Annotated in this window: 56 protein-coding genes (1 of these 56 running past the window's edge); 13 read left to right on the top strand and 43 right to left on the bottom strand. The window is 47.0% G+C overall.

Going from position 1 to position 57671, the window contains the following annotated elements; genetic code table 11:
- From Q8J68_RS10980 to dph5, 7 genes are all read right to left on the bottom strand, one after another.
- Window positions 1–702, bottom strand: the start of a protein-coding gene (locus Q8J68_RS10980) for a type II secretion system F family protein (protein ID WP_305311560.1). It extends 1257 nt beyond the left edge of the window; only the first 702 of its 1959 coding nucleotides appear in the window; it begins with the start codon at window positions 700–702; its stop codon lies off the left edge, out of view.
- A gap of 10 nt (window positions 703–712) precedes the next feature.
- Entirely contained in the window at window positions 713–2407 is a 1695-nt protein-coding gene (locus Q8J68_RS10975) for a type II/IV secretion system ATPase subunit (RefSeq protein ID WP_305311559.1), read from the bottom strand.
- 134 nt (window positions 2408–2541) lie between these two features.
- Entirely contained in the window at window positions 2542–3438 is an 897-nt protein-coding gene (locus Q8J68_RS10970; protein WP_305311558.1) for a carbohydrate kinase family protein, read from the bottom strand.
- Window positions 3439–3456: 18 nt separating this feature from the next.
- Window positions 3457–3798, bottom strand: coding sequence for a DUF555 domain-containing protein (locus Q8J68_RS10965; RefSeq protein WP_305311557.1), 342 nt, complete (start codon window positions 3796–3798; stop codon window positions 3457–3459).
- Between the two features lie 46 nt (window positions 3799–3844).
- Window positions 3845–4126, bottom strand: a complete 282-nt coding sequence (locus Q8J68_RS10960) for a DUF357 domain-containing protein (RefSeq protein ID WP_305311556.1) — start codon at window positions 4124–4126, stop codon at window positions 3845–3847.
- A 21-nt stretch (window positions 4127–4147) separates the two neighbouring features.
- Window positions 4148–5854 carry a helicase HerA domain-containing protein gene (locus tag Q8J68_RS10955; protein WP_305311555.1) on the bottom strand — a complete coding sequence of 569 codons (1707 nt, stop codon included), beginning with the start codon at window positions 5852–5854 and terminating at the stop codon, window positions 4148–4150.
- Window positions 5855–5968: 114 nt separating this feature from the next.
- Window positions 5969–6772, bottom strand: coding sequence for a diphthine synthase (dph5, locus tag Q8J68_RS10950; protein ID WP_305311554.1), 804 nt, complete (start codon window positions 6770–6772; stop codon window positions 5969–5971).
- Between the two features lie 155 nt (window positions 6773–6927).
- Here dph5 and thsA point away from each other — a divergent pair, with 155 nt between their 5' ends.
- Window positions 6928–8562, top strand: a complete 1635-nt coding sequence (gene thsA, locus Q8J68_RS10945; RefSeq protein ID WP_305311553.1) for a thermosome subunit alpha — start codon at window positions 6928–6930, stop codon at window positions 8560–8562.
- 446 nt (window positions 8563–9008) lie between these two features.
- On the top strand, window positions 9009–12800 hold the full coding sequence (locus Q8J68_RS10940) for a PKD domain-containing protein (RefSeq protein ID WP_305311552.1): 3792 nt from the start codon (window positions 9009–9011) through the stop codon (window positions 12798–12800).
- 11 nt (window positions 12801–12811) lie between these two features.
- On the opposite strand, the gene Q8J68_RS10935 is transcribed toward Q8J68_RS10940, so the two are convergent.
- Both Q8J68_RS10935 and Q8J68_RS10930 read right to left on the bottom strand, forming a co-directional pair.
- Complete coding sequence (locus Q8J68_RS10935; RefSeq protein ID WP_305311551.1) at window positions 12812–13441, bottom strand: DUF2119 domain-containing protein; 630 nt, start codon at window positions 13439–13441, stop codon at window positions 12812–12814.
- 8 nt (window positions 13442–13449) lie between these two features.
- A complete protein-coding gene (locus Q8J68_RS10930; RefSeq protein ID WP_305311550.1) occupies window positions 13450–14112 on the bottom strand; it encodes an SAM-dependent methyltransferase in 663 nt (220 codons plus the stop codon).
- A gap of 104 nt (window positions 14113–14216) precedes the next feature.
- Here Q8J68_RS10930 and Q8J68_RS10925 point away from each other — a divergent pair, with 104 nt between their 5' ends.
- Window positions 14217–14867, top strand: a complete 651-nt coding sequence (locus Q8J68_RS10925; protein ID WP_370867633.1) for an HAD family hydrolase — start codon at window positions 14217–14219, stop codon at window positions 14865–14867.
- Window positions 14868–14878: 11 nt separating this feature from the next.
- On the opposite strand, the gene Q8J68_RS10920 is transcribed toward Q8J68_RS10925, so the two are convergent.
- The 10 genes from Q8J68_RS10920 to Q8J68_RS10875 all read right to left on the bottom strand — a co-directional run bounded on the left by Q8J68_RS10920 (window position 14879) and on the right by Q8J68_RS10875 (window position 22752).
- Window positions 14879–15967: an NADH:flavin oxidoreductase gene (locus tag Q8J68_RS10920; RefSeq protein ID WP_305311548.1), complete on the bottom strand. Its 1089-nt coding sequence runs from the start codon at window positions 15965–15967 to the stop codon at window positions 14879–14881.
- Between the two features lie 76 nt (window positions 15968–16043).
- Complete coding sequence (locus Q8J68_RS10915; RefSeq protein WP_305311547.1) at window positions 16044–16745, bottom strand: cytochrome c biogenesis protein; 702 nt, start codon at window positions 16743–16745, stop codon at window positions 16044–16046.
- Window positions 16746–16808: 63 nt separating this feature from the next.
- Window positions 16809–17483 carry a heme exporter protein CcmB gene (locus tag Q8J68_RS10910; RefSeq protein ID WP_305311546.1) on the bottom strand — a complete coding sequence of 225 codons (675 nt, stop codon included), beginning with the start codon at window positions 17481–17483 and terminating at the stop codon, window positions 16809–16811.
- Between the two features lie 15 nt (window positions 17484–17498).
- Window positions 17499–18248 (bottom strand): ABC transporter ATP-binding protein, encoded by a 750-nt coding sequence (locus Q8J68_RS10905; protein WP_305311545.1) that lies wholly within the window; start codon window positions 18246–18248, stop codon window positions 17499–17501.
- Window positions 18249–18787: 539 nt separating this feature from the next.
- Window positions 18788–18925 (bottom strand): transcriptional regulator FilR1 domain-containing protein, encoded by a 138-nt coding sequence (locus Q8J68_RS10900; protein WP_305311565.1) that lies wholly within the window; start codon window positions 18923–18925, stop codon window positions 18788–18790.
- Between the two features lie 77 nt (window positions 18926–19002).
- The gene (locus tag Q8J68_RS10895; RefSeq protein ID WP_305311544.1) at window positions 19003–19563 is read right to left on the bottom strand and encodes a winged helix-turn-helix domain-containing protein; all 561 of its coding nucleotides are present in this window, start codon (window positions 19561–19563) and stop codon (window positions 19003–19005) included.
- 612 nt (window positions 19564–20175) lie between these two features.
- The gene (locus Q8J68_RS10890; RefSeq protein ID WP_305311543.1) at window positions 20176–20475 is read right to left on the bottom strand and encodes a winged helix-turn-helix domain-containing protein; all 300 of its coding nucleotides are present in this window, start codon (window positions 20473–20475) and stop codon (window positions 20176–20178) included.
- A 210-nt stretch (window positions 20476–20685) separates the two neighbouring features.
- The gene (locus tag Q8J68_RS10885; protein WP_305311542.1) at window positions 20686–21033 is read right to left on the bottom strand and encodes a hypothetical protein; all 348 of its coding nucleotides are present in this window, start codon (window positions 21031–21033) and stop codon (window positions 20686–20688) included.
- 93 nt (window positions 21034–21126) lie between these two features.
- A complete protein-coding gene (locus tag Q8J68_RS10880) occupies window positions 21127–22233 on the bottom strand; it encodes a metal-dependent hydrolase (RefSeq protein ID WP_305311541.1) in 1107 nt (368 codons plus the stop codon).
- 90 nt (window positions 22234–22323) lie between these two features.
- Complete coding sequence (locus Q8J68_RS10875) at window positions 22324–22752, bottom strand: hypothetical protein (RefSeq protein ID WP_305311540.1); 429 nt, start codon at window positions 22750–22752, stop codon at window positions 22324–22326.
- 144 nt (window positions 22753–22896) lie between these two features.
- On the opposite strand from Q8J68_RS10875, the gene Q8J68_RS10870 reads away from it, so the two are divergent.
- On the top strand, window positions 22897–23496 hold the full coding sequence (locus Q8J68_RS10870) for a class I SAM-dependent methyltransferase (protein ID WP_305311539.1): 600 nt from the start codon (window positions 22897–22899) through the stop codon (window positions 23494–23496).
- A 26-nt stretch (window positions 23497–23522) separates the two neighbouring features.
- Here Q8J68_RS10870 and Q8J68_RS10865 read toward each other — a convergent pair whose 3' ends face one another.
- From Q8J68_RS10865 to Q8J68_RS10850, 4 genes are all read right to left on the bottom strand, one after another.
- A complete protein-coding gene (locus Q8J68_RS10865; protein WP_015054864.1) occupies window positions 23523–23816 on the bottom strand; it encodes a winged helix-turn-helix domain-containing protein in 294 nt (97 codons plus the stop codon).
- A gap of 32 nt (window positions 23817–23848) precedes the next feature.
- Window positions 23849–24064, bottom strand: coding sequence for a hypothetical protein (locus Q8J68_RS10860; RefSeq protein WP_305311538.1), 216 nt, complete (start codon window positions 24062–24064; stop codon window positions 23849–23851).
- An 85-nt stretch (window positions 24065–24149) separates the two neighbouring features.
- Window positions 24150–24671 (bottom strand): hypothetical protein, encoded by a 522-nt coding sequence (locus Q8J68_RS10855; protein WP_305311537.1) that lies wholly within the window; start codon window positions 24669–24671, stop codon window positions 24150–24152.
- Window positions 24672–24855: 184 nt separating this feature from the next.
- On the bottom strand, window positions 24856–25086 hold the full coding sequence (locus tag Q8J68_RS10850; protein WP_305311536.1) for a ChaB family protein: 231 nt from the start codon (window positions 25084–25086) through the stop codon (window positions 24856–24858).
- Window positions 25087–25225: 139 nt separating this feature from the next.
- Between Q8J68_RS10850 and Q8J68_RS10845 the strand changes: the two genes are divergently transcribed.
- On the top strand, window positions 25226–25432 hold the full coding sequence (locus Q8J68_RS10845; RefSeq protein WP_305311535.1) for a hypothetical protein: 207 nt from the start codon (window positions 25226–25228) through the stop codon (window positions 25430–25432).
- Window positions 25433–25454: 22 nt separating this feature from the next.
- On the opposite strand, the gene Q8J68_RS10840 is transcribed toward Q8J68_RS10845, so the two are convergent.
- From Q8J68_RS10840 to hcp, 6 genes are all read right to left on the bottom strand, one after another.
- Window positions 25455–25859, bottom strand: a complete 405-nt coding sequence (locus tag Q8J68_RS10840; RefSeq protein WP_305311534.1) for a molybdopterin dinucleotide binding domain-containing protein — start codon at window positions 25857–25859, stop codon at window positions 25455–25457.
- Window positions 25859–27106, bottom strand: coding sequence for a formylmethanofuran dehydrogenase subunit B (locus tag Q8J68_RS10835; protein WP_305311533.1), 1248 nt, complete (start codon window positions 27104–27106; stop codon window positions 25859–25861). The genes Q8J68_RS10840 and Q8J68_RS10835 overlap by 1 nt, the downstream gene beginning before the upstream one ends.
- Window positions 27107–27153: 47 nt before the next feature.
- Window positions 27154–27615: a (Fe-S)-binding protein gene (locus Q8J68_RS10830; protein WP_305311532.1), complete on the bottom strand. Its 462-nt coding sequence runs from the start codon at window positions 27613–27615 to the stop codon at window positions 27154–27156.
- A gap of 58 nt (window positions 27616–27673) precedes the next feature.
- A complete protein-coding gene (locus tag Q8J68_RS10825) occupies window positions 27674–27952 on the bottom strand; it encodes a ferredoxin-thioredoxin reductase catalytic domain-containing protein (protein WP_305311531.1) in 279 nt (92 codons plus the stop codon).
- A gap of 123 nt (window positions 27953–28075) precedes the next feature.
- The gene (locus Q8J68_RS10820; protein ID WP_370867632.1) at window positions 28076–28357 is read right to left on the bottom strand and encodes a cupin domain-containing protein; all 282 of its coding nucleotides are present in this window, start codon (window positions 28355–28357) and stop codon (window positions 28076–28078) included.
- Window positions 28358–28465: 108 nt separating this feature from the next.
- Window positions 28466–30151 carry a hydroxylamine reductase gene (gene hcp / locus Q8J68_RS10815; RefSeq protein ID WP_305311530.1) on the bottom strand — a complete coding sequence of 562 codons (1686 nt, stop codon included), beginning with the start codon at window positions 30149–30151 and terminating at the stop codon, window positions 28466–28468.
- Window positions 30152–30695: 544 nt separating this feature from the next.
- On the opposite strand from hcp, the gene hdrA2 reads away from it, so the two are divergent.
- Window positions 30696–33050: a CoB-CoM heterodisulfide reductase HdrA2 gene (gene hdrA2 / locus Q8J68_RS10810; protein WP_305311529.1), complete on the top strand. Its 2355-nt coding sequence runs from the start codon at window positions 30696–30698 to the stop codon at window positions 33048–33050.
- A complete protein-coding gene (locus Q8J68_RS10805; protein ID WP_305311528.1) occupies window positions 33047–34351 on the top strand; it encodes a 4Fe-4S binding protein in 1305 nt (434 codons plus the stop codon). The genes hdrA2 and Q8J68_RS10805 overlap by 4 nt, the downstream gene beginning before the upstream one ends.
- 86 nt (window positions 34352–34437) lie before the next feature.
- Here Q8J68_RS10805 and Q8J68_RS10800 read toward each other — a convergent pair whose 3' ends face one another.
- From Q8J68_RS10800 to Q8J68_RS10750, 11 genes are all read right to left on the bottom strand, one after another.
- Entirely contained in the window at window positions 34438–34845 is a 408-nt protein-coding gene (locus tag Q8J68_RS10800; RefSeq protein ID WP_305311527.1) for a SufE family protein, read from the bottom strand.
- Window positions 34842–36023, bottom strand: coding sequence for an aminotransferase class V-fold PLP-dependent enzyme (locus Q8J68_RS10795; RefSeq protein ID WP_305311526.1), 1182 nt, complete (start codon window positions 36021–36023; stop codon window positions 34842–34844). The genes Q8J68_RS10800 and Q8J68_RS10795 overlap by 4 nt, the downstream gene beginning before the upstream one ends.
- A complete protein-coding gene (gene egtD, locus Q8J68_RS10790) occupies window positions 36020–36982 on the bottom strand; it encodes an L-histidine N(alpha)-methyltransferase (RefSeq protein ID WP_305311525.1) in 963 nt (320 codons plus the stop codon). The genes Q8J68_RS10795 and egtD overlap by 4 nt, the downstream gene beginning before the upstream one ends.
- Window positions 36979–38241 carry a rhodanese-like domain-containing protein gene (locus tag Q8J68_RS10785; protein ID WP_305311524.1) on the bottom strand — a complete coding sequence of 421 codons (1263 nt, stop codon included), beginning with the start codon at window positions 38239–38241 and terminating at the stop codon, window positions 36979–36981. Before Q8J68_RS10785 ends, egtD begins: the two co-directional genes overlap by 4 nt.
- 105 nt (window positions 38242–38346) lie before the next feature.
- Entirely contained in the window at window positions 38347–38535 is a 189-nt protein-coding gene (locus tag Q8J68_RS10780) for a hypothetical protein (protein WP_305311523.1), read from the bottom strand.
- Window positions 38535–39995 (bottom strand): molybdopterin oxidoreductase family protein, encoded by a 1461-nt coding sequence (locus Q8J68_RS10775; RefSeq protein ID WP_305311522.1) that lies wholly within the window; start codon window positions 39993–39995, stop codon window positions 38535–38537. The genes Q8J68_RS10780 and Q8J68_RS10775 overlap by 1 nt, the downstream gene beginning before the upstream one ends.
- A complete protein-coding gene (locus tag Q8J68_RS10770; RefSeq protein ID WP_305311521.1) occupies window positions 39992–41143 on the bottom strand; it encodes a Coenzyme F420 hydrogenase/dehydrogenase, beta subunit C-terminal domain in 1152 nt (383 codons plus the stop codon). Before Q8J68_RS10770 ends, Q8J68_RS10775 begins: the two co-directional genes overlap by 4 nt.
- The gene (locus Q8J68_RS10765; protein ID WP_305311520.1) at window positions 41144–41572 is read right to left on the bottom strand and encodes a hydrogenase iron-sulfur subunit; all 429 of its coding nucleotides are present in this window, start codon (window positions 41570–41572) and stop codon (window positions 41144–41146) included.
- Between the two features lie 2 nt (window positions 41573–41574).
- Window positions 41575–43560: a CoB--CoM heterodisulfide reductase iron-sulfur subunit A family protein gene (locus Q8J68_RS10760; protein WP_305311519.1), complete on the bottom strand. Its 1986-nt coding sequence runs from the start codon at window positions 43558–43560 to the stop codon at window positions 41575–41577.
- A gap of 154 nt (window positions 43561–43714) precedes the next feature.
- Window positions 43715–44632 carry a CoB--CoM heterodisulfide reductase subunit B gene (gene hdrB, locus Q8J68_RS10755; protein WP_305311518.1) on the bottom strand — a complete coding sequence of 306 codons (918 nt, stop codon included), beginning with the start codon at window positions 44630–44632 and terminating at the stop codon, window positions 43715–43717.
- Entirely contained in the window at window positions 44629–45096 is a 468-nt protein-coding gene (locus Q8J68_RS10750; RefSeq protein ID WP_305311517.1) for a 4Fe-4S dicluster domain-containing protein, read from the bottom strand. Before Q8J68_RS10750 ends, hdrB begins: the two co-directional genes overlap by 4 nt.
- A 467-nt stretch (window positions 45097–45563) precedes the next feature.
- On the opposite strand from Q8J68_RS10750, the gene gatE reads away from it, so the two are divergent.
- The 5 genes from gatE (at window position 45564) to Q8J68_RS10725 (ending at window position 54189) form a co-directional block, all read left to right on the top strand.
- Window positions 45564–47465: a Glu-tRNA(Gln) amidotransferase subunit GatE gene (gene gatE, locus Q8J68_RS10745; protein WP_305311516.1), complete on the top strand. Its 1902-nt coding sequence runs from the start codon at window positions 45564–45566 to the stop codon at window positions 47463–47465.
- Window positions 47466–47474: 9 nt separating this feature from the next.
- Window positions 47475–48554 carry a DPP IV N-terminal domain-containing protein gene (locus Q8J68_RS10740; protein WP_305311515.1) on the top strand — a complete coding sequence of 360 codons (1080 nt, stop codon included), beginning with the start codon at window positions 47475–47477 and terminating at the stop codon, window positions 48552–48554.
- Window positions 48555–48646: 92 nt separating this feature from the next.
- Window positions 48647–49741 carry a glutamine-hydrolyzing carbamoyl-phosphate synthase small subunit gene (carA, locus tag Q8J68_RS10735; protein ID WP_305311514.1) on the top strand — a complete coding sequence of 365 codons (1095 nt, stop codon included), beginning with the start codon at window positions 48647–48649 and terminating at the stop codon, window positions 49739–49741.
- A 3-nt stretch (window positions 49742–49744) separates the two neighbouring features.
- On the top strand, window positions 49745–52972 hold the full coding sequence (gene carB, locus Q8J68_RS10730) for a carbamoyl-phosphate synthase large subunit (RefSeq protein ID WP_305311513.1): 3228 nt from the start codon (window positions 49745–49747) through the stop codon (window positions 52970–52972).
- 35 nt (window positions 52973–53007) lie between these two features.
- Entirely contained in the window at window positions 53008–54189 is a 1182-nt protein-coding gene (locus tag Q8J68_RS10725; RefSeq protein ID WP_305311512.1) for an argininosuccinate synthase, read from the top strand.
- 451 nt (window positions 54190–54640) lie between these two features.
- On the opposite strand, the gene Q8J68_RS10720 is transcribed toward Q8J68_RS10725, so the two are convergent.
- Together Q8J68_RS10720 and Q8J68_RS10715 are read right to left on the bottom strand one after the other, a co-directional pair.
- On the bottom strand, window positions 54641–55159 hold the full coding sequence (locus Q8J68_RS10720) for a dihydrofolate reductase family protein (RefSeq protein WP_305311511.1): 519 nt from the start codon (window positions 55157–55159) through the stop codon (window positions 54641–54643).
- Window positions 55160–55178: 19 nt separating this feature from the next.
- Complete coding sequence (locus Q8J68_RS10715; RefSeq protein ID WP_305311510.1) at window positions 55179–55961, bottom strand: tetratricopeptide repeat protein; 783 nt, start codon at window positions 55959–55961, stop codon at window positions 55179–55181.
- A gap of 329 nt (window positions 55962–56290) precedes the next feature.
- Here Q8J68_RS10715 and Q8J68_RS10710 point away from each other — a divergent pair, with 329 nt between their 5' ends.
- On the top strand, window positions 56291–56686 hold the full coding sequence (locus Q8J68_RS10710; protein ID WP_305311509.1) for a PGF-CTERM sorting domain-containing protein: 396 nt from the start codon (window positions 56291–56293) through the stop codon (window positions 56684–56686).
- 94 nt (window positions 56687–56780) lie between these two features.
- Here the strand turns inward: Q8J68_RS10710 and Q8J68_RS10705 are convergent, their stop codons facing one another.
- On the bottom strand, window positions 56781–57449 hold the full coding sequence (locus Q8J68_RS10705) for a DUF4332 domain-containing protein (protein ID WP_305311508.1): 669 nt from the start codon (window positions 57447–57449) through the stop codon (window positions 56781–56783).
- Window positions 57450–57671: the final 222 nt, after the last annotated feature.

Here is a 57671-nt window from a genome sequence, read left to right as displayed (position 1 = left end):
GTATTGGTCATTCTTGGCTCTGAGGTAAGAGGTCACATCCCCTCCGCTGGCAACGATGGATGTAAGCCCCTCTATGAAGTCCTTGAACTTCTGGGAAGGTGTCCTCTGGCTTGCTTTTTCAAGAGCCGTCAGAAGATCCGTACCATAACAGTCCATGTCCTTGACGATGTATCCTATCTCTTCCGCAGAAGCGCCGTAGATATGGTAGTTGTCAGTGATGGACCGCATAACGTCCAGCAGGTTCAGGCCCCCGCCCCTGCTCATGGCATACAGGTAAGCGGTTGTGTGCGGCAGGGACTGGTTAATGAGTGAGCTTCTTACATTTGCCTGTACCTCGGGAATGGACATGTAAACATAGTACGTCAGGGAAAAGGCAACAGCAAAGAACGTAATACATAGTAGCAGAGAAAATATAAACGGAAAATTTGCACTTATAGTGGCGGGTACTAACCACGGACCCACATGAGACAGTGCCATGTCTTTAAAAGAATGTAGTCCAAGGGTCATCCCGGCAATTGCAGCGAACAGTCCAATAAGCAGAGACACAAGACATGCCTGTGATACGTACTGCTCCACCAGCATGCCCATACTGGCCTTACGCAGCATGTTGCGTGTATCCAGGAAGCGATCTATGTTCCTGCGGATGTGTTTTCCAAACAGCAGATGTGCGGTAAAGTCTATTGCATTAGTTATAAAATTCACCTGTACACCTTCACCCACTGTTTGCGAGTATATCCTCAAGGGTGCCGTTCTCGATAGACCGGATCACCATTTCAGGGTCTGCGGAGTAGGCCTGCACAACAAGAGAAGTGTTGACGTAGTCCCGTATGCCTTTATCGCGCATATATTCAAGGATACGCTGCCTCACCTTTATCTCAGAGGCAAGTTTCTCTTTATCCCATCCACGGGACTGCATTACTTTAGCAAGAGCGTATGAATCACCGTTGCACTTGAAGGTGTCTGTAAGAGGGTCCCAGCGGTAAAGCTCATTGATACGGATATAGCCGGTCTTGGTATCAATGCCTGTGAGCTCCACAAGGCTATGTGTCCTGCGTACGCGCTTGTCCTTAACAAAAGTCTGGACCTGTATGCTCAATATGTCCAGTGACTGCAGCATCACATGAGGCACATTAAGAGGAGGGCTATCCAGCCTGTTCACAACAGTCTGCACGTCTCCTGCATGCATTGTAGAATAGGTAGCATGACCTGTGGATATTGCCTGGAAGAGAGTGAGGGCTTCCTCTCCGCGTATCTCTCCTACAAGGATGTACTCCGGACGCTGGCGCAGCGCAGAGCGTAAAAGATCATACATCGTGACTTCTCCTGCACTGCCTGCGCCAAGTGCCTTCCTGGTAACTCCCGCTATCCAGTTATCATGGTGCAGGGTCAGCTCACGTGTATCCTCAATGGAAACTATCTTTGAAAGGGGCGGGATAAAAAGAGATACTGCATTGAGTATAGAGGTCTTGCCTGATGCGGTACCTCCTGCAAAGATGGCACAATTGCCATTCTCGATGGCCAGCCAGAAATATGCCATCATATCAATGCTGCATGTGTTGTAATTTATGAGGTCTATGGCTGTGATAGGGTCGCCCCTGAACTTCCGTATAGTAAAGGAGCTTCCCCTGGTAGTTATCTCTTTTCCCAGAGTTGCCTGCAGCCTGGAGCCGTCAGGAAGTGTCGCGTCCACCATGGGTTCACTTATGGAGATATGCTTCCCGCTCTTTTGGCAAAGTTTTATCACCAGTGAATTAAGCTCCTCCTCGGCGAAAGAGATGTTTGTTTTAATGTTGCGATACTTGTTATGGTACATGAAAACAGGAATATTCACCCCATCACAGGATATGTCCTCTATATAGGGATCAAGCATGAGTGTGTTGATCCTGTCATTCCCAAGGAAATTACGTCTGAGGTAATAGAGTATCCTGTGCATGGATGCAGTTCCAAGGTCTGCATGGTACCTGCTAAAAAGAGAAAGTGCATGCTCTGTGAGGATGATATCCTTATCTTTTCTCGGCCCAATGCCTCCCAGACTCAGGATGTCACGGAGGTCATCATAGACCCTTTCAAGCACGTCCCTTTCGTAAAGAGTAAGCTCCGGCTCAGCGACATGATAATTGAAGATATTACCTTTTTCAAGGATGCAGATAAAAGAGAAAGGCTCATTAACCCAATACCTTTCTATTTCTGTGTACCCCACAGGTATCTCCATTTCTACAAGAGGCCCGTGTATCTGCGGGTCATAGGCTGGGAGCTCTCGTCTTGTTTTTATTACACCTGACAGCCGTTCTTTAATATTGGCATAAAGAGATGTACCTTTTAACGGAGCTGATGCTTCCGTAAGATCTTTGTCCTGCACAAGCGGAACTATTGTGCTAGATTCAGTGTATTCCAGATCCGGACTCATTCATTATTATGATGTCATTTATATATAAAAAGTCTTTGTTTTAAGAAATGTAATTGTAAGAGTAATTAAAGACAAAGTAAGGATAGAAAACCAACTTCCAGTAAGGACAGGATAAAAAAAGTAATCAAAGGATATCATAAATCATCGAGTTTTCCGAAATGCTTCTCGTACCTTTCCTGCATCCCTTTCCAGGAAGGCAGGTCAGTCTGGCAGCCAATGCTCTGCACCGCAAATGAAGCAACTGTGGCACCTATCCTGCCGCAGGTCTCAAGAGGGTAGTTGCGGGTATATGCCAGTAAGAAGCCAGCCCGGTAGGCATCGCCTGCACCCGTGGGGTCAACAGCCTTCACGGGGACTATGGGAATGTTCATAGATTTCCCTGCATTATGTATGATACTTCCTTTGGCGTCGTATGTAACGACTACAGTATCGATCATGGACAGGATCTCCTCAAAGGTTTTACCTGTCATCTCGCATACGCGCTGGATCTCATGCCTGTTGGTGAAAAGTATATTCGTGTTCTCAAGGATGCTCTTTAGGTTTTCCCGGGAATAGGTTATAAGGTCCTGTCCGGGATCGAAGGAAACGAACCTGGCTTTTTTTGCAATCCTTGCATTGAATGTTGAGTCTGAGGTTGCCAGGTGTACGAAATCGATTACTGGTGGCTCCAGTTCTTTAAGGTGGACAGATGCACCCCAGTCGAAATAGGTGCTCTGGCGGTGTTCCCTGTCAGTGAACACAAAGGCCCTTGTGCACTTTTCATTTGCGTACCTGTATAGGAGCGAGAGGTCAACCCTGTGGTCCTGCAGTTCTGCTTCATAGCCACTTGAACCAAAATCACCGCCGACCGCTGAGATGAGCTGGCAGCTTCCGCCAAGTCTTGCAATCCCGATGGCAATATTAGCGGCGCCCCCGCCAAAATATTCATGATATTCTATAATGGGCTGGGACTCGTCGTGCACAGCTATGTTCTCAACATCGAACAGAAGGTCTATGGCCGCATGGCCGACAATGGTAATGACCTTTTCCATGTTCTTGCCTGCCAAAGCTCATTCGAACTCTTCGACGTCCACTACATCCAGAGGTACATCCCTGAGTGCTCTCCCGATAACTGATTTTGCAATCCTGGCAGCATGCTCGTCACTTTCCGCATCAAACACTTTCATCTCGAGGACAAGACCTACAATGGCGGTGTTGGCTGCAACGAAAACGCTGCTGAAAGGTTCATTACAGGACGGGCAGAACGTGGTCCCGATATCGACTTCCACATAATCGAGCTTAGGGTTAAGGCGTTTACCGGCCTCTGAAATAGCAACACCAATAGCATCATCACCGGACTTAACATCTCTGACCAACCAGGCAGCTTCAAGCGTAACATGATAATTCGTCATCTTTTCTCTCCGATTCACATCTCTTTCTTCTTCAGTTATTAATTACTCAAATGGTAAATAGAACATCGTCATCAACATCGAACAAACCAAGTCTTGCACCTGCATCCAGCCAGGCATGCCCGTAACTGAAACACACAAGGGCGTTCACTGGATCATCATTTTCCATAAAGTGCAGTCCGTCATTGTAGTATGAAGTGGCCATCGTGCGATAGTCCATGGCTACAGTATACATGTGGGACCTGTCTATTGGGGCGACCCTGGCTTTCTCAAGCGCAGCCCCCAATAGGACCTCATATCTCTTAACCTTTTCATTCAGTTCCGCAGCCATGCCATATCACTCATTATTAAATTATTTGCTGCCTCCGAATATACGTGTGAACAGTTTGCCACCCTCATTTCGAGGAGGGCGGGAAGGCTGCCTCTTAGGAGGAGGTGGAGTAGTTTGCTCTTGCTGTTCCTGCACCGCAGGGCTCTCTACACGTGGCGGAGGTGACACCGGTGTCGCCGGTGTTGGCGGCACGTAGGTTTGCTGCGCCTTGACAACAGGGACCCTGGTAGCAACCTCCGGCTCAGGGATTGGGCCTTTTGTCTTTGCCGCCTTGAGAACATTTACGGATTCTCCCCCATGCTTTGACTTTCTGGTGCGTATATCTACAAGTATGGGCCTTTCGATGTCATTGCTTACAAGCATGGCAACACCGGCCGGAAGCCTCATGAGCTCGTCCTCCACATAGGAGCTGACGCCTTCAAGACCTTTGCTGATAGCTTTAAGGTCGTTGGGGTTTGTGACCTTCATGATAATCTGGGTACCACATTGGGAAAGGACGTTCTTATCAACCCTTGCAGGACGCTGGGATATCACCATCATGCCAAGACCGAATTTCCTGCCCTCAGATGCAATGGTCCTGAGAATATCAGTGCTTACAGTCTTACTGAAGCCTTTTTCCGGTGCGTAGTTATGAGCTTCCTCGACGACAAGCATCCCGGGAGGTATGCGGTCCAGTTTCCTTGCCTCAAACATTGCCGAGCATATCTGCGAGACTATCATGCTCTGCATGTCAGGCGCCACACCCTTGAAGTCAATAATGCAAGCTCGGCCCTTGCGTACAAGTGCCTCTATCGGAGTCGGATTTGGCGAGAGGATGCCGGCCTCATTGATGCCCTCAAGCATGCTGATGACGTTCCACTTGGCCTTGCTCTTGTCGTTACTGACTGCAAAGATGATGTCTTCCAGCGTGTATGTTTCCATTTCCGCCCTGAGCTTCTGTATCGCCTCGTAGAGTATTCCGGTGTGAGTGGTATTGAAATTGTCCGGGAAAATGGAAGTCAGGTCTTTTACTGTGAGATTCATGCCGTTAAGCCTGAACAGCTCATCTGCAGCAGGATTTACTGCCTTGCTGGCAGGGGTATACACAGTGACCCTGTCGGCATAGGACTTCGGTGATATGCCATACTTTTTGAAGGCGTCCGCGTCTTCGGGTGCCTCAACCTTAAGAGATGCATATTCGCTGTGAGGATCCAATATAAGAAGTGGAATATCGCGGTCAAGAAGCTCCTCCAGCAGCACTGCGGCAGTATAAGATTTTCCGCTTCCGGTCTTGGCAAGGATGCTGCAATGCTTTTGAACAAGGCTGTTGACACTTAGCTGGACCTTGATGCCGGTACCCTCCAGCAGGCCGATATTCATGTCCTCACCGGAAAGCCCCAGTACGGAACGTATGAGGCCTTCGTCAGCCACGTAGATAAGGTCCCCGGGACTGAAAGGAATAACAGGGGACCTGAGCATCCCATCGCCATCGCGGGTGCCGATCACTATGGCCTCTGCCACTATCCTGTCATCACTTTTGTCCTTTCGCTGTCCGCTCTTTGCTTCTTCCAGTGTGAAGGAATCGCTTGAGCGTGTGATAGATAATACCTGCGCGAGCACCCAGCCGTCGGTCTCATGCCAGGCTTTTATATATGCGCCTCTATGGACTGCTGTACTGTCTGAGACAAGCAACTTGAATTCCAGAGTTCCTGTCTCTCCAAAGATAACGCCTACTGAACCTCGAACCATTTTTCATCCCTCTATTCTTGGTCTGTATTATATGTTTCCCACGTATTATTATATTTTCCCCGGCAGGCAAGTTCCTTTTTACTATGTTCCAATACTAGTTCCTTCAAACCTTATTCAATCCTTAATGTCTTCGATGCTGGATGAAGGAGCCCCTGCAAGCTTTACAAGGGCTTCGGCTTCGACAAAGTGTAATGATGCAGGGATGACCAGTATGTGCAGCGGGGCACCGAAATCACTTTCCAGGAGCAGGTGTGCGTAGCCTGCCTTTACTATAGGTTCCGGTGAGCCGGCCCTGGAAATGCCGACAGCAAGCGCGTTGTCCATGATACCTTCCCCTCTCTTTTTCTCCACTTCCATTAGGAGGGCAAGCGCCTGATTCACTGTCATGTAGCCTTTTTCCCGGTCGATATCCAGGAACATGAGCGTGTGCATATTGTGCTGTCTGTTGAGCTTGATTGTGTCATAGGGCGTCTCGGAAATGACGGTGATACCTCTGCTGCTGGTATAAGGATGAGGTATAGTAGAAGCCTTCCCGAAGCGATAGTTCTGAAGGCCTGAAAGCCCGCAGATAGCTGATGAGATGGATGCCCCGTGAATAAGCTTGGTCGTGATGCCCGCATCCTGTGCCCGCAGGCGCAAATCCACATGAGTCGTAGAAACCATGGTGTCCCCGCCTGTCAGGAAAACGACGTCCTTGTCTGCTGCCTGGTCCAGCCAGCCGGGATTCTGCTCCACATCTTCCCTTAAGAGGACATGAACCTTCTTTCCGTATAGTTCTTCCAGTTTTTCAATGGTCGTGCCCATGAGCACCGAAGTGTAGAACTCTGCAAAGACCATGTCTGCCCGTTGTATGGCCTCAAGCCCTTTTAGAGAGATATCTTTTTCATCGAAAAGACCCAGTCCTATGAAAGTAAGCATGCTCTGGATAATGAGCATTTATATGTTAAATGTTTTGAATTCCCCATGCCTGCAGAGGTAATCGCAACATTTTTATAGAACCACATACAGTTAGTTTCACTCATACATAACGTAATTATGATCATTTCAATTTCGTTGATTGGAGGTTTGGAATCATGGCAGGACAATATGGCGGTCACCCCGTTATCATTATAGATCCAAGTAAAGAGCACACCACTGGAAAAGATGCATTATCAGTCAACATTGCTTCTGCAAAGGCAGTTGCCAATATAGTCAAGTCTACCCTTGGCCCCAAAGGCATGGATAAGATGCTCGTTAACGTGATAGGTGATATCACCCTCACAAACGACGGAGCAACGATCCTTAAGGAAATGGACATCGAGCATCCTACCGCAAAGATGATCGTAGAGATTGCCAGCACCCAGGAAAAGTCCGCAGGTGATGGTACGACCAGCGCAGTAGTTATGGCAGGTGCGATGCTTGAGAAAGCTCAGGAATTGGTCCTGCTGGGAATACACCCAACAGTCATCGTCAAAGGTTTCAGCATGGCAACCGAAAAGGCCCTGCAGGTCCTTAATGAGTATGCCATCAAAGTCGACAGGAATGACCGGGAAGCGCTCAAGAAGATAGCTATGACATCTATCACCGGCAAGGCAGCTGAAATGGCTTATGACCACCTCGCCTGGATATGCGTTGATGCGGTATTGGCAATACAGCAGGATGGCAAGGTCAACATCGACGATGGCATCATTATTGCAAAGGAAGCAGGCGGCACCATTTTTGACACCGAGCTCATAAACGGCATTTCTATCAGGCAGGCAGCCCTCCATCCGGACATGCCTCTCCACATAGAGAATGCAAAGATAGCGCTTATCGACACTGAGCTTACTTTCGGCAAGACCGCCACCAAATCCAAGCTCCATGTAGACAGGGCAGAACAGCTCCAGGAGTTCAAGGAGCAGGAGAGGGCTACTTTCAGGAAGACCATCCAGAAGATCATCGACACGGGAGCTAACGCTGTGTTCTGTTCTAAGGCAATGGATGACTATGCAATTCACTTCTTCAAGCAGGCGGGCGTATATGCCACCAGGCGTGTCAGGGAAGAGGACATGCTGAAGCTTACACGTTCCACAGGTGCTTCCCTTGTAAGGAACGTACACGAAATGACAGCCGATGATCTGGGATACGCAGGACTTGTGGAGCAGGAAAAACTCAGTGAGGAGAAGACCTTTATCAAGGGATTCAAGGATTTCAAGACCATGACCATTCTGATCAAAGGTGGTTCCGAACATGTCACTGACAATATCGAGCGTGATTTCGATGATGCACTGCGCGTTGTGAAGTGTGTTTTCGAGGATGGTACAATAGTACCTGGCGGAGGAGCATCCGAGATCGAGGTCGCACAGAAGCTGCGTGCATACGCTGCCAGTGTGCAGGGACGTGAACAGATGGCCATTGAAGCATTCGCATCAGCCATCGAGGAAATCCCAAAAACTATCGCAGAGAACTGTGGTTTTGACTCTATTGACATGCTACTCAACCTACGTGCCAGCCACAGCACCATGAAATATGCAGGTATTGACATACAGACAGGCGGTGTCTCAAATATGTATGATAAGGGTATCATAGACCCCCTCAGGGTAAAGACCCAGGCCATCAAGTCAGCCGCAGAAGTTGCCAGTATGGTCCTGCGTATTGACGACATGCTCCGCGCCAGAGAAAAGGACATGATGGATGTAGCTCCCGAGCACAACATCCACAATTACGATATGAGCGGAATGGGAATGTAAGAGGGTAAGCCCTCTTATCAGTCCCTGTTTTCTTTCTTTTTTCAAGTAAATCTTCTTTTTATATTATTCTTCAAAGTATTCATTGTTTTTCCCTAAGGTTTGTTTTGATATTTGCACAGTGCCTGCCTCTGTACTTGTCCTTCGTGAAATCAGCAATCTTGACCACTTCTACAGGCCATTACTGTGCTATGAAATGGCAGACTTGCACTTTTTGAGATAATGTTATCGCGATTTCCGGCGCAACATTCATATATTTATATTTTTATAAAACTATTAGTTTTAATTACAGTCTGAGAGGAAAGATCATTTTGAATGAGAGAATAAGTATTCAGTCATTGCACGATAAGCTTGCAATCTCTTTTGTTTTCAGTGCCATTTTACGCACAGAAGTACCGCAGTTAACCGTATCAGCGGGTTTTGAGGGCAATTCACGGAGGGGTTTTTAAGTGAAGCATTTAGTTATTGCATTTATTCTTCTTGCTATGTTTGTGTCCCCTTCATGTGCTACTTACTATGTCGAAGGTACGCATTTATCGGAGCTGGATGGAGAGTTGAATGATGACAACTACACAGGACCTTTGAACATAGGTTTTACATTTCCTTTCTATGACACAAGCCAGACACAATTCTATGCAACAACCAATGGTGTTGTCAGTTTTGGAGACGGTCAGTCTACATTTATCAACACAGATCTTTCATCATCAAACTATGATTTCCCTGCAGTATTTCCTTTCTGGGACGATTTAAATCCATATGAAAATGGTTCTATCTTGTATGCTACAATCGCTGAAGGAGAATCTGGCAATCCTTATGGTACTGATGTATTGGTGGTGCAATGGACAAATTATCGTTTCCATAATACTGTATTGGGAGTAGATAGTTTCCAGGTTCATTTAGTGTCTGATGGTAATATCACGTTTAATTATAATTCTCTAATAGAACCCACACGTTCTTATGGGCAGTCTGCTACTATCGGTATACAGGAAAATGGTACTGGTAGTTATGTGCAGCATTCTTATGGTACAGAAGGCGCTGAGGTGGATGCAGGTATCAGGAGTGGCTACGCAATAAACTTTGGATATAATGGTGGAACCAGTTACACAAAGTCAGAAGCAGGTACTGAAGACTTCTGGGACATTTTGCTTTACAAGGCGGGCAGTGTCGCACCACCAACTAAACCTTCTAATCCCAATCCTTCTGTCGGTGCGACAACGTCCACAAGCCCTACATTGAGCTGGAGTTCTGGGAACGCGACCAATTACACGATCAGGGTTTCAGTAAATGCCGGTCTTAGTGATGCATCGTCAAACCTTACTACAGAGTCATCACTATCTCTTTCTGATTTGTCTGCAAACACAACTTACTACTGGCATGTCGTAGCCAGAAATGATGGTGGGGAATCTCACTCAGACTTGTGGAACTTCATTACAAGTTCCGGCCCAGTTGCCCCGGGTGCCAATTTCACTGCTGATGCCACTTCCGGGACAGCACCGCTCTCCGTCTCCTTCACCGACCTCTCTACAAACACTCCTACTACATGGGAATGGGATTTCGGTGATGGTGCAACCTCAACGTCTCAGAACTCGACCCACACCTATACAAATGCAGGTAACTATACCGTCAGCCTCACTGCAACAAATGCTGCTGGCAACAACACAAGCACAAAGGTGGATTACATAACTGTGACCGAAGTTCCGGTAGCGACCACTGTGAATGCTTCCTATACGTCGGTCACTTATAATGAAAACGATGATATGTTCGTAGATTCGGGCATTGTTGTTAACGGCAGTTCAACTTTTACCTCAGCTAGAGTCTACATCGGCGACGGTTACCTAGAAGGTGAGGACTTCCTCCGTTTCACAAACACAAGCAGCATCAACGGAAGCTTTAACCCGCTAACCGGCATCCTTTCCCTTTCAGGAAGCGGGAATACGGCTGATTATCAGGAAGCTTTCAGGAATATCAGGTACGAGAACATCAACGATAACCCCAATACTTCTGACAGGAACATCACCTTTGTGATGGGGGACAATGCAGTTTACCTTGAGTCCACAGGGCATTACTATGAAAGTGTTTACTCAGAAATTGCAATTTCCTGGACCGATGCAAAGGCTGCAGCCGAAGCAAGGAGTCTTTCAGGTATGCAGGGTTATCTAGCCACCATACTTACAGAGGAGGAAAGTGTGTTCCTTGAATCAAAAGCCCCTGACAATGCATGGATAGGAGCAAGTGATGCTGCTGTCGAAGGAGAATGGAAGTGGGTAACAGGTCCTGAAAATGGAACTTTGTTCTGGCTAGGAGATTCTTCAGGCAGTTCTCAAAATAATCATTATTCCAATTGGGCTGGTGGAGAACCTAATAATGCCGGAGATGAAGATTACGCACACATTTATGGAGGCACAACCAAATTATGGAATGATTTCCCCAACTCCGCAAATGTCCGATATTATCTTGTAGAATACGGCGGAATGCCGGATGAACCCATACCGCAGCTCACGGCTACGATCACAGTGAACATCCACTCCATAAACGATGCACCCAGCATGCCTGGCAATTTCACAAGTCCCCTTGCTGGCGACTCGGTTGAAAGGGGCAGCACGGTAAATGTAAGCTGGGGAGTTTCCACTGATCCTGAGGATGATGCCATAACGTATGATCTCTGGTACTTCAACGGAACGTGGTCGCAGATTGCAGGCATGCTGGAAGGCACCAGTTTTGAGTTCACAGTACCTATAGATGATATCAGCGAAGCCAGGTTCAAAGTGTATGCTAACGACTCAATGGACAACTCACCGGAGAATAACGTTACCTTCAACCTGATGTCCATTATACCGGGCAGCGACTTCACGGCTGATGTCACATCCGGTTTAGTTCCCCTGGCAGTGAACTTCACATATAATCCGTCGCACTATCCAACCGGACTGGTCTGGGACTTTGGTGACGGCATCAATTCAACTGAGCAAAATCCGACGCATACATACTCTACTCCGGGAACTTATACTGTCAGCCTGAATGCGTCAAATCTGGGTGGATACAACATCACCACAAAAACAGCTTACGTTACAGCAGCCTATGTCCCGGTTGCCAATTTCAGTGCTAATGTCACATCCGGTGCAGTTCCACTTTCAGTGAACTTTGCAGATACTTCATTTAACGACCCCACCGGCTGGGAATGGGACTTTGGCGATGGCGGCACTTCAGATGAGCAGCATCCGACACACAACTATACAAGTGCAGGTAACTACACAGTCAGCCTCAATGTGACAAACATAGGTGGAAGCAATACCATCATGCGGACCGATTACATCACCGTTGCTATTGCTCCGGTAACAAACTTCACTGCTGATGCCACTTCCGGGACAGCACCGCTCTCCGTCTCCTTCACCGACCTCTCTACAAACACCCCTACTACATGGGAATGGGATTTCGGTGATGGTGCAACCTCAACGTCTCAGAGCCCGACCCACACTTACACAAGTGCAGGTACATACACTGTCAGTCTGAATGCATCAAATGTCGGTGGATATAACGTAAGCACAGAGGTGGGTTACATCACTGTTGCCTCAGGTAGTTCCGACTCAAGCCGTCGTGCCTCAGTAAGTCCCGGCCAGCCGCCTGAAAGTGTCACATCTACCTACACCTCCGTAAAACATGTCATGGGAGGCACCAGCGTTGAGTACGATCTCTCCGGCACAGGCAGTCCGGTGCTTGGGATCAGCTTTGATGCAAAGGACAATGAAGGTCTTGTGGTCGCAAAAGTTCAGGTGCTCTCGGAAAGGCCGGAAGGCATCTCAAACCCTCCGGGAAACTCCTACCAGCTCATGAGTATCGATGTGGGTAGCCAGGGTACGATCTCAAACCACAATGCTGACAACATCAGGATCAACTTCAAGGTAAGCCGGGAATGGATACGAGAGAACAACATCGACCCTGCAACCATCCGCATGACACGTTATAATGACGGGAAATGGGAAGAACTGCCCACACAAAGCGAGAACGAGGATGATGAATATCTCTACTTCGTTGCACAAACACAGGGATTCTCTATCTTCAGCGTCGTGGGTGACAAGTTCGTTTTAGCAACCCAGGGAGCAAACGATGTGCCTCCGGTGTTCACAGAAGAGGGTGCTGAAGTTCCCGCGACAGCAGAGGACAAAAAAACACCAGGCTTCACCGGATTGATGGGACTGATCTTTGTGGCGGTTGCCTGTGTGGCAAGCAGAAGGTTCAGACTTTAAGAAAAGGGCGGTCAACTGTCCTTTTCAACTTCTTTTTTCATGAACATTTCCAGATCTTCCTGCAGCCCGTAGAAGTTCCTGTAATCCCTGATGACATTCTTCGCCTGTTCAGGATACCGGCTGAACATGAACCTGACGAATTCCACCTTGGATCTGCATTCTTTAACAACATCTATAAGTTCGGTTGCATGTTGCTTTGACAGGGGATTGTCCTTCTGTATCTCGAAGGTCAGGCACAGGGCCTGCGGTGGAAAGTATTTCCTGCGGATGAAGGGACCGACAGAGCCCAGCAGCACATCATGGTCCAGCCTGCTGAACGCGGGCACCCCTGCGCTTTTAAGCCTGTCCGGGTCGGTGAGAGCTGCAAGGTTCTTTGCAGAATAGGAATGCAACTCGATGTAAATACAGGGATTCAATTCTTCGACGGCTTCTATGATGGGCTGGCCGATGGATGTAAAATATGTGTCATCCAGGGTTGACACATAATTGCCTGCGTTTACCAGCGGAATGACAGCTAACGTGCCTTCTTTCGGTGCCCGGATATTTTCAAGTATGTCAGATGTGTCCTTCCATTCGCTTCCATGAAGGCCGGCTACAAAGAGCCTGACAGGGAGACCTTGCCCGAGTATCCTGTATGACATTTGAATGATCAGCTGCTCTCTTTCTCACCGATGACGTAAATCTCCATCTGTTCCGGGTCTATCACATTAAGTATCCTGAATCCGCCGTCCTCTACCATTTCAATGAATGAATGGCTGTCCTCTATATTTGCTATCTTGATGACCAGCAGGAGATTGCCACCGGTTTTTAGCAGGGGTGAGACTCTCTCAAGGGCCTGTATAGAATCAAGGGGCTCAAGGGTCATGTCAATAAGCAGCACGTCCACCGGCTCAGGTGACAGTTCCTTAAGGGGAGCCTGGAACACATCTGCAAACACTATCGAAACATTGTCTTTCTCGTATTCGATCTTCTTAAGCTCGGTCCTGAAATCCCTGCTGAACTCAACGCCCCGCACCTTAGCGGCTATCTCTGAGGCATAGAGTACGAACCCTCCGGCACTCGAACCCAGGTCAAGCACGCTATCATTCTCAGTTATCATGCCGGTGGCTTCCTGTATCTTTTTAAGTTTGAAGTACCCCTTTGGCATATCCAGGCCTTCCTCCACCCGGACCTCTTCCCCGGCTATAATATCCTTTGAAGGTTTTCTCACAATAATCCCACCTACACTGACATTTCCTTCAAGTATCGCGGTCTTTGCCCGCGCCCGGGACTTGAAGTGGCCGGTTTCCACAAGATATGCATCCAGTCTCATAAGAAAAGTAATATGGAGCTTAACTATTTGAGACTTTAGTATTTATACGATAGCATCATGATGTGCCTTAAATACGGATAAAGGTAAAAAGAATGTTAAAAGCAGTGATATTTGACATGGACGGCGTACTGACTGACTCGATGCCTTATCATGCACAGGCCATGGAAAAGGTGTTCAACGGATTAGGTATTACCATCGACACGCAGGATATCTATGAGAGAGAAGGGGAAAAGACCATTGATGTCGTTAACTTCCTGCTTGAAAAGGGGACTGATGACGCTTCAGTGTATGACCGAAAGGATATTGTTGATAAGTACATCGCAAAGTTTGGACATATTGCGCAGATCAAGGTATTCGAGGGGATGAAGGAGTGCCTGCAGATCCTCAAAACAAATTTCCTTCTTGCGGTAGTTTCCGGCTCCGATAAACCCATAGTCTATGATATTATGCAAAATGAGTTTCCAGGAATCTTTGATGTGATCGTCACAGGGGATGACGTGGAGCGTGGCAAACCATCGCCCGACCCATACCTGAAAGCTGTGGCCATGCTGAAATTAAGGAAAGATGAATGCATCGTCGTGGAGAACGCCCCCATGGGCGTGGATTCAGCTCTCAGTGCCGGAATCTGTTGTATTGCAGTGCCAACTTACCTTGCACCTGAAAAACTAAGCAGGGCTAACCTTCTTATTCCTGATCACAGGGAACTAGTAAACTACCTCCTTGATCTTGAAACCACCAGCAACGTCTGCCTTTAGTGCTTAAAGTCTCAGTCTTTGAAGTAGTTGCATTTTATGCCGCTGTGGTCCGAGCAAAGATTGCAGGAAACGCATTTCACGGCATCGGCCTGTCCAGTCCTGAGCCTAACGATCAGATCCGGCTCAGAGATGAACGGCCTGCTAAGGGATATCATGTCAGCATATCCCTCTTTAAGCAGCATTTCCATAACTCCCCTTGACCTGATGCCGCCCACGAGTATCACAGGGACATCGACAGCCTCTTTGATCATCCTGGAATATTCCCTGTAGTAAGCTTCCTCTTCCGGCGAGCTTATTTTTGTCCTGAACATCACATCCCCTGCATCAGCGATCCCTCCGCTGACTTCGATGGCGCAAACCCCGTTATCTGCCAGCATCTTTGCTATCTCTATGGATTCCGGAGCATCAAAGGAATTCTTTTTGGAACCTTCAGGAAAACCGTCCGTAACATTCAGCTTGACCATTATTGGATAGTCGCCGACCATCTCTCTGGATCTTTTAATGATATCAAGAATTACCTGCGTGCGTTTCATTGTGCTTCCTCCCCATCTGTCCTTCCTGCGGTTGGTGTAGGGCGAGATGAAGTTGCTTAGCAGGAAGCCGTGGGCGCAATGCAACTGCACTGCATCAAAACCTGCTTCTTTGCATCTCCTGACAGCCTGTGCAAAGTCCTCTATGGTTTCCAGGATCTCCTGTTCACCCATTTCCTCAGGAGTAATACCCGTTCCGGTCAGAGTGACAGCGGAAGGTGCAAATGCATAAGGGTTCTCGGAGCTTATCATCGTCTGCCTGCCGCCGTGAACTACCTGGAGGACAATCCTGCTGCCGTGCGCGTGTACCCTGGATACGATTTCCCTGTAAGCTTCGATGAACCTGTCATCATATATTCCCTGCTGGAAGCGGTCGCTCTTTCCTTTCGGGTTGACATATGCATAGCCAGTGACAATGATTCCCACTTCGTTCCTGGAGAGTTCCTCATACATGTCGCCAATTCTGGAAGTCGGGGTTCCGTCGGCTTGCGCCATCCATTCGTGGGTCGCAGAGCGCACAAAACGATTGCGGACATCAAATCCGCACATGGCCATCGGTTCGAACAACATAACATGATATTGAAGCCTGTCACTTATATGCTTTTCTTCAGACCTCTCCTGCTATATTCAGGGATATTAGCAGGATCTATTCATCGTGTGCAAGCAGTTCTTCTCTGAGCTCCTCATTACGTATCCTGTAGACTAGCATTGTGACAAAAAGAAGGAAGAATGCTGCCATATTAATAAGAAGTGTCATCTGAAGTGTGGTCCCTTCTAGCCCCCCACCTGAGCCACCGTAGGCTGAAGAACCAAACATGAGCGGATGTGCAGAGCGCCAGAGCCTGATAGACAGGAAGCTCAGGGGCACAGAAACAAAACCGACGATGCCAAAAACAGCGGCAAGCCTGGCTCTCTTTTCGGGATCTTCAATGGCCTGGCGCAACATCAGGTATGCAAGATAGACAAGCATAAGTACCAATGACGTGGTAAGCCTGGGTTCCCATATCCAGTACCAACCCCAGGTAGCTTTTGCCCATATGGACCCCGTGACCAGCACAAGGAAGGAGAACACTACGCCAACCTCGGCTGCCGAGAGTGCAATAGTATCCCATTTACTGCTATTGAGCCTGAGATGCTGTACGCTTGCGATAAGGACCAGAAGAAATGCGAAATAAGCCGTAAATGCAATAGGAAGATGGAAATAGAATATCTTGAAACTGCTATCCAGTACCTGGCCTGTGCCGCTTCTCATCTCCGGCAGGTAGAAGAAGACCATCCAGATTGCAAGCGACATAAGAATGACAGTGGCGATAGTAAGTGCTTTTTCTGTGTTCCATTTTAAGGACATGCTGTCTCCTGTGACATAACCGATGCTTTACTTTTTATTTAAAGGCTTTTACTTTCAGGGCTCTTATTCCTGGATGGTGAATTCGAATACCAGATGCCCCACAGCAAAGAAGACGAGGTCGTAGACAAGCAGGATCCTCAGTTCTGTATATATGGTGCTGATGTCACCACCTGCCAGTAGCTTGCCTGTTGCCATCACAGCAGGGATAAGGATTGGAATGATAAGTGGCAATAGTAATATAGGGAGCATTATTTCTCTTGCACGGGTGTTGACAGTAAGGGCTGAAAGCAGCGTCCCGACAACGACAAAACCCAAGGTGCCAAGAAATATAACAAGCGCCAGACCTGCAAGGCCACTGATCTCATAATTGAACAGCACTACAAAGACCGGAATGGTCAGAGCTTCAACAAGGAACATTATCACTGCACTGGATATCGTTTTACCTGTATAGATAGCTCCGCGGTCGACCGGGCAGAGTTTCAATCCTTCCAGGCATCCGTTGTCCATCTCAGAACCAAAAGCACGCGAGAGACCCAATGTCCCGGCAAAGATAAAAGCTATCCAGAGTATTCCCGGAGCTAGCTTTTCAATGATATCGGGCTGGCTCAGCAACTCCCCCAAAGCTATGCTGAATATAACTATCACAAGCAGGGAGAATATGAACATGGAATTGAGCATTTGCTTGGTCCTGAACTCCGACCTGAGGTCCTTTGCTGCGATGTGGATGCTTTTGATCATTTGCTCCTGTCCCCTTCATTGTAAGCTGGAAATTCCCTCAGCGTCCGTATCCCCGCATACAAGTGACCGATAGATGCTATTGAAGTTCTCTGCACATGCGAAATCCACTCGCATGGAATCGTGAACGATCTTCCCGCAATCCATAATGATAGCACGGTCACATAGCTGCAAAGCCCTTTCGATGTTATGGGACACCATAACCTTTGTAACCATGTTTGTATCCAGTGATCTCAAGGCATTTTCGAATGTTTCCGCAGCCTGCTGATCAAGTCCGGTGTACGGTTCATCCATAAGCAATATGGAAGGCTGATGTACAAGTGCCCTTGCAATGGATAAGCGCTGTTTCATTCCCCTTGAGAAGGAGCCCACCCTGTCATCTCCACGTTTCAGGAGACTTACCTGAACCAGCAGTTCCTCGATGCGTTCATCGAGAGGGGCTTTTCCCAGACCATACATTTTTCCAAAGAATCGAAGGTTTTCCCTTGCTGTCAGTTCGTCATACAGATAGGTCTCATGTGACACCACCCCTATCATCTGTCTTGCAGCCGCAGGATCCTTTTTGGTATCAATGCCGTTCATTCTCACAGTGCCTTTTGTCGGTGTGATAACGGTTGAAAGCACCTTCAGGAAAGTAGTCTTGCCAGCTCCGTTAGGGCCAAAAATACTCACAAACTGACCCTTTTCCACCTGCAGGTCGATATTCTTTAGTGCCACACGGTTCCCGAAACTCTTCCGTACCCCGCTGGCTGATATGACAGGATCCATCGGGAGTATATTGACTATTAGTATAAATTAACGTTTTGTTGCAGCAAGGCTTAGAATATGAGAACTCCCCCAGCAGGGTCACACCCATTAGAAAAAATTTCCTCTGAGAGAGGTCTACTGAAGAAAGTAACCAAGCACCATCAGAAATTATCATCTGAACTCTACTAAAACATATTGAAATTATAACAGCATCTAACTATTTGATAATAAAAGAATATCATCTCGTACCTTTAATTTAAGCCTTAATTGAAATAAAGGCCCGCCTTACAAATAACATCTCACCAGATATTAAATACAGTTTAGGTTAAATAAAAAAGGTGACTTACTATGTGTTGTGGGTCGTGGGGAAATGAACCGCAACATGGGAGTGGATTAGTTGAGAGATGTTGGGGACATCTCGGATTCGCAAGGAGAGAGGCGCCAAATAAGCGTGGTGGTTTCTAGGCGCCTCATACTACCTTCTCAACTAGTCGAAAATGGTTTTTCTAGTATAAATCATTCTTGTAATCGAAAATGTTTTCCCGCAGGGAATATTTTGATTAAAGTTCCTTTATTGGTGTTGAATTAATCAAGTAATAATTAAATAGCTCTTTCCCCCAATGAAGCGCACTGTCACTAGAACAAATAACCTTCTTAGTATCATAATTGCCTTCTTCTGTCAACAATTCAAACAGCATGCTGTAGTCATTGATTGAAAGGGACAAGAAGCCAAGGCTATCCGGGTACATGTGCAAACTAATGCTTGAACTTTCTATCAATGCCTGGGTGTTATTGAAGTGTTCACGGATGAGTTTTCCATAGAGTTCTTTTGAATAATTATCGATATAGAAACGTTATTCACTATTAAATCGGCAAGTATTTTCTCAAAATGAGGAAATGCGTATGAAGTAACGGTGAACACGGATTTTGACTTCTTAGCTTTTTCAGTGAACTGTTTATCCTCTTCAAATATTTCATGAAAGGGAACCTCAATTAAGTTACATGCTTTCAATTCACCGATTCTTTGTAAGAGATGTAACGGTATGAAATCAAGTTTATGAGTTCCCCAATATTCAACATCGGCATCGATCACATCCAGAAGAGGGATCATCTCATCAGTTATGAGTTTCCCGACAGTTGTTAATTCATAGGTATCTTTATCATGTTTCACGAGATAGTGTTCTTCCAGTATCCTTATCTGGGGAAGTAAAGCCGTTCTTGTTGTTCCAAGTGATTTTAGGAGAGTCCCCATCTGCTTAGGGCCATCCTGCATCAAAAGAAGTACATTTTTTCTCTTATCAGATGCAAATATAACATCAAGCAGTGGCTTCTTCAATAAAGTACGCCCTCCTCAACTATAATATCCCTTACTTTTAAGTATGAAGGTTGTTATATTTAAAGTGAACTAAGAAATGTTAACATAGTTAGGCTGGTAGATATGCGCATTCTCTAGAGTTTTATGTTTCCACTGCCTCTTAAAAGTCATACACTCCGAATTTTCTCCATATCTCTAAGGAGTTCAGAGATTTAGCCTGGACTGCGAGGGTTTATAAAAAATATTTATAGCGCTAACTCTTATATAAGGTACCGGCGTTAACATGGTATTATATGATTACAGAGGTGTGTGACTTATTTTCCCCCAATACCCCACTCCCAATACACACACCTCAATTAATAAAAACATCCGTTTTTAAAAAAATCCAGTCGCCTGACTTGATACGTTATCATTGAGGTTCAAAGCCCTACAGGATACCGATCTTTAAGATCACACATATCCATAAGGAACAAATACGCTGCAACCTTGAGGTCCATGGTTCAGGCATTTCCTGCAACAGCGCACTCTTGTGCTTATGTTCACAAGTCTATTTGGGATTTAAAATATCATTGATGCATCGGTATTGTCGGCGTCGGTATGCAGAAATAAATAGAAGTAAGAGTTACTTAACGCTCACTTAATGTTTGAAAGGATCTCAAGTCCTTTTTCAGTTAGAAGATATTTACCTTCCAGTATGCTCAGGAGGTCACCATTGATGAGATATTCCGTATGGTACTTGAACACTTTCTCATCTATGTCAACAGCCTCCATAATCTCTTCTTTTGTTGCGCCGAACACCCCTATCTGCCTGACAAGCTGCCGGCGAATTGGATGAGAAGCAGCCTTATGCATGTATTCATGCTCCATTTTAACGCGTTCGCGCTCGGATGTCTCTCCCGTAAGAAAATCATCAAGGTCATCATTTTCCAGCATTTTCCACTCCTTTGCTATTGCTGCATTTTGATATATACTATATGCAAATCTTTCTTAAAAAGATTATCCAACAGGCATCGTAGAAATGATGCTGGAAAACAGGAGTTGGAGAAATAATATAAATGTTGGCATTGTGAAAGCAAACTTATTATCGTTTGATAGGATTGTTGTACATTTATCTGAGGGGAGTATTGTCTGCCAACATTTATATTAATGGGATAAAGCCATCATCTGGTCTGCTGTTTGAACCCGGTTTGCGGATATCAAAGGCTCAATATTTGTCTGTTTTGACGCAAGTCCTTCATCCGCGGGCAAATAGACCAGTTTCCCTTCTGAGTATCTCATAGGGGATCCGATGGCAACATAATAGTCATTTTTAAGGCTTTGAATAGCAGCGACAACTGTTTCGTAATCGCGACTGGATCTTCCGGCCTTTGCTGATGTAATGCCTACAAGTGTATTGTTCACATGCAGTGTGAGATGTAACTCCCATGTGTCTTTGTTAAGGAATTCATGGACCATTATATCCATCAGCAGACTGTCATCAGTGTACTTCAAAACGATCTCCTTCTGTGTGACTATAATACCTAGTTACAGTGAACACATATATAAGCAATCTGTGCGGATTCTCCAAAATGTGTACATATTATTTCATTTCATGTGCGCAAAAAAAGGACTCATGGTCATTGCATAAACCTTCTTTTCAAACCAGTTACCATTGACCTCCGTCCTCTGATCAGTGAATCTTCTGGAATATGCCGTGAATTCGTCAGTGTCCCTGGAGAACTCAAACACGTATTCTGTCCTGAAATAGGTCCAGTACAATGCAAAAGGATTCCTTGCATCCACCAACATCACAGTCACAAGCTCTTCATTTGATGAAATGATGTATACAGGGTAATCTATCTCCTGAAAGGGGCTGGAACTGTAGACATCAGTGGAATACCGCATGTATGTTTCAATGTCATCACCTTTGGAATTCTCCAGCGCGATTACTGCAGGCACGTAAATGCTCCTTTCTATCCCTGACCAATAACTTGTTTCAAGCAGTTTGTAATGAGTCTCGTTATATTGGTATGCTGATAAGAAAACCCCGAAAGACTTAGGATATGTATTCTGGTAACTTATGTCGTAACCTTCCTTTTCGGATATTTGGTCCACAAGGATAGCTTTTGATATGGGTGTTAAAACACACCAGAAAACCAGCAGAAGAACCAGTCCTTTCTCTATTTTCCTCCTGTTTTCCAGAATATATCTCCACCGTTTTTCCATCCATTGTTTGTGGAAATTCCTCTCTTTTAATATCTCGACAACCAGGAAGTACAGAGGTACAAATGATATCAGCGTTATGACAGGGTCAAGCGAGTCCATAGACCCCATGATGGATGGTTCCTGCACGAACGGATACAATGGCCTCATTTTCCAGTTGGTGGCATAGTCAAGGTAGACATGGCTGAAGATCGAAGCAAATCCTGCCAGTGCGAAAATCCTGTCCTTTGAGTAGAACCACAGGGCAAATGTAATGAAAAAGATGAACAGCAGCGAATGCATGAATTCCCTGTGCCCCATAAAATAGTATAACTGGTTATACAGCTCATGGCTGATGATACCTCCTATAACGGTCAAAAGAGCATCCAGGAAGAAATCCAGATCCGGCAATACTGCCATAAAGGCTACAATTGCCCGTTTCCTGCCTGTCAGTCCTGCAAAAGAAGCTATAAGCAGTCCTATCCCTAAATGGGAAAGAGTATTCACCATCCACTCACCTATTAAATAAGAGCACTTTATCAATTAATGCTTTTCTACGGAAACTCCGGGCCTGAGTGGATGATCCTGCTCTTGCAGTTATTAGTATTTGCCCATCGACCTGGCAATAAACCTATGGAAACCATGCATGCTGGCGCCTTTTCCAAGATACATCATCGGACAACGACCGGTGATTATACTCAGCTTGGGGTCACCTGTGAGATGCTCCACATCACATGTGTCGGTCTTCCAGTGTACCCAGAAGTTAGTTATGCCCATGGACGCAAGTTTTTCAATAATCCTTGCAGGCTCCGTCTTTGTAATACCTATAATAGCATTCTCGATGCCCTTTGGCACCTGAGATACATCGGTAAGTGCATTCTGGACAGGCTTGCCTGAAAGGTCAACGACGTGTATATTCTTACCTCGCTTATTCAGTTCTTCAATGGTCCATTTCATCGCCGGTTTTGTGCCGTCCGTAACGACCACGAAGTTATCCTTTTCCCAGTACTCTTCCTGTTTGGTAACCATGCTTTGCCTCTTTGGATTGCTGTAAGACAAAACAAATCTCTGCTAGTTTATATCACTTTCTAAATATGCTACCCGGCCATTGTGCCAATAAGCAGCCGGTAAACAGACAGCATAGATTTAAATGTGGAGATCAGAGATGAAGATATGTCTATTATCTCAAAGTATAATCGTTTCTCCCGTGTATATGACCTTATGGAAACGCCCATGGAACTGATGAGATATGGCAAGTGGAGGAAAGAAGTTTTCTTTGGCCTGGAAGGGAGAGTGCTTGAGGTGGGCGTTGGGACCGGAAAGAACATCCCCTACTATCCTGATGATTGTGAAATGGTAGGGATAGATATCAGCGCAAAAATGCTCTCTCACGCAAAAAAGAGAGCTGCAGGCAAAAAGAATATTTCTCTTCTTGTGATGGATGCGGAACATATGGGATTCGTTGACGGCTGTTTTGACTATGTAATCACGACATTTGTTTTGTGTTCCATCCCCGACCCTGTATCAGCCCTCACAGAAATGAAGCGTGTGTGCAAGCCTGAAGGCACGGTCATCAATCTCGAGCACATGAGAAGCAGCAACAGAGCGATAGCCTTTGTTGAAGACCTCTTCAATCCAATTACAGCAAGTATTACAGGAGTAAATGTCAACCGTAAAACGGTCGAAAACATCAGAAAAGCGGGTCTTGGGATAATAGAAGAGAGGAAACTCGCCATGAAGGATGTGTTCAGGCTGATAAGGTCAAAACCATAGCGATCAAGACTTTTAAGCCGGGATGGTCATCCGAATATCTGCGTAAGGTCATCGATACATAGCTTAACGTCAAAATCTTTCAGCTTGAAGAATTTCTTTGCTCTCATGTCATTGTCCTCAAGTCGGAGGTCACTCTCAACAAATCCTGCAGTTTCAAGCCTTTTCAGATGCAGTTGCACCACCTGGCGTGAAAGGTTGAGATCCTTTGCCAGATCGTATACGTATCTCTCCCGCTCAGAGAGCAGATACAGTAATTTCAATCTGACTGGGTGCGATATAGCCTCACCTATATTTGTGATCTGCTGAAGCGATTTTGTCATCGTGTCACTTTTCCGGACCCTTTGAAGGAAGGTCAGATCTCATCCAGCTTTTCCTTGATAGCCTGCACCGTTCTCTTGATCTCGTCTACGTCCTTCTCAAGCCTTGCCAGGCGTTCGTTATTCCCGGAACTAACAAACTCGGACCTGTTCAGCAATAAAACAACTATTCCTACTATTAAAAGAATAACAAATATATTCAAAAGTACGCCCCAAACAGAAAATGCACCATACATGCCACTACCCATCATAATTGTTCACCTGCCAGATATTATTTTAAAAAGATATATGGGAGAGGTCCATATTATTGTTTTCTATCAAGCTACAACTGATTCCTTAGGTATTGTAACATCCGCCGTTGTATCCGCCACCATATCCACCGCTACGCATCATACCACGTCCATTTTGAGAGTACTGTCCCCGATATTCGGAGTCTGCATAAAAGTCCTCTATGACCTCGCCTGTATATGCATCGATACGTCCCTGCTTGATGATACCTTCCTCATCGGCGTAGCTGAAGACCCACCATCTGCCCATCTGGTAAACATTGTCTTCTGTGATATTCCGGCCTGTCTCTGCTTCTGCGATGCTTATAGCTTCTTCAATGGTCGAGACTTCAAGCTCAACTGCTATATTATTGCCTGTGCCGTTGTTTGCATCTGTACCAAAGAACGGGCATCCGGCATAACCGACCCAATTGCCATCCCCATACTGATTCATTCTGTTAGCTGCCCACTGGTGCATGGAACCGTAAAAGCCTGCATTGCCTGCCTGCCCATTCACTGCGGCCACTACTCCTACTCCCGCGGTAACTGCAATAAGCATTCCTGCAAGGAGTATTGCTGTTATTTTCTTCACTTTTCACACCTCTTTGTTTGCAGGAATTATTATACCTGCATATGTAGTCTCTACACTACATATGTAGTACGCATCGGTATTTAAATACTCGGTAGTACCTCTATTTTTGCCAGATTTACGCAGTACTCAAATATTTACAGTGGTTGCAGTCATGCAAATGACTTACCAGAAACAGCATGCGAAATCAATCTTTTCGGACCCAGTTCCCTTTAGGGTCTTTTTCATATTCGTTCTTTACGGCACTCCAGGCAACCTTATGTGCAGTCTCTTCCCGGGAAGCGTTCCCTCTTCTTTCTGAAGGGTCCTTGTACTGTTCCCAGGCATTGTTGAAAGCTTTCATGTAGATATCCTGTGCATGTTCCGGCAGGTGCTCACTGACCGTTTCTGGTAGTTGAGATCTATTTTCGTAAGGCATTTTCTCCCCCCACATAGAATTGGGGGCTCTTTTTTAAAAGTATTTGGATTACATCTGAAATACTTCCCGCACCAGCACATGATTGCAGAGCTCGAACAATTATTATAATATGTTTCCCAATATTAACAGGGTAAACATCATGAGTGAAAAGAGAACATACGGTGTCCCGGCATTACTTTCATTTTTCGTGCCGGGTCTGGGACAAATAGTAAAAGGCCAGGTACTTAAAGCTATAATCATATGGCTGGCCCTTGGTATCAGCTGGCTGCTTCAGTTCATCCTGATAGGGTTCATATTGCTGCCGCTTATCTGGCTCTGGCAGATATATGATGCTTACAATAATTGAGAGGAGGAGGAATGCCATACTTTCAGATTATTTCCTTTATCCCAGTAACCTTTTCTCCTTTTGCGCTGGACGCAATCACTTCGAAGTCCTTGAAATCAGGCACTCCTGTTACGCCTGAGTCCTCAGGCACAAGTGAGTTGGACCAGGGGCTGTTCACCATATAGGCAGTTCCTGTATGTGGATTATCATATCCCGAATTCAGGGCTTTTACGATTACCTTGCCAGAGCTGTTCTTCAGGATGAGCGTGTCACCCTCCTTTATGGCAAGCTTTGAGATATCCTTGGGATCAAGCTTGATGACGGCAGAGAGCTTTTCGTAATCTTCCCCAAAAATGGATACTACTTTTGCCGAGTCCTGGAAAACGTCCCGGTAAGTCACTATCCTCAGTTTTGTCTCCGGGGCTGAAAGGAATTGTCCAAATCCCATTATAATGCCTCCGATATACGCGTCATTATCTCCTCATCTGACAGGCGGTCCGTATCAACTATCTGTTTTACTTCGATCTCGACTCCGTCCATACGGACTGCAGACCCGCCGGTTTCCACGCCAACAAGGCCGCAGGGAATTGTGACATTTGCCTTTGCTGATGTCAGGGTCTGGCAGGGGTCGATGACTATAAGGGGTATTTTCTCAAGGTATCTCACAACAGAGCGTGGCAGGCTTGAGAGTGGGTCCGCACCAATGACCAGTGCAGCATCGACAGCCTTCTGCCTCAGCACTTCGACAACCGAGTACTCAGGTCCGTGCAGCACCTCACCACTACTGAACTTCACACGATTGATGTATCCTGTCTCTTCGAACAGGTTCTGATTGAAACCTCTCATGTTATAATGTCCTGCCATCGGAATAAGATGGAAACTGGAGACCGAGTTAAGCTTATCCATAAGCTTGTACAGAGGCTCACGGTCGTCAAGTGCATAGACCATTCCAAGACCTGCGAATATAACCCCGAATTTTGCTTTCTTTAGTATGCTCGCAAGCTCAAGCAATTTTTTCTTGTCAAGATCATAGGATGTCTTTGGGATCTTGCCTGAAAGCGCACTCACCATAGCATCCATGAACTCGGCGTCCCCTTTGACAGGTATCTGGTAAAAGCCATTTTGACCGCATATCTCTGCAGTGTCGGATTTCCTGACATCGATGGTTATTGCGGTGCGGTCCTCTTCCCAGCCCCTCTGACGCTCCTTACCCCTGGGGAAATAGGAGTAGCGGGACATATGCCTGGGATGTGAATTTGCGGGATCTGCACCCCAGTAGATTATCACATCGGCTTTGTGCCTTACATCATCAAGGGTACATGTCTTCAGTTTACCTTCCATGATGGCCTCAACCATAGGTCCCTGGCAGAACGATGATGTGTCATCGATAAATCCGTTAGTCTTCCTGGCAATATCGATAGCTTTCTTCTGCGCCCCGGAGCTTGAGTTCGCATGGCCGAAGATGAGTGGCCTTTCTGCATTCTTAAGGATGCTTGCAGCCTCTTTGATAGAGGAGTCCATATCTGTTCTCTCACCATTCACTGTGCATTCCATCGGATTGCTGCATCCCTTCATGAACGCAAACCCTTTCCTGCACGCAGTATGGACCTTGTTCAGTTTTCCGCCTTCAAGTTCCACCCCGATATCATCACACAGGAGCGCGCAGCCTGTGCAGACGTAATAATCATTGTCCAACTTCATCCCCCTTTGCAGAAATCCCTAAAGAAGTATTATTTATCCCATCATACAAATTCTATTGCCTTTGTCGGGCATGTATCGATACAGGCAACACAGAGGATCTTATTCTCCCCGAAACGGCGGCACTCCTGGACATTCACAGCCTTGACGACGCCATCTTCAACTTTAAATATCACCCTGTCACATGTCGGAGCCTTTCCACTGCCTGCACCCATAGGGTCTGCTGCCACGTTCACGGGACACGCGACCACACAATTCCCACATCCTATGCATTTGTCAGCGTGCACTATCAGCCCGGTCTCGGTGACATTCCCGACCTTGGCGAACATACCGGAGAGCTTCTCGTAGTTGGCCTTGTACTTATCCTCATTTACAAGAGGAGGGCAGTCCCCGACCTTGACCTTGCGGGACAGAAGGTCAACTGCAAAAGCCATGCATGTGCTTTTACCACATTCCTTACAGTTGGTTTTTGGTAGTAACTGGTATATTTCCATTACACTTGCCATATATATCTCCTGCGAGCACAATCCTTCTGCTCAAAGACTGCACGACCGGTAAGTCAGTTTAGTGCCTGAAGAACAGTGAACAGTGGCAACTGCCATTTTCTTTGATCTCATCATGGTGATAGACACAGGGGCATATGATCTTGCGATCCTGCTCGACGTTGCCGCTGACTATACGACACGGGCAATACTGCCTCCCAAGTTCCGCCTTGTTCTTTGCAAGACCTTCTACCACAAGCTGAACCATCTCATCATCAGAATTTAATTTGTAACCTCTTCTCTTTGCATAGGAGGTTGCCCAGGCATGCGTCTTGTCCATAATGGGTTTAAGGTTTGTCATAAGTATCTCCGTTATGAGCTTTGATTATTGACAAATATAATCCTTTATACCATTAATCTATTTTCCCCATAAAGTGAATAAAACTGCAAATAAGACAGTTACGGCTTGTTCTGCCGTACCCTCTCAAAGCAGCCTTGTCTGCTCTGTCTGCCTTGGTACTTTTACAACAAGGAAGCGAAACGTACTATCACTTTCGTTCATCAGCCGGTGAGATATCTTTGCAGGGCTTTCAATTATCATGTCTTTTGATGCATTTTCCTGCTCCCCGCCAATCTCTACGATGCCTTCCCCTTCAAGTACATAAAAGAATGCGTCTACAGGTGTTGAATGCTTCTTAAGGCTCTCTCCCGGCTTGAGCTCGATGTGCGTTACCTGTGCATGTTCAGTATCATAGAGTTTCTTCACGGAAACCCCTGGGGGTTCTCCTTGTCCGCTTCATTCTTAAAAGATGTGATCTTCATCTCATTCTTCCTATGTTTTTGCTTACCTTTCAGATGCTAAATATCTAAAAATTTAAAGAAGGACCTTGAGATCCTCCTCAACCGTAGAGTTTGGTCTGATGTTGAAATTCTCGACCAGCACATTAAGTACATTAGGCGAGACAAATGCTGGCAGTTTGGGACCCAGCATGATGTTCTTAACACCAAGGCTCAGCAGTGCAAGCAGGACAAGTACTGCTTTCTGCTCGTACCATGCTATGTTGTATGATACGGGCAGATCGTTGATATCCTCAAGCCCGAAAGCCTCTGCAAGCTTCTGTGCAATGACCACCAATGAATAGGAGTCGTTGCACTGGCCAGCATCGATGACTCTCGGGATGCCGCCGATGTCTCCCAGCTCAAGCTTATTGTAGCGGTATTTGGCACATCCTGCTGTGAGGATGACAGTATCCTTTGGAAGGGCTTCTGCAAAGTCAGTATAGTAATCCCTTTCCTTGTGCCTGCCGTCGCATCCCGCCATGACGACAAACTTCTTTATCTGCCCGCCTTTGACAGCCTCGACGATCTTATCAGCAACTGACAATGCCGAAACATGTGCGAAACCTCCCATAATGGTCCCTTCTTCAAGCTGTTCAGGAGACTCACATTTCTTTGCCTGCTCAATGATGGCGGAGAAATCCTTGTTCCCATCCTTATCAGCCCTGATGTGGGACACTCCATCAAATCCGACTACTCCTGTCGTGTATATCCTGTTGATGTAAGACTCCTTTGGAGGAACGATACAGTTTGTGGTCATGAATATCGGACCGTTGAACTTCTCGAATTCCTCTTTTTGCTTCCACCAGGAACCACCGTAATTGCCTACAAAGTTCTCATAGCCCTTGAAAGCGGGATAGGAGTTTGCAGGCAGCATCTCTCCGTGAGTATAGACATCCACGCCTGTACCCTGGGTCTGTTCAAGGAGCTGCTCGAGGTCACGCAAATCGTGTCCGCTTATGAGGATGCCAGGGTTGCCCCTTACACCAATATTGACTGCTGTCGGCTCCGGGTTCCCGTAAGTGGTAGTATTGGCTTTATCAAGCAGGGCAAGTGTTGCGACACCCTTTGAGCCACACTCAAGTACAAGGGGAACGAGTTCATTGACACCCATGCTGTCATCCATCGTTGCCAGGAGAGCCTTTTCGACAAAAGCCATTACATCTTCGTCCCTGTATCCCAGAACATTTGCATGATGGGCGTAAGCAGCCATGCCTTTGAGCCCGTAGGTAAGCAATTCCCGCAAGGAGCGAATGTCTTCGTTCTCTGTTGCAAGTATACCTGTATTCACATTGGCCAGGCTTTCTGGTGTTACCTTTGCCATGAAAGGAAGCTCCTGGCCTGCATTTGGAGATGTTCCCAGAAGCTTTTCTTTTATCCATCGGGGGAAAGATGAGCCGGATCTCTCATCAAGTACTTTCTCGCTGACAAGTTTCTTCTTTATTCCATCCTTTATCTCAAAGCCTTCACTAATGAGTTTCTCAAAATCGGACTTACTGAAGTTGGTGTTTGTCACAGTGGCAAAAAGCCCGTCGATCATAAATGCATCTGTCTTTGGCTCATTCAGATTGTGTGCCCTTGCTTTTGAGTTGTAGAATGCAATGCTTTTCAGGACATAGATGAGATCATCCTGAAGGTCCGCAACCTCGCCTTTCTTTCCACAGACACCGTTCTTTGTACAGCCGCTTCCATTCAAAGTTTCTTCACATTGGTAACATAACATTTTGACACACGCTTCCTATATTCGATATCTTTTTGATACTAGGTTATTAGGGACCATCGCATATATACGGGACAGTTTCCAAGTGGATACCTTTAAAGCAAGCATATGCTCTCAAAGCAAATGGATAATCCAAAAGATAACACCGGTAGCTAGGGGATAAATAAAGAATAACGGACTTGCATAGTCTGCAAAATTAAAAAGGATTAAAGAAGAACCTGAAAATCCTCCTGCAGTTCAGCGACCTCGCTCTTCTTCCCGCAGACACCCACTTTCATGCAGGCCTGCACGTTAGCTGTTTCTTCACACTGGTAACAGTACATTGGTTACACCCCTTTTATCCCAATATCTTTTTGATACTAAAATATTGGAGGTACTTGCATATAAGTGGGGTAGTTTCCGGTAGGATATCCGGAGCAGACAAACATGTATTGGCTTGTCAATAAAAATAGCAGAATGACTACATGAACTAAGAACTCATACATAAGTAAAATCCAAAACTATATCTCTCCTAAGGTCATCATTTCTGCAAAAGGATGCCACTAAAATGCGTATCGGAGTATATATCTGTCACTGCGGACTGAACATAGCCCACACAATTAACGTCAATTCCCTGCAGGAGAAAGCAGGCGGCTTAGATGATGTTACAGTTGTCAGGGACATACAGTTCATGTGTTCGGATTCAGGACAGGACGCTATAATAGAGGACATAAGAGAGAACAAGCTTGACCGCATACTTGTGGCTGCTTGCTCACCACATCTGCACGAGCCCACCTTCAAGAGGGTGCTTGCAAAAGCGGGGCTGAACCCTTTCATGCTTGAGATGGCAAACATCAGGGAGCAGTGCTCATGGGTACATCAGGAAGAGCCCCAGATGGCCACACAGAAGGCCTTCGACCTAATCAGGATGGGTGTCGCCAGACTGAAACTGCTTGACCCGTTGCAGATGAAGAAAGTTCCTGTCACAAAGGATGTTCTCGTTATCGGTGGAGGTGTTGCAGGCATCGAAGCCGCGCTGACCCTTGCGGATTCAGGTTATCATGTCATAATGGTCGAGAAGGAGCCGACGATTGGCGGTAAGATGGCCCTGCTCAACGAGGTCTTTCCAACAAACGATTGTTCCATATGCGTGCTGGCGCCCAAGATGACCGATGTGCAGAACCATCCGAATATCGATCTTATCACAATGGCGCAGGTCAGCGAGGTCACAGGGTCCGTGGGCAATTTCAATGTGGCCGTGAAGCGCAGGCCAAGGTATATTGACGAGAAAAAGTGTAAAGGCTGTGTGGATGAATGCGGGCGCGTATGTCCTGTGGAGATATCCAACATTTTCGACTGCGGACTTGGGAAAACGAAAGCCATCAACATGCCTATTCCCCAGGCAGTGCCACAGGTAGTCTATATAGATAACAAATACTGCGTTGGCTGCGGACTGTGCAAACAGGCATGCCCTGCGGATGCTATCGACTACGGACAGAAAGAGGAAACACTTGAGTTCACTGTAGGAGCCATTGTACTTGCCACAGGATACAGCCTCTTCGATGCCAAACGCAAACAGGAATATGGGTATGGCCTGTATCCAGATGTGATCACAAATATGGAGCTCGAACGCCTGCTCAATGCTGCAGGCCCCACCAGAGGAAAGGTAGTTGTGCCGTCCACGGGGCAGGTTCCCAAAAAGGTAGCCTTCATCCAGTGTGTAGGTTCAAGGGATGAAAAGGTCGGCAATCCATATTGTTCCAGGGTATGCTGTATGGCCAGCATGAAGAACGCCCAGTTACTCAAGGAACGCTATCCTGATATTGATATTAACATCCATTACATTGACATCCGCGCATCCGGAGAGATGTACGAGGAGTACTATATAAGGACACAGTCCATGGGCATAGACTTCACACGGGGCAGGGTTGCAGAGATAATGCCGGATGCCACGGGCAGGCTGTATCTGCGATACGAGGACACCCTGGCAGGCGAGATCCATGAAGAGCCGTATGACCTTGTTGTACTTGCCACGGGCCTGGAGAATGTTCCTGATGCTGACAGGATATCACGGGTGTTCAACCTTTCCAGGCGCCCGGACCGCTTCTTTGCAATAGCCCATCCCAAGATGAAGCCGGTAGATTCCCATGTCAAGGGCATTTACATAGCTGGCTGTGCCTCCGGGCCCAAGGAGATACAGGTTTCCATAGCACAGGGCAGTGCTGCCGCTTCCAAGGTAATGCAGCTGCTCTCAAAAGGCGAGCTTGAAGCTGACCCTCTCAGCGCCCATGTGAACGCCGATGTGTGTATCGGATGTGGCATCTGCGCTGATGTTTGCAAGTTCAAAAAGATCAGCATGGTTGACCGCAAGGCGGTGGTGGAGGAGCTATCCTGCATGGGCTGTGGTGCATGCAGTGCTTCCTGCCCGTCGGACGCAATAACCATGAACAACAGTACAGATGAGCAGATAATTGCACAGATAAAGGCGGCTACAGAGGTCAAGTCCGAGTTCCCGCTCATAATCGCATTCCTGTGCAACTGGTGCAGTTACACATGCGCGGACCTCGCAGGTACATCAAGGATACAGTATCCAACCAATATCAGAACTATCAGGGTCGCCTGTGCCGGACGCGTGGATCCTGCCTTCGTGCTTGAGGCTTTCGGGTGCGGGGCCGACGGCGTGCTGGTTGCTGGGTGCCGCCTGGGAGAATGCCATTACATATTTGCGAACTACAATGCCAAGCACAGGATGGAAACACTCCAGGAAGTGCTCAGTGATATTGGTATCAATTCAGGCCGTCTCAGGGTCGAGTGGATATCCGCAGCCGAAGGCGAGAGGTTTGCAGGCTCCATCCGAAGTTTCGTGGAATATCTGGAAAAGATAGGTCCTATTGGTTCGGAACTGCAGGAGGGCTCTCAATGAGCGACCCCTCCGGAGACAAGTCATTGGCAGTGACCAGGGAAATGGATATCGATGGCTCCTGTTTCCGATATCGATTGAACACTGACAAGTCCGTAAAACTCCTTGATTACGATTACAAACGGTGTATCGGGTGCGGCATATGTGTTAGGCTCTGCCCCACGAAAGCACTGGAGCTCGGGCCTATTAAAGAAATAGCTACCGGGCTTGATGCGCCCCCGGTGATGATGGATCTGGATAAATGCACCTTCTGCTCCATGTGTGCCAGCTTCTGCCCGGTTGACGCATTCAGAGTGACTTCAGAAGGTAATTTTCCGGGACATGAAAATTTCCCCGAACTGGAATCACATGTCCGCATGAATGACAAGTGCCTTCCCTGTGCTATCTGCAAAGCCACCTGTCCGGAAGATGCCATCGATGTTGAGTTTACTTTTAAGAAAAAGGAAGAGATAGCGCCCCTCAAAGATAAGTCAGGAGGAGACGTTGAAGGCGAGATAGAAATAGATACGGACAAGTGCAACTTCTGCGGCCTTTGCGCGCAGTTCTGTGATGCTTTCCTTCTCGTCGAAAAAGAGCCGACTCCTAATGACCCGTCACCATTTGAGCTTTTGCTGGTGGATGAGGACAAATGCGATTATTGCGTACTTTGCCAGGACCTCTGTCCCGAGGAAGCAATACGTGTAAAGGGAGAAAGGCGTGGTGAGGCCCCGAAGATCGAAGGAAGACTGGTAGTGGATGACGACAAATGCACCAGGTGCACATGGTGCCAGGTGGTGTGTCCTTATGAGGCCGTCGATATTAAGAAGCCCTTTGAGGGTGAGATTTCTCTTATAGATGCCAATATCAGTAAGTGCGACCCTCAGGGCTGCCATGGCTGCTTTAATGTCTGCCCTTCCCATCTCTGGTACGTCCCGGAGGACGGCAAAAACAACATTGCGATAAAAGAGGACTACTGCATCTACTGTGGTGCCTGTGTCAATGCCTGCCCAAAGGATGTAATGAAGGTCTCTCGCTCAGGAGTATCCCATACCGGCATCCCCGACTCTCCGTGGGCTGGCCAGTGGCGTGATGCAGTCGATTCCATAAAGACCGGAGAACGGAATTATCCTGACATTTCAAGGACCCTTGAAGTTGAGAAACAGCCTCTCCGTGAACATGTTGAGGTGGAAATGCCGGACATTGACCCTTCCCATCTGGAAGCTGCTAGAAAGAGCCTGGAAAAAGCAGGTTCTCTGCTCCGCAATGCTAAATATCGGAAGGGTGTGGAAGCGAAAACCACGGAGTCCGGCGGAGAAAAAGAATAAATGTCTTTTTTATGAAGTAGACTTAGATCATATTTTCAAACTCACCAAGCTTCCCATCTTCACAACCAGTAGGTGCTAGAGTTGTCTCAATTTGCCTCCCTCTCAGCCACTTCCCGTATCCTTCTGATGATCGACGCCAGTCCATCCGCCCTTGCAGGAGACAAATTAGACTTCAGGCCGATCTCTTCGATAAAGTACAGGTCGAGGTTTAGAATATCCTGAGGGGAGCGGTTGTTCACAACCTTTAGTAAAAGAGAAATGATACCTCTGGTGATCATGGCATCACTATCGAGATTGATGATCATTTTGCCGTCCTCTCTATAAGTCCTGATCCATACCTTGGACTGGCACCCGCTGATTGAGTTCTCTTCGGTCTTGAACTTATCATCCATGGGCTTAAGCTCTTTGGCAAAGGAGATTAGCAGACCGTATCTATCGAGCCATTCAAGGCCAACGAATTGTTTTATGATATCGTCCTGGACAGCATCTCTCATGCATACATCATCCTTACTTTTTCGATGCCTTCGATCAGCATGTCGGCATCTTCTTCAGTATTGTACAATGCAAAACTTGCACGCACTGTGCCTTCGGTTCCGAGGAATCTCATCAATGGCTGGGCGCAGTGATGTCCGGTCCTGACAGCGATCCCCATCTTATCCAGTATCATTCCTGTGTCGTACTGATGTATATTGTCAAGGTTGAACGAGATGGAACCGCACATCTTTTCAGTGTTCCCGTAAACTTTCACACCATCCGTTTCCAGCAGTTTTTCCCTTGCGTAGGAATATACATCATGCTCGTGCATTCGAATCTTATCCATGCCTATATTCTGCATGTAATCAATCGCAGCAGCAATACTTATTGCACCCGCGATGTGAGGCGTACCTGCCTCGTACCTTAAAGGAGGGTTCAGGTATGATGTTCTTTCAAGAGTTACCTTGTCAACCATGCCTCCTCCGCCTCTTGCCGGCATGATATCACTGAAACGCTCACTTGTGTAAAGCACGCCAATCCCGGTTGCTGCATACATCTTGTGGCCTGAAAAGGCCAGGAAATCACAACCGATATCCTTCACATCAATTGGCAGATGCTGTATCGACTGGGCCGCATCCACAAGGACAGGGATATCGTGGTCTTTTGCTATCCCGGTTATCTCTTTGATCGGATTGACGCAACCAAGGACGTTCGAGGCATGGGATATGGCTATAAGTTTTGTTTTATCCGTGATCTCTATGGAATCCGTCAGCAAATTACAATCGGAATCCATTGGGATTGACCTGAGTTTTGCTCCTGCAAGCTGCCATGGTACGATATTTGAGTGGTGCTCAACACCGGTGATCAGAACCTCGTTTCCCTTCAGGATCGGTTCAAGCGAGCATGCAACCTGGTTGATCGAATCTGTTGCCCCGGCAGTGAATGTCACTTCCGCCGGGTCACGAGCGCCTATGAAGTCACTTACCTTTTCCCTTGCTTTCTCATACTTTTCACTTGATACCTCACTCAGGTAATGCGCTCCCCGATGTATATTGCTGTTATCCGACCTGTAGAAATCAGAGATAGTATCAATCACATAGCCTGGTTTCTGGCTCGTTGCCGCGTTATCAAGGTAAACCAGTTTTTTCCCATATACCTCTTTTTCAAGTATCGGGAAATCTTTCTTGAAATCTGTCATCTTTTCACCATTTCAGCAAGAGAGAACCACTTTTTCTCATCTGTATAGATATTTGCCAGGAAAAGCCCTGCAGCATCTGCCATTTTCCTTATATGGCCTGAAGTATATTTATGAGAGTTTTCCGTATGGATCATCTCACCTTTTTTTAATATTATACTCTCTTTCAGCAGAGGACTTGTCACTTCCATATCCATTTTTGCTCTCAGGTGCATCTCGAGCCGGGAATATGCTTTATTGAAGAAAGCGACATGCTCGAAATCATCAGGATTGAAATCCGTTCTGAGATGACTATTTGTAACCTTCAGTATATTCTTATTGAATCTCGCAGTGATCCCCTGACTGTCATTGTAGGCTCTCTCAATTACATCGATATCTTTTACCATATCCATTCCAAGAAGAAGCCTGTCTTTTTTATTCATTACACTGTTCAGGTTTTTCAGAAACTCCATGGCCTTTGCTTCAGTCAGATTACCTATCGTGCTCCCGAAGAAACAGAAGAGCCTCTTTCTTTTTCCCCGGATCTTTTCAATATGCTCGAGAAAATCAGCATTGATCCCATGAAGTCCCATTTCAGGATACTTCTTCTGGAGGGTGCGGCCGGATTTCTCTATAGCCTCTCTGGAAACGTCAACTGGATAATACACTATGGTCTGACGTGATTCTTCCGGAACCTCATCAAGGAACACGGAGATCTTCGAACAATCCCCGCTCCCAAGCTCTACGATATCGCAGTCCTTAAGCTCCCCGTTAAATTCCCGGGCTGTTGATCTGAGCAAAGGGATCTCGATCTTCGGAGGATAATATTCCTCAAGTTTTGTTATCTTCTCAAAAAGTTCCGATCCACTCTGATCGTAGAAAAAGATACAAGGAAGGGTTTTAGGATTGGACTTCAGGCAAGCTACCAGTTTTTCTCTGATCGAAGTTTCTCCGACCTCTGACATGAAATCTTCTATGATCATTCTTCCGGCACACCCGTCTCAAAAGGTAGATCATTGTTGCTCCACTCAAACCATCCGCCATCATAGACTGCGGATCTATCCCAGCCCAGAAGCCATGCGTTAAAGAAAGCTTCACTGCCTCTCCAGCCAGTCCCGCAGTAGAATGCATTGCGTTTTTCAGGAGAGATCCCGACCTTCTTCCAGTTTTCCACAACCTCCCCGTATTCGCGCATGGTGTGGTCCAGGTTCCTGTAATTTTCCATATGATAAGCGTCTGAGCCACAATCCCCGAACACTGCTCCGGGGATCCTGCCTTTTTTCTCAATATAATTATACCCGCTTATCTCTCCGATATATTCCCTCCAGCTTCTGACACACACCAGGTTTTTGTCAGGGGATGAAAGTATCTCTTTTGCTTCCACAAGATCGACAGCTATCTCCGGCTTCTGTGGAATATCGATACCAAAAGAGACCCTATTGCTTTCGGCAGGCTCTTTTGTTATATCATATCCCGAATCAAGCCATGACTGAAGACCGCCATTAAGTATGCGGACATCCTTTACGCCGGCATAGAGCATGATGAACACACATCGCATTGCACCCAGATGACCTGCGCTGCTTCCCGGAAAAGGATCCTCGTTCTTCGGATAGGAGAACCTTCCGTAAACGATAACCGTCGTATCATGTGATATTCCTGTGCTTTCCAGTGCTTCCTTCAGTTCTTCGGGCGAGCGGCGATTCCATGTCTGCGGGGATTCAAGGGTGTTCGTGTCAACAGATATTGCTCCCGGAATGTGACCTTCATCATAATCTGAAGGATTCCTGTAGTGAGCATGACATACCACGAATTTATCATTGTCATATTCAAGAGCATTGTTTGTTGTGATCAACTGGTTAAGCCAGTCGGCTGAGACCAGTTGTCTGTACCTTTCAAGGTTTTCCATTGGCAGGTCCTTTTGCGCCCATTCTAAAAATGAGTTGAAAACAGTCACATCAGGGTATCCTGCCTTTTCAAACTGCTTTGCCACTTCCTTTGTCTTGTCCCTGTCATAACCATAGATAAGCAGAGAATCTTCCGGCAGGAGCTTTTTATTTCTGACAATCTCTATCCAGTCAATATAGTGTGACCATTTATAAGGTAGTGATCTTGCACCCTTGATGTGTCCACCCTTTTTTTCCCCACCCTCCTTCCATCCATTATAAGCATCAACGGATCTTATATCAATTAACTTATAATTATCTAAATTTATAGATAACTCTTCAGTTGTAATTTCTCCCATAGAAAAGAGATAGGTTTATTGATATATATGTTATTCAGTTTTTAATGATGTAATAAATTTAATTTTTTTATACCAATATCTATTACACATATAACAAACTTAATATCAGTGGCTTTCCGCATATCTTTGAGCCAGCGTCGCTCTCCTTAGCCTGTGCTGGACTTTCTGTTTGTCCCAGTTATAGCGCTCGGCCAGGAATACAATGAGCTTTTTCTTGGATGCACCCTTGAGTTTGTTAGATTCCATCATCTCATCGACAAAGGCTTTCTGCTGCTCCTTATCAAGTTCGATCATCAGCATCCCTCCACTTTGACAGTTGTGTTCGTTCCTGTTGCTACCTGCAGTTTCCTGGCAGTCAAAATCATGCCATCAGGCACCCTTTCCACACGATACCGCATTTTCATGCTTCCTTTCTCAGAATCCAGCCTGACCATGCCACCTTTCCTGAGTTTCAGACTCCTGACCATATTCATGTTAAGGAGCACGAAATCATTGTCATCTGGTTGGTTAGCCCACATGAAGGGGTTAAACAGGTATTTCAATATGCATGCACCATTGTGCTGTACAGGAGCACATTGCATTATTCCATACTCAGGCTTCCTGTTCTCATTAGCCAGGGTCTCTATCATCCTTTCATGCAGGTACCCGTGCATCTGCCTGTACTCAAAGCCCTCTGATCCCAGTTCTCTGCTCAACAGGGACATTGCATCTATGCCGGCAACTTCCTGCCCGCTGTTCTCCCGGAGTTTCCCTTCGGCGTTGATGAAGGTGCCTCTTTTGCGATATAGAGGTTCAGTGGCTATCACCACATTTGCAATTTCAGTGATTGGGCTGTCCCTTGAGCTTATCACGATAAGATTGTCAAGTTTATTCAGCGCATTTGCTGTCCTATCAGAATCCGGCATCATCTCCAGAGGGTCACTATCAAGCAGGAAGAGGGTCTTGATGTCCCCTTTTTCAATCTCATCCATGATATGTGAGATACCCATCATTCCGGCCTTGTCCCTTGCGAGCCTGTTGGCGCCTTCGCTGTTTATGAAAGGTTTCATAAAGTGTATCCTTGCTCCGGTCTCAAGTGCAAGGTTGAGCAGCTGCTTCGTATGACAGGACTCTGTATGCGGATGCACATCAGCGATAATGACCGAGTTACTGTCAAGTTCCAGTTCTGCGTACTGTTCCGGTGAGAGATCCCTGTTCTCATGCGCAAGATGCAGTTCTTTTGTGCCTGCTGATATGATGTGTGCACCGTTTCGCCTGGCAACCAGCAGTCTCCTGACAAGCAGTGGATATTGCACATAGGGATCTATGAATAGTACAATCTTCTCCGCATTCTCTATTTCAGCCAATGGCATGCCTTCGAGATGGGGGTGGCACTCTGAAGGAAGTTCCTGGTAGACAGGAATGCCGGTGTGTACCACAGTACCCAGGGTCTCTGCGAGCCTTGTGAATGCTATATGCTCTTCGCAGGTAGTGTTGCCTGCAGAGAGCATGGCAATTTTTCCGGCATTTTTAAGCCTTGAAGCCGCTGCCTTGACAGCTTCTTCAGCGCCGGATACCACGCCTTCAGTTTTGCTTGAGGCAGGCCTGGAGTAGTAATAAGGCAGCTTCATTCCGAATCTGCAGAGTTTTCCTAGGTTCACCGGGCTGCTCTTCAAAAAGTCGATGCTTACGGAGCCATTGCCATTTTCCCTGATGTAGAGGCCGCAGCCAATGCCACAGCCGGGGCACACTGTCTGGTAGATAGTTTCCTTCATTTCAGCATCAACTCCAGGAAGGGCGGTCTCTGGAGATCCATGCCAGGCGAATAATCTCGCTTCTTCTGGGCAGGGTCTGCAAAGCGCCTGAAAATAGTTGTGACGGGAATATCTACTGGACAGATATCAGAACACTGTCCACACCCGATACAGCTGTCAGATAAATGGAGAAGGCGTACCATGTGATACATGCTCATCTTATAATTATCCGCGAGACTATGGAACATGGTGCATTTTGAGTCCTCACCGCACGTGCATACAGGGCAGACCTCCCTGCAGGCGCCACAATCGATACAGTCTGCGAACTGCTCTATATAGTAAGTGAGGCGCTCCTGGTCATGGATCTCAGTAAGGAGCCTTCCTTTCCATTCATCTCCGAGCTTAAGCATAGCACTGTTGACTTTATTCCTGATGGCTATGGATTTCTCGTCCGCAGGCTGCACCTCAATAAACCCGGCCTCAATAGCATTATCAAGAAGGCGCTTGCCCTTCTCGTTCATTACTTCGCAGAAAGTGGCACTTCCAGCCAGCTCCCCGATGACACCCCAGTTACCACATGCCAGATCGGCATTCGTTGGTATCTTAATTGTGCAATAACGGCAGTTCTCACGTCTTCCATATCCGGCTTCCTCGAGCTCATCAATGGATATGGCCTTCTCTTCTCCATCCTTTGTTTTGAAAATGAGCTTGCCCTTTTCGATCTCCTCGCCTACGACATCTTCCGGGTCGATCTCATACATCCTGATGAGCATCTCCCTGGTGACCACGGGATGCATGGACCCTCCGCAGTTAAGTCCTACGATGTAGGTGTTCTCAAGGTCAACACCGTTACGCTTAGCCTGCTCGATGACACCCCTGACATCACAGGGTTTGCCTGGCATGGCTATCTTCCTGCCCACAGCGTGCTTTGTCAGGTTCACGGGCACTGCATGCATACTGCCTCCGGAAGCAAGTACCTCCTGCACATCATCTGTGATAACCGGTATCGCTTCATATTCATCTATACGTTTTAGCACGACCACACCCTCAACCATGCCCTTTTCAAGAGCCGCAGCCAGTACGGCAGTGACAAGTCCTCCTGATGCGCCCCTGTTGCGGACATCCGGGTTAGTAGCATAGCCAAGCAGCTTGTCTCCAATTCCAACCATCTAGTTCACTCCTTCGGGCTTCAGAGGGCTCGGGCCCAGTTGCTTTATCTGCGCAGTGACATCCCTTATGAAATTTGCAAACTTTTCTCCTTCACTGGCGCTTATCCAGTTGAGCTGGAGTCTTTCAGGCTCAAGCCCAAGCTCCCTGACCATCTCTTCGAGGAACTGGTACCTGACCTGGGCTTTGTAGTTGCCGTTAACGTAATGGCAGTCGCCAAGGTGACATCCGGTCACAAGTACGGCATCAGCTCCTTCAAGAAAAGCATTGAAAACATGCATAGGGTCAATACGCCCTGAACACATCACCCTGATGATCCTCAGGGAAGAGGGTTGCTGGAACCTTCCCATGCCTGCCGTATCCGCGCCTCCGTAACTGCACCAGTTGCAGCAGAAAGCCACTATCTTTGGTTCCCATTCTGTTCCTGCCATTTTTATTCTCCCTCAAATGTGAAAACACTCCTGACCTGGGCAAACAACTGCTGGTTCTTGAAGTGGCTCTGCTGCAGCGCTCCCGTGGGGCATGCCACGGCGCAGGTTCCGCACCCCTTACAAAGTGCTTTGATAATTGCCAATTTTCCATCTGCAAGCGACAACGCCTGGAAAGGACACATAGGCACACATATTCCGCACCCGACGCAGATATCCTCATCAACTTCCACAGTGATTCCTTCAGTGGTTGCTTTACCCTGGGCAAGATATCGTGTTGCACGGGCGGCACAGGCACTTCCCTGGGATACTGAGTAAGGTATGTCCTTAGGTCCCTGGGTCACACCGCCTATGAATATACCGTCAAGTGTTGTGTCAACGGGTTTTAGCTTGGGATGTGCTTCCATCATAAATCCGTCGGCTGCCCTGCTGACCTTAAGCAACTGCCTGACACGCTCAGAACTTTCGCTTGCCACGGCTCCCACACTAAGCACGAGCAGGTCGAGCTCAAGGTTGTAGATATTGTTTGTCAGCGTGTCCTCCACGCGGACAATGACACTGTTATCCCTATCCTCGCTCACCTTCCCGGGTTTTCCGCGGATGAATTTGATACCCATGTCCCTGGCCCGGTCATAGAACTCTTCATAGTTCCTGAAAGGTGCCCGGATATCCATGTACATGATATACACTTCAGAATCAGGATATTTTTCTTTTATAAGCTGGGCGTCCTTCAATGCATACATGCAACAGAATCCGGAACAATACCTGTTGCGCTTCTTGTCCCTGCTGCCCACGCACTGGATAAAGCCTACGCGCTTTGGAGGCTTGACGTCACTGGGCCTCACCAGCTTGCCCATTGTGGGTCCGCTGGCGTTGAGCAGACGCTCAAGCTCCATCCCGGTGATAACATTATCATATATCCCATATCCGAAGTCGTTTGCTGGCTCTGGGTCGTATATATCGTATCCGGTGGTTACGACTATCACACCTACTTCCAGATCGGAGAATGTTTCCTCCTGCTCCATTTTGATAGAATGGCTCTGACATGCTTTGATGCAGGCACCGCAGTCTATGCAGACGGACCTGTCCACAACAGCCCGGAGTGGTACTGCCTGGGGAAACGGTACATAGATGGCTTTGCGGGTGCCGATACCTTCATTGAATTCAAAGTCCGGTACCTCTATCGGACATTTCTGAACGCATGACCCACAGCCAGTGCAGGTAGTGACATCGACAAAACGGGACTTGTGCCTGACCCTCGCCCTGAAGTTACCTACGTAGCCTTCCACTTCCTCCACTTCGGAATAGGTCATAAGCTGGATATTCCTGTTCCTTGACACTTCCACCATCTTCGGGCCAAGTATACATATACTGCAATCATTTGTGGGGAAGGTCTTGTCAAGCTGCGCCATCTTGCCGCCGATGGATGGGTTCTTTTCGACCAGATAGACCTTGTAACCCATATCAGCAATGTCCAGGGCTGCCTGCATACCTGCAACACCTGCTCCGATAACAAGTGCCTTGTTCGTGACAGGAACCACAGTGGATTGGAGCGGTTCCAGAAGTTGCGCCCTGGAAACGCCCATGCGCACCAGCTCACTCGCCTTCTTTGTAGCATTCTCCTTGTCCTGCATGTGTATCCAGCTGCAGTGTTCCCTTATGTTGACGAATTCAAAGAGGTAAGGGTTCAGGCCGCCTTCCTCTACACATGCCCTGAAGATAGGTTCATGTGTCTTGGGCGTACATGAGGCCACAAGGACACGGTTAAGATCATGGTCCTTTATAGCCTGTTTTATCTCCGACTGCCCTGCATCACTACATGCATACTTGTTGACCACGGAGGTGGCCACATTGGGCAATGTGGAAGCATAATCGGCCACAGCCCGGCAGTTCACAACACCACCTATATTCACACCGCACTCGCATACAAAAACCCCTATTCTGGGGGTGTCTGCTGCTTCAGTTTCTTTAACCGAACTTTCTTTGACCATATTTCTTCTCCGGGCTGATCCGATAGCATAACCTGGGTAATCATATAAAAGCATGTTTACCGGCACAAGGCTGTGTTTTTGTAGATATCTCTATGAGTGAAGAGTATTTTGAGTTAAAATATACCAGTTCGAAAAGCACCATGTATCTGCAAGATCACACGATAGTGCATACTTCGTTCTCAGAGGTATCCATCTTTACCTTTTCGATGAACCTGGAAGTATCCACAATGTTCATTGCTATTCCCAGCTCTTCTGGTGAAAAGCCCATGGCAAGTCCAAGAAGCTGCGTATAATGCAAAACCGGCAGGTTGTAGTTCTTTGCGAACTTATGGTTGATCTCTGCCTGCCCCACATCGAACTGAAGGTGACAGAACGGGCATGCGTCAACGATGCAGTCGGCACCTGCCTCAGTCATGTGCTCAAGTTTTTTGTTTGCTATCTTCAGCGTCGCATCAAGGATTGCGGTCCTGGCTCCTCCGCCGGCACCGCAACAACTCATCTTATCCTCGTAATCAACACTGATGGCTCCGGTTGCTTCTACAAGTTCATCAAAGAACGTAGGTTTGCCGGCGAGTCCGAGCTTTGAATCCTTTAAAGGGTGAATAAGATGGCAGCCGTAATGTACAGCGACTCTGAGGTTCAGAGGCTTTGTAACAGCTTCCCTTACCTTGTCGACTCCTATCTCCTGATAGAGATATTCAACGACATGCCTTACATCCTGAGTGCCTCTGAATTCATGTCCGATCTCTGCAAGCTTTGAGTTGACATCTTTTTTCAAAGCAGGATCTTCTTTGAGCATATCGTTAGCGTCTTTAAGCGTACTGAAACAGCCGTTGCAGATAGTAAGGATGTCATCGCTTTTTTTTTCGGATAGTGTGATGTTCCTTGAAGCCAGTGTAAGCCAGGTGAGCTTGTCAAGAGACCGGAATACTCCCGGCGCAGGGCAGCATGACGCTCCGTCAAGGTCAGCGAGACCGACACCCAGTGTTGAGAATACTTTCTTGGCAGCAACTTCTATTCCCGGGTATCTGTTAGGAGCAACACAGCCCAGGAACAGGGAGAGTTCTGTCATGCCTTCTCCTCAGCAACTATCTGGTCAAAACCGGAGAGATTCAACAGTATCTTTATATCGTTCAGCTGTTTTTCGGAACTTGCCACTGTGGGCGGTATTTCATTAAGACCCAGTTGCAGACGCCTCTTTTTTCCTTCCTCATTACCTGGAACTGCGTGGCCGCTATCCATCAGCATCTGTCCGATCTTCCTGTGAGCAGGCAGTATATTGCCATCTCGAACTGCAGCTTCCCTGATACTGAGCAGCCCATCAACTATTTTTACACCCTGTGGACAATTATCCTGGCACTTGTAGCAGGTCGTGCAGTAAAATATGAATGGAATGTCCATTGGCTCCTCACTTTTGAGGCCAAGCTTTTCCATCTGCAGGAACCTGCGGATCTTGTATGCCTGTTCCTGCTCAGCCATGGGACAGGCGGCTGTGCATTGACCACATTGGTAGCAGCGTTCGATATTTGATGACATCTTGCAAACTCCTATCCATAATGATTAATAATTAGTCTTTCAACAAGATATTGTACATGATTATCCCTTATAAACGCTTCGCATCTATCATGAATGATTCTTACAATCCTTCACTTTAGAACATATTAGATGAGGAAAGCATGACCCAAGTGAGCAAAACAACTTACATGATTTTTGGCGATTTACACTAAATATCACTATGCCCTGAACTCTTAAATGCATCTGCCTACAGATGCATGTAGTGAGGAATTGATACTATAAGTGCAATAGTTATCGCTACCTTTGTACATAGCAGAATAACCAATGGATTGTAAATGATTGTATACGATAAACCTTTCGATTATTCTCATTCAGGCTTTATATGTGGGTTTTTGGAAGTCATGCCGACGAACAATACCTTTATACATCCTGAGGCTGTTTGATGAGTGAACCGACGTCTATGCGAAAATTATTTGGTGAGATTATTCATGAGCGATAAATTCGATTATGCCGGACTGGGTCTGAAATGCGGTCTTGAGATCCATCAGCAGCTTGATTCTAAACAGAAGCTCTTTTGCAGATGCCCCACCCTGATAAGGGACCTCGGTGAATCCACTTATGAATTCTTCCGTTACTTACGCCCCACGGAAAGTGAGATGGGTGAGACAGACCGGGCGGCTCTTGAACAGTCCAAGCTGAAACGCAAATATATATACAAAGGATATGACACCACCTGCCTGGTTGAGAATGACGATGAGCCCCCAACAAAGGTAAACCAGGAGGCTCTTGACATTGCACTTTGCATCACCAAGCTCCTGCGTATGAGGCCTGTGGATCAGGTGCATGTCATGCGCAAAATCGTGGTGGACGGCTCTAATACTTCTGGCTTCCAGCGGACAGCCTTCCTGGCAAAGGATGGTGTTATAGATACATCCGTAGGACCGGTAGGTGTCGGTGTGCTCTGCCTTGAGGAAGAGGCATGCCAGAAGATAGAGGATAAGGGCGACTCTATTATTTACTCACTTGACCGCCTTGGCATCCCGCTGGTGGAAATCGGTACGGAACCCGATATAATATCCCCTGCCCACGCAAAGGAAACTGCACAGCAGATAGGGATGTTGCTGCGCTCCACAGGAAAGGTCAAGCGTGGCCTGGGTACCATACGCCAGGACGTCAACATCTCCATAGCAAAGGGCGCCCGTGTGGAGCTTAAGGGTGTGCAGGCACTGGATATGATAGAGACGATCGTTGAGCGCGAAGTTCAGCGTCAGGTCAGCCTGCTTGCCATCAGGGATGAGTTACTTGCAAGAGGGGCCTCTGTATGCAACACTGTTTTTGACATTACTGACGTTTTCAGGGACACGAAGTCCAAGATCCTCCTGAGCACACTGAAAAAGGGAAAGGTACTTGCAGTCATGCTGCCGGGGTTTGCAGGATTCACAGGCAGGGAAGTGCAGCCTGGCAGGCGCATAGGGACAGAGTTCTCTGACAGGGCCAAGACCTCAGGTGTTGGCGGCATCTTCCATACTGATGAACTTCCCAATTACGGCATAACGGCCGAAGAGGTCGGAATGCTGAGGCAGGCTGTCGGTGCGATGGAAAATGATGCTGTTGTGATGGTGGCTGATCTTGAAGAGCGCGCAAGAGGCGCCATGGAGAGTGTAATTATCAGGGCAAGGGAAACACTTGAAGGAGTGCCGGAGGAAACCCGCCGTGCGCTGCCGGATGGGAACAGTTCCTACCTGCGACCGCTCCCCGGAGCTGCAAGAATGTATCCCGAGACCGATGTCCCGCAAGTGGAGATCTCACCAGCTTATTTTGGATCCATAGGAATACCCGAACTCCTGACAGAACGTGCAAAACGTTTTGAGTCGGAGTACAACCTTCACAGGGAACTGTCCGAGAAGATAGTTTATTCATCTCACCTGCCTCTGTTCGAGGAACTGATGCAGCGCTTTGAAGGCAATACCAGTGTCACTGCCACTCTTGTAGTGAGAACGCTCACAGGGATGCTTCCGGAACTCAAGCGTGACGGTGTGGAGGTAGATAAACTGGAAGACCGTCATTTCCTGGATGTATTCAGCCTGGTAGCTGACGGCGGGATATCTAAAGAGGCCATAGACAGTATATTAAGAGTAGTTGCCAGGGAGCCTGGCCTTAGCGCCGGAGATGCGGCTTCTCAGCTTGGGATGGGGGGAATGGACATCGCTCTCGTCGAGAAGTTCATAGACCGGATTATAGAGGATCGCAGTGACTTTGTCAGGGAAAAAGGACCCGCTGCAGTTGGTCCGCTTATGGGCATAGTAATGGCCGAGTTCAGAGGCAAGGTAGATGGTAAGATATTAAGTGAAACCCTAAAACAAAAGATTAATATATATAAGTCTACTTAATATATTTTAATGCAAATTCATTTGTCTTTCACAAAAACAAGATATTGTCTGGATATCTTATTCATATTTCTGGCATTATCGCTGTTGCTACCACTGGCATGCGGAGCAGGAGCTATTATTGTAGACGAGGACATAAGGCTGACAGATGGTAAAGGGTACAATCATCCATCGTGGAGCCCGGATGGCAATAAATTAACCTATGCCTATAATCAGGGAATATGGGTTATGAATGCGGACGGTTCGGGTACAAAAAAACTCTATGACACTCTCGCATGGTCCGGAGACCCGGTATTCAATCAGGATGGCAGTAAGATATATTATGCCACTGAAAGCAGGACTGCATACTCAGCCCGTTATATCAGTCTGCATGTGATGAATGCTGATGGCAGCAATAATGTGAAACTGACCGGGACGTCCGATTCGAGAGAACCCTCAGTAAGTCCTGACGGTCGCAGCTTAGCTTATGTTTCCAAAATTTCCGGTAACTATGATATATGGATCATGGATATCAACAGCAGGAAAAGTGTTCAGATCACAGATGATAAAGGTGACGAAGCTTCCCCAACCTGGAGCCCGGACGGAACCAGGCTGTTATATTCTCTCGGAGGTGACATATACACCCAGGAGCCAGATGCTGTTAAAGCAACACGCCTGACTGATGATGAATTCAATAATACCGAACCCTCATACAGTCCCCAGGGTGATATGATTGTATTCTCATCCGACAGGGATGGCAGCTATGACCTGTGGATCATGCGCACAGATGGAACGGGCATGAAAAAGCTCACAATGGAGAACTCAAGCGAAAGATCACCTGCATGGAGTCCAGAAGGCAGTCGTATAGCTTACATTTCCAATGAGGGGGGCGAGTATAATCTATGGGTGCTAAAGCTACGTGTCGAGAAATCTGAACAGGCTGCTACCGTAGAATACCTGGAAGAAGAAAGTGTTGCGGAAATAAGTCCCTATATAAACACAGTCAGAGCCTTTGCAACAGAAGAACCTAAAAAGTTCATCATATCTATCTTATTAATATCTTTTGTGATAGTATCGGGTATAGTCTATTCTTTCCTAAGGAAGATCAGATAGTTCCCTTTTTTTTTTAATCTGTGACGGTCAATCCCGTGATCCCATCGCAATACTTATAGCCTATTCCTTACATGTAGACGCAGGTTCTTACAATGAATGCAGTACTAGGCTTAGAAGATGGGACAATTATTAAAGGCACCGGATTCGGTGCCGAAGGTATCGTTACCGGGGAACTTGTTTTCACCACTCAATATACAGGTTATGAGGAGGCTTTGACCGATCCGTCATATAAGGGTCAGATCCTCATGTTCACTTATCCACTAATTGGTAATTACGGTGTCAGCGAAAGCTGTTTTGAGTCAGACGGCGTCAAGGCAGAAGGCCTTGTTATAAGGGAAGAGTGCCTGGAGCCGTCCCATTACCTTTCGAAGAAGACGATCTTCAAGTTAATGGAAGATGCGGGGAAACCCGGCATCTCAGGTGTGGATACACGTATGCTCACTATCAAGAGCCGTGAATATGGTACAATGCGCTCAGCCCTTATAAATGGCAGTGATGATGGTGAAGAAGCTGTAAGGCTTGCCAGGGAACTGCCAAGTATCTCAGAGCTTGACCTTATATCAAAAGTTACCTGTCCACAGCCTTTCAGGATAGAAAGTCCTTTGCGTGATCCCAATAACCCGGTAAATGTAGTGCTCATGGATTTCGGAAGGAAACTGAGCATAGAAAAAAGCCTGCTGGCCCGTGGCATGGATGTCACTGTAGTGCCGGCGAGCACATCACCTTCGCAGATCAGTTCTTATGAACCCGATGTGCTCTTCCTGTCCAACGGTCCCGGAGACCCGCAGGCAGCGGCAGACGGGATAAAAGCCGTTAAAGAGCTTGCGGGCGAACTGCCGATAGTTGGTATCTGCCTTGGGCACCAGATCATATCCCTGGCACTTGGTGGAGATACCTACAAGCTGAAGTTTGGCCACAGGGGCGCGAACCAGCCGGTCAAGGACTTTGAAACAGGCATAGTGTACATCACATCCCAGAATCATGGTTTTGCAGTGGACCCAAACTCATTTGAGGAGGCAGATGTCCAGGTGACACAGGTTAACGCTAACGACAAGACCGTTGAGGGAATATCCCACAATTATCTCGACATGTTCAGCGTGCAGTATCACCCTGACGCACATCCGGGTCCGATGGATACCGAAAAGCTTTTCTTTGACAAGGTTTTGAAACTTGCAGGGAGGAAGTAAACGATGCCAAAACGTGAAGATATCAAAAAAGTACTTTTAATCGGCTCAGGGCCGATAACAATAGGCCAGGCGGCAGAGTTTGACTTCTCTGGCAGCCAGGCATGCAGGTCCCTCAGGGAGGAAGGGATCAAGGTCGTACTTGTGAACTCTAACCCGGCAACCATCATGACAGATCCCGAGATGGCCGATGCCGTTTACATCGAGCCTCTTGACTACAGGTCCATTGAGAAGATAATCGAGAAGGAAAGGCCCGACGGTATCATTGCGGGTATCGGTGGGCAGACCGGACTTAATCTGACCAGTGAACTTGCAGAACACGGCATCCTGGAAAAGTATGGGGTGAAATTACTGGGTACATCCCTTGATGCTATAAAGAACACAGAGGACCGTGAGCTGTTCAAGCAGACCATGCAGAGGATAGGAGAAAAGGTCCCGCGCAGCAGGGCAGTGTCATCACTGAAGGAAACTGAAGAGGTCATTGATGAACTTGGCCTTCCGCTCATCATCCGTCCCGCATATACCCTTGGAGGCGCAGGCGGCGGTATTGCCCATACCCGGGAGGAACTCCTTGAGATATGTGAGAGGGGACTTAGGCGCAGCCGGATCCACCAGGTGCTTATAGAGGAAAGCGTACTCGGATGGAAAGAGTTCGAGTATGAGGTCATGCGTGATTCAAATGACACCTGCATAGTCATTTGTAACATGGAGAACCTGGACCCCATGGGAGTCCACACAGGTGAATCCATTGTGGTAACACCCTCACAGACCCTTAATGACCAGGAGCACCAGATGCTCAGGACTGCAGCTATAAAGATCATACGCACTTTTGGTATTGAAGGAGGCTGTAATATCCAGTTCGCCCTCAAGGATGGCGACTACAGGATAGTTGAGGTCAATCCCCGTGTCTCCCGCTCATCTGCACTTGCCTCAAAGGCAACCGGCTACCCGATAGCCAGGGTGACAGCAAAGATCGCTCTTGGTATGAAGCTTGACGAGATACTCAACAACGTTACAAAACAGACACCGGCTTCCTTTGAGCCGACCATTGACTACGTTGTTACCAAGATACCCAGGTGGCCTTTCGATAAGTTCGTCAACGCAGACAAGACGCTTACAACCGCGATGAAGAGCACCGGTGAGGTAATGGCTATCGGTCGCACAATAGAAGAGTCCCTGCAGAAAGCTATCCGTTCCCTCGATATCAAGATGGATCTTGGTTCCGATGAATGGAGCAGCAGCGAGGTCAGGACCCTGCTGCAAACCCCTACCAGTGAAAGGCTGTTCGTTATTTACTATGCTCTTCGAAACGGGTTCACCGTCGAAGAGGTTTCCCATCTGACAGGAATAGATGTTTTCTTCATCAAGAAGATCAAGAACATAGTGGACATGGAAAATGCCCTGCATGAGAACGCAAAGTCAGGTGAACTGTCCTTAGATCTTCTACGGCGCAGCAAGCGTATGGGTTTCACTGACTCCAAGATCGCAAATCATACCGGCAGGACCCGGGAAGATATCAACGACCTGAGACGGGAAGCAGGAATAATCACCACCTACAAGATGGTAGATACATGCTCTGCGGAATTTGCAGCTGCAACTCCATATTATTACTCCTGCTATGAGACTATGTGTGAATTACAGCCCACTGACCGCAAGAAAATAATTATACTGGGCTCGGGACCCATAAGGATAGGCCAAGGCATAGAGTTCGATTACTGTACTGTGCACGCAGTGACGGCGATAAGGGAACAGGGCATAGAGGCCCAGATCATCAATAATAACCCTGAGACCGTTTCTACTGACTACGATACTTCTGACAAGCTGTTCTTTGAGCCGCTTACCCTTGAAGATGTGATGAATGTAATTGAAAAAGAAAAGCCCTACGGTGTGCTTGTGCAGTTCGGTGGCCAGACATCCATCAATCTTGCAATGCCGCTTGAGAAGGAGCTTAAGAGGCGTGAGGACCTCGATACTGTTATACTCGGTACTTCTCCTACTGACATAGACGTAGCTGAGGACCGTGAGAAATTCAACCATCTGATGCAGCAACTGGGCATCAGGCAGCCGGATGCAGGTTATGCAAAGTCACAGGCCCAGGCGGTCGAGATCGCGGCACGCATCGGTTATCCTGTGCTTGTCAGGCCTTCCTATGTACTTGGAGGCAGGGCAATGGAAATAATCTATGACAATAATGACCTGGAGCGCTACATGCGCGAAGCTGTAAAAGTGTCTCCGGAACATCCGGTCCTCATTGACGATTTCCTTGAAAGTGCGGTGGAGATAGATGTCGATGCCGTTTGTGATGGCAAGGATGTTCTTATTGGTGCCATCATGGAACACATTGAGGAAGCAGGTGTCCACTCAGGCGACTCTGCATGTGTTATCCCGCCGCAGTCCCTTTCCGAGGAAACGCTGGAGATCGTGCGCGACTACACACGCAAGATAGCACTTGCACTGAATGTGAAAGGTCTGGTAAACCTCCAGATGGCCAAAAAGGGTGACATTGTCTATGTCCTTGAGGCAAATCCGCGTTCAAGCAGGACAATACCTTTCGTATCAAAGGCAGTCGGACTGCCGCTGGCAAAGATAGCGGCACAGGTAATCATTGGCAACAGCCTGAAGGATTTGGGGTACAACCTGGAGAAAGAGCCAAAGATCGGGCATGTCGCTGTAAAGGAAGTACTGCTTCCGTTTGATAAACTGCCAGGTGCCGATCCTGTGCTCGGGCCGGAGATGAAGAGTACCGGAGAGGTAATGGGCATTGACTATGATTACGGGCGTGCTTTCTTCAAGGCTCAGCTCAGCGCTGATAACATACTGCCCCTTACTGGCAAGGTGTTCATGTCCATTAGGAATGTGGATGAAGAACAATTGCTGGAAGTTGCACGCAAGCTCAAGATTGCAGGAATAGAGCTTGTCGGTACCAAAGGCACCGCCGAGTTCCTTGAAAAGAACGGTATTGAGATGGGCATCATAAAGAAGGTTCATGACGGCAGCCCCAATGTCATTGATATGATGCGCAGGGACGAGGTTGCTCTTGTTATAAACACGCCTACCAACAAGCAGGCGCGTAAGGACGGTTCCAGGATACGCCGTGCGGCTGTGGACTTCAAGGTGCCATACATCACGACCATCCAGGCAGCACTTGCAGCAGCCTCCGCGATAACTTCGATGAAATTGGGCGAAGGGACTGTAAAGTCCATCAATGAATACCATAAAGAGATAGTTAAATGATGGCTAGTTCTTAATCAGTTTCAGGACCAGATAATATGTCAAAGAAAGTAGTACTTGCTTATTCTGGCGGGCTTGACACATCCGTGTGTATCCCGCTGCTTAAAGAGGAATACGGCTACGATGAGGTCATTACGGTAGCTGTGAATGTGGGCCAGCCGGAAGAAGATGTGAAGCAGGCTGAAGAGAAAGCGCAGAAGATCAGCAACAAGCACTTCACAATTGATGCGCGTGATGAGTTCGTGCAGGATTACATCTTCCCACTGATCAAGGCCAATGGCGACTATGAGGGCTATGTGATGGGAACTTCTATCGCCCGTCCGCTCATTGCCAGGAAGGTCGTTGAGATCGCCCTGAAGGAAAATGCTGTTGCACTGGCACACGGATGCACCGGCAAGGGTAACGACCAGCTCAGGTTCGAGGCTATTTTCAGGCTCACCGACCTGGACGTTGTCGCACCCATGAGGGATATGAACCTCACACGTGAGTGGGAAATAGAATATGCAAAGAAGCACGGCATCCCCGTGACGGTTACAACCGCAAAGCCATGGAGTGTTGACGAGAACATATGGAGCCGCAGTATCGAGGGCGGTAAGCTGGAAGACCCTGCCTTCATCCCGCCGGAGGAGATCTACCAGTGGACAGTTTCCCCCGTCAATGCACCGGATGCACAGACCCTTGTAATCGGTTTCGAGAAAGGTGTCCCCGTCTCTCTTGACGGAACGAAGATGGGCGGCGTGGAGCTCATCGTGAAACTCAATAAGATAGCAGGCTCCCACGGTGTCGGCCGCACGGACATGATCGAGGACCGCGTGCTCGGCCTTAAAGCCCGTGAGAACTACGAGCACCCCGCAGCCACAGTGCTGCTCACAGCCCACAAGGACCTGGAAAAGCTGGTCTTAAGCCGCGCCGAGCTCAAGTTCAAGAAAATGGTTGACGAGCAGTGGTCCGAGCTTGCATACTCCGGCCTTGTCGACGAGCCCCTCTACCACGACCTGAACGCCTTCATCGACAAGACCCAGGAGCGTGTCACAGGAACCGTCACAGTCAAACTCTACAAAGGCAGTGTCATGATCCTGGCCCGCAGCTCCCCCTGCGCCCTCTACTCCGAGGACATGGTATCCTTCGATAGCGCCACCATCAACCAGAAAGACGCCGAAGGTTACGCCAAGTACCATGGCTTCCAAGCGAGATTGTACAAGAAAGTAATTGGGAAGTGAGATAGTATGCCGGAAGGCATACGATTGTCTTTTTTACTTTTTATTATACTTTAAAGCAATATTCCTATTTTTTGCTTTTATAGTCTTTATACGACTGAGTATTTTGTTTGCTGCATGATTTCTTCTCATTCTTTTCAAGAACTGTGCATAGTTTTCGAGGGCCTATATTTGATAATTAGGCAAACCTGTTCTTGCACCCCAAACAACGATTATGAATATAATGATTACAAAAATAATCATTATGCAATACAGCAAGGAAAAAGAACTCGCCCTCATGTCTCTCCTTGACAAAAGCAAGCCGTCCTTTCTGGTAATAACCGGCAAGAGAAGAGTCGGGAAGACCGAGCCTATCAGGCAGTGAAGATTTTCTTATGTGTGAACTCGATGATATCTTACGTTAAAATGTCATCGTTGTCAGCCGGAATCCTGACAAGGATGTGAATCCGGGTTCCTATCCGATCACGTTATAATGAACCTGAATCATCCCCTTGTCATACGAACTGACTTTAGTCAGTTCCAGTCTGATCTCATCCGGTTGCGTGAACAAAGGTATTCCTTCTCCCAGGATTATTGGCTGGATACCTATTACGATCTCGTCCACCAGGCCTTTTCTAAGGAACTGGTTAATGAGATCACTTCCTCCCATTATCCAGATGTCACCGGTGGTTTCAGTCTGGAGTTTTTCCACGAGAGAAATTATGTCCTCATCAGTGAATTTAATGTTCCTTTCATCTGCATGGTCCTTCTTGTGGGTGAACACATAGGATGTCTGTTCCGGGTAAGGCCAGTCAATCCCAAAGGACATCACTTTCTCATAGGTAGTGGCTCCCATCAGAATGACTTCGACATTTTTGATGAATTCATTGTAGTAGTCATAAGAAGGGTCTTCTTCCAGCCAATCGATATCGCCATTCTTTCTTGCGATAAAACTATCAAGGCTCGTAGCAATGTAAACGATTTTCCGGCTCATTTCAACAAGTGTCCGCGTTTTATAAACGTGTTCTTTTAACGCGATTGCGCATTTTGACTGCCTCACGTTTTCGTCCCATTTTCTCCAGTAAATGGGCGTAGTTCTCGAAGCACTTTAATGAGTCGGGATGACCTTCACTTTTGTTCTTGTCGATTATTGTGATTGCCCGAATATACACCTCTTTAGCCTTGAGATGTTTGCCCTGATTATGGTAGAGTCCGGCTAAACTGCGCAGGCTTGCAACTACATCCGGATGTTCCGGACCCAGTACGTTCTCCCTGATCCCCAATGAACGAAGGTAAAGAGGTTCAGCATCAGGGTATTTACCCTGGGCTTTGTAGATAACAGCCAAGCTATTGAGAATTGTAGCAAAAGAGGGATTTTCCGGACCCAATGTGCTCTCTGTAATTTCCAATGCACGAAGGTAGAGAGGTTCAACAACAGAATATTTACCCTGGGCCTGGTAGAGTCCGGCCAGATCAATGAGACTTGTAGCTACAGATGGATGATCCGGACCCAATGTGCTCTCTCTCATCTCCAATGAACGAAGGTAGAGAGGCTCAGCATCAGAGTATTTGCCCTGGGATTGATAGAGTGCAGCCAAATTATTGAGCTCCTTAACTGCATCCTGATGTTCCGTATTCACTTCGCTTTCCTTCTGTTCCGGTGAGTCGTCATTAGAACTTACGGCAGCATCTGATTTTATTGGCTCATGGTCGGTTATTCTTTTTCCCCCAAGTGACAGTGTTATTTTAGAATGAAAGATGGTTGATTCTTTAATAATTGGATCTTGACGATTCAATGAAAGTAAGACCAGACTTAGTGAATAATTAGTTCGTATAGTTAAGGTGAGAGAATATAAATGTGTTGTCTAATTACTTTCCATTTTCATTCAAGCCTCTGCACCTATTTATTTTATCTCCCGGTATTCTGCAATGAACGCTTCAACTGTGATTATTTGTTTTCATTTTGTCCTTTAACTTGTTTTCGATATCATTCTTATTGAACTAAGATTAGCAGCGCTTAAATATCTAATCACCAACTTTATTTATATGGAGTTGGGGCGATGATATGAAGCATAAACTACCTGTCATATTGATTTTAGCAGTGCTTATTGTTTCAGGATTACTTATGGTGTCATTTGTACTTAGTTCTCTAAATGATAATGTAACCGGGACATTCAGTGATGTAAGTGAGAGACTTGATAACGCCAGTGAAAAAGCTAGTAACGCAAGTGATAGGCTTGGTAGTGCCAGTGAAAACGTGGGTAATGCAAGCGAGAGAATTGGTAATGCAAGCGAAAGGCTTGATACTGCCAGTGAAAGAGTAGGTAACGTAAGCGAGAGAGCTGGAAATGGCAGTGAGAGACTTGGTAATGCAAGTGAGAGACTTGGAAATGCGAGCGAAAGAATTGACAATGTAAGCAACAGAACCGATGGGCAGCAATCTCCGGGATTTGAATCCATTGTTGCAGTTGTCGGATTACTGGCAGCCGTTTACTTAATGCGAAGACATATCCGTAAATGAGCTGTGCAGCAAGTGCCACATGCACCTTTCTTAAATTTATTTACGTATTTATTTACTGTTACAGGATGCCCACCAGAACTACCATCTTAGTTTATCAGTCGATATCTTTGTCCAGTTTCTCGCAGAAGCGACGGCAATAATCTATGTCCGAGATGCCAAGTGTAGCCTTGGTGAAGGCCCGTTCCTTATTTAACGCATTAACTGAGCAAAGTATTTTTTCAGAAGATGTCTTGTTGTAGTCCCCGATGCTTTTCACACCTATCTCTTCAAGGATCTTGGCATAACCGACCCCAACTCCGTTTATCCTCAACAGGTCCGTGATACACAGAGCGTATTCTATTCTCGATACAAAGATACCGGTAACAGCTGAGAGGACATCTCTCGGTCCTGCATTTGAAAAGGCTTCATAATACTGCTTTGTGTTCTTAATGTTCTGTTTCTTAAGCATCTCCAGTTCATCGTGCGAAAATATTTCAAGCTTCTCTAGAGGCAGTATTTTTACGATATAGCTGTTGACCATCCGGTTGAGAATCACAAGGTAATCCTCAGGAATCCCTGTGTCCTTCGAAACAGCAGGATAATTTTCCTTCTTTTTGAGAAGGTCATGCACCTGCTGAAGGTTAATCACGCCTTTATCCCTTAATCTCTGCATGTTAAGGGAAAGGTCATCAAGTATGGGCATCTGAGAGGGCAGAAGTTGTGCAGTGCGCATTGTTTTATCAAACTCTTCCAGTAAAAATATTGTCATATCCACGGAATACATTTCATCACATCAATCCTTATGTTTGGGTAGTGCAGGCATATAAGTGAAGCACTTTTAGATCTGCAGAAATCCTCATGAATGCAAATTCAGTACTTCACTAATTTTGAATAGGACACAGAATAATGCTTTCCGATAGCTTTATATGCGGCGGGAACGCCGCCCTATGTCATTTCTACCATTCAATTCAAGGACCTGTGATAAGGTTGAATTAAGGCCAAAACA

The sequence above is a fragment of the Methanolobus sp. genome (assembly GCF_030682845.1).
GTDB lineage: Archaea > Halobacteriota > Methanosarcinia > Methanosarcinales > Methanosarcinaceae > Methanolobus.
This window is presented reverse-complemented; position numbering and strand designations above follow the sequence as displayed.

Excerpts from the sequence above, each read along its gene's own strand:
- Q8J68_RS10955 (WP_305311555.1), bottom strand. The coding sequence starts at position 5,854 with ATGGTTCGAGGTTCAGTAGGCGTTATCTTTGGAGAGACAGGAACTCTG.
- Q8J68_RS10825 (WP_305311531.1), bottom strand. The coding sequence starts at position 27,952 with ATGACAAACCTTAAACCCATTATGGACAAGACGCATGCCTGGGCAACC.
- Q8J68_RS10705 (WP_305311508.1), bottom strand. The coding sequence starts at position 57,449 with ATGTATTCCGTGGATATGACAATATTTTTACTGGAAGAGTTTGATAAA.
- Q8J68_RS10840 (WP_305311534.1), bottom strand. The coding sequence starts at position 25,859 with ATGGGATTTGGACAATTCCTTTCAGCCCCGGAGACAAAACTGAGGATA.
- gatE (WP_305311516.1), top strand. The coding sequence starts at position 45,564 with ATGAGCGATAAATTCGATTATGCCGGACTGGGTCTGAAATGCGGTCTT.
- carB (WP_305311513.1), top strand. The coding sequence starts at position 49,745 with ATGCCAAAACGTGAAGATATCAAAAAAGTACTTTTAATCGGCTCAGGG.
- Q8J68_RS10870 (WP_305311539.1), top strand. The coding sequence starts at position 22,897 with ATGTCTATTATCTCAAAGTATAATCGTTTCTCCCGTGTATATGACCTT.
- Q8J68_RS10710 (WP_305311509.1), top strand. The coding sequence starts at position 56,291 with ATGGTGTCATTTGTACTTAGTTCTCTAAATGATAATGTAACCGGGACA.
- Q8J68_RS10720 (WP_305311511.1), bottom strand. The coding sequence starts at position 55,159 with ATGAGCCGGAAAATCGTTTACATTGCTACGAGCCTTGATAGTTTTATC.
- hcp (WP_305311530.1), bottom strand. The coding sequence starts at position 30,151 with ATGTTATGTTACCAATGTGAAGAAACTTTGAATGGAAGCGGCTGTACA.
- dph5 (WP_305311554.1), bottom strand. The coding sequence starts at position 6,772 with ATGCTTACTTTCATAGGACTGGGTCTTTTCGATGAAAAAGATATCTCT.
- Q8J68_RS10775 (WP_305311522.1), bottom strand. The coding sequence starts at position 39,995 with ATGAAGGAAACTATCTACCAGACAGTGTGCCCCGGCTGTGGCATTGGC.
- Q8J68_RS10920 (WP_305311548.1), bottom strand. The coding sequence starts at position 15,967 with ATGTTGTTCGAACCGATGGCCATGTGCGGATTTGATGTCCGCAATCGT.
- Q8J68_RS10930 (WP_305311550.1), bottom strand. The coding sequence starts at position 14,112 with ATGAGACTGGATGCATATCTTGTGGAAACCGGCCACTTCAAGTCCCGG.
- Q8J68_RS10805 (WP_305311528.1), top strand. The coding sequence starts at position 33,047 with ATGAGCGACCCCTCCGGAGACAAGTCATTGGCAGTGACCAGGGAAATG.
- Q8J68_RS10960 (WP_305311556.1), bottom strand. The coding sequence starts at position 4,126 with ATGGCTGCGGAACTGAATGAAAAGGTTAAGAGATATGAGGTCCTATTG.
- hdrA2 (WP_305311529.1), top strand. The coding sequence starts at position 30,696 with ATGCGTATCGGAGTATATATCTGTCACTGCGGACTGAACATAGCCCAC.
- Q8J68_RS10880 (WP_305311541.1), bottom strand. The coding sequence starts at position 22,233 with ATGGTGAATACTCTTTCCCATTTAGGGATAGGACTGCTTATAGCTTCT.
- Q8J68_RS10890 (WP_305311543.1), bottom strand. The coding sequence starts at position 20,475 with ATGCTGGAAAATGATGACCTTGATGATTTTCTTACGGGAGAGACATCC.
- Q8J68_RS10905 (WP_305311545.1), bottom strand. The coding sequence starts at position 18,248 with ATGGATCCTGTCATATCAGCCAGCGGGGTACGGAAGAGTTTCGGGAAC.
- Q8J68_RS10740 (WP_305311515.1), top strand. The coding sequence starts at position 47,475 with ATGCAAATTCATTTGTCTTTCACAAAAACAAGATATTGTCTGGATATC.
- Q8J68_RS10845 (WP_305311535.1), top strand. The coding sequence starts at position 25,226 with ATGAGTGAAAAGAGAACATACGGTGTCCCGGCATTACTTTCATTTTTC.
- Q8J68_RS10770 (WP_305311521.1), bottom strand. The coding sequence starts at position 41,143 with ATGGTTGGAATTGGAGACAAGCTGCTTGGCTATGCTACTAACCCGGAT.
- Q8J68_RS10865 (WP_015054864.1), bottom strand. The coding sequence starts at position 23,816 with ATGACAAAATCGCTTCAGCAGATCACAAATATAGGTGAGGCTATATCG.
- Q8J68_RS10795 (WP_305311526.1), bottom strand. The coding sequence starts at position 36,023 with ATGACAGATTTCAAGAAAGATTTCCCGATACTTGAAAAAGAGGTATAT.
- carA (WP_305311514.1), top strand. The coding sequence starts at position 48,647 with ATGAATGCAGTACTAGGCTTAGAAGATGGGACAATTATTAAAGGCACC.
- Q8J68_RS10915 (WP_305311547.1), bottom strand. The coding sequence starts at position 16,745 with ATGTCCTTAAAATGGAACACAGAAAAAGCACTTACTATCGCCACTGTC.
- Q8J68_RS10830 (WP_305311532.1), bottom strand. The coding sequence starts at position 27,615 with ATGGCAAGTGTAATGGAAATATACCAGTTACTACCAAAAACCAACTGT.
- Q8J68_RS10850 (WP_305311536.1), bottom strand. The coding sequence starts at position 25,086 with ATGCCTTACGAAAATAGATCTCAACTACCAGAAACGGTCAGTGAGCAC.
- thsA (WP_305311553.1), top strand. The coding sequence starts at position 6,928 with ATGGCAGGACAATATGGCGGTCACCCCGTTATCATTATAGATCCAAGT.
- Q8J68_RS10910 (WP_305311546.1), bottom strand. The coding sequence starts at position 17,483 with ATGATCAAAAGCATCCACATCGCAGCAAAGGACCTCAGGTCGGAGTTC.
- Q8J68_RS10750 (WP_305311517.1), bottom strand. The coding sequence starts at position 45,096 with ATGTCATCAAATATCGAACGCTGCTACCAATGTGGTCAATGCACAGCC.
- egtD (WP_305311525.1), bottom strand. The coding sequence starts at position 36,982 with ATGATCATAGAAGATTTCATGTCAGAGGTCGGAGAAACTTCGATCAGA.
- Q8J68_RS10970 (WP_305311558.1), bottom strand. The coding sequence starts at position 3,438 with ATGGAAAAGGTCATTACCATTGTCGGCCATGCGGCCATAGACCTTCTG.
- Q8J68_RS10860 (WP_305311538.1), bottom strand. The coding sequence starts at position 24,064 with ATGATGGGTAGTGGCATGTATGGTGCATTTTCTGTTTGGGGCGTACTT.
- Q8J68_RS10875 (WP_305311540.1), bottom strand. The coding sequence starts at position 22,752 with ATGGTTACCAAACAGGAAGAGTACTGGGAAAAGGATAACTTCGTGGTC.
- Q8J68_RS10780 (WP_305311523.1), bottom strand. The coding sequence starts at position 38,535 with ATGATCGAACTTGATAAGGAGCAGCAGAAAGCCTTTGTCGATGAGATG.
- Q8J68_RS10935 (WP_305311551.1), bottom strand. The coding sequence starts at position 13,441 with ATGTCATACAGGATACTCGGGCAAGGTCTCCCTGTCAGGCTCTTTGTA.
- Q8J68_RS10785 (WP_305311524.1), bottom strand. The coding sequence starts at position 38,241 with ATGGGAGAAATTACAACTGAAGAGTTATCTATAAATTTAGATAATTAT.
- Q8J68_RS10725 (WP_305311512.1), top strand. The coding sequence starts at position 53,008 with ATGTCAAAGAAAGTAGTACTTGCTTATTCTGGCGGGCTTGACACATCC.
- Q8J68_RS10765 (WP_305311520.1), bottom strand. The coding sequence starts at position 41,572 with ATGGCAGGAACAGAATGGGAACCAAAGATAGTGGCTTTCTGCTGCAAC.
- Q8J68_RS10965 (WP_305311557.1), bottom strand. The coding sequence starts at position 3,798 with ATGACGAATTATCATGTTACGCTTGAAGCTGCCTGGTTGGTCAGAGAT.
- Q8J68_RS10900 (WP_305311565.1), bottom strand. The coding sequence starts at position 18,925 with ATGCTGTTTGAATTGTTGACAGAAGAAGGCAATTATGATACTAAGAAG.
- Q8J68_RS10975 (WP_305311559.1), bottom strand. The coding sequence starts at position 2,407 with ATGAGTCCGGATCTGGAATACACTGAATCTAGCACAATAGTTCCGCTT.
- Q8J68_RS10800 (WP_305311527.1), bottom strand. The coding sequence starts at position 34,845 with ATGAGAGATGCTGTCCAGGACGATATCATAAAACAATTCGTTGGCCTT.
- Q8J68_RS10760 (WP_305311519.1), bottom strand. The coding sequence starts at position 43,560 with ATGGTCAAAGAAAGTTCGGTTAAAGAAACTGAAGCAGCAGACACCCCC.
- hdrB (WP_305311518.1), bottom strand. The coding sequence starts at position 44,632 with ATGACAGAACTCTCCCTGTTCCTGGGCTGTGTTGCTCCTAACAGATAC.